The 54823-nt window shown below is 71.8% G+C and carries 54 protein-coding genes, 1 tRNA gene and 2 pseudogenes (1 of these 57 cut by a window edge); 26 read left to right on the top strand and 31 right to left on the bottom strand.

What is annotated here, in order from left to right; translation table 11 throughout:
• The 4 genes from AB0I49_RS26425 to AB0I49_RS26410 form a co-directional block, all read left to right on the top strand.
• A protein-coding gene (locus AB0I49_RS26425; RefSeq protein WP_363229579.1) for a TerD family protein crosses the window boundary here: on the top strand, nt 1-217 show its 3' end. Its footprint begins 359 nt before the window's first position; the window shows 217 of its 576 coding nt (coding positions 360-576); its start codon lies beyond the left edge, outside the window; the stop codon is at nt 215-217.
• Nucleotides 218-373: 156 nt separating this feature from the next.
• Nucleotides 374-949, top strand: coding sequence for a TerD family protein (locus tag AB0I49_RS26420; protein WP_030876384.1), 576 nt, complete (start codon nt 374-376; stop codon nt 947-949).
• Nucleotides 950-998: 49 nt separating this feature from the next.
• The gene (locus AB0I49_RS26415) at nt 999-2150 is read left to right on the top strand and encodes a DUF475 domain-containing protein (RefSeq protein WP_363229578.1); all 1152 of its coding nucleotides are present in this window, start codon (nt 999-1001) and stop codon (nt 2148-2150) included.
• 107 nt (nt 2151-2257) lie between these two features.
• Nucleotides 2258-3007: a Tellurium resistance gene (locus AB0I49_RS26410; protein ID WP_363229577.1), complete on the top strand. Its 750-nt coding sequence runs from the start codon at nt 2258-2260 to the stop codon at nt 3005-3007.
• Nucleotides 3008-3035: 28 nt separating this feature from the next.
• Here AB0I49_RS26410 and AB0I49_RS26405 read toward each other — a convergent pair whose 3' ends face one another.
• The gene (locus tag AB0I49_RS26405) at nt 3036-3935 is read right to left on the bottom strand and encodes a TerD family protein (RefSeq protein WP_363229576.1); all 900 of its coding nucleotides are present in this window, start codon (nt 3933-3935) and stop codon (nt 3036-3038) included.
• Nucleotides 3936-4218: 283 nt separating this feature from the next.
• On the opposite strand from AB0I49_RS26405, the gene AB0I49_RS26400 reads away from it, so the two are divergent.
• The 4 genes from AB0I49_RS26400 to AB0I49_RS26385 all read left to right on the top strand — a co-directional run bounded on the left by AB0I49_RS26400 (nt 4219) and on the right by AB0I49_RS26385 (nt 9248).
• Nucleotides 4219-5388, top strand: a complete 1170-nt coding sequence (locus AB0I49_RS26400) for an HpcH/HpaI aldolase/citrate lyase family protein (RefSeq protein WP_363229575.1) — start codon at nt 4219-4221, stop codon at nt 5386-5388.
• Between the two features lie 29 nt (nt 5389-5417).
• Complete coding sequence (locus tag AB0I49_RS26395) at nt 5418-7883, top strand: phosphoribosyltransferase (RefSeq protein WP_363229663.1); 2466 nt, start codon at nt 5418-5420, stop codon at nt 7881-7883.
• A 14-nt stretch (nt 7884-7897) separates the two neighbouring features.
• A complete protein-coding gene (locus tag AB0I49_RS26390; RefSeq protein ID WP_363229574.1) occupies nt 7898-8707 on the top strand; it encodes an HAD family hydrolase in 810 nt (269 codons plus the stop codon).
• Nucleotides 8708-8804: 97 nt separating this feature from the next.
• Nucleotides 8805-9248: a PAS domain S-box protein gene (locus AB0I49_RS26385; protein WP_363229573.1), complete on the top strand. Its 444-nt coding sequence runs from the start codon at nt 8805-8807 to the stop codon at nt 9246-9248.
• A 112-nt stretch (nt 9249-9360) separates the two neighbouring features.
• Here the strand turns inward: AB0I49_RS26385 and AB0I49_RS26380 are convergent, their stop codons facing one another.
• The 4 genes from AB0I49_RS26380 to AB0I49_RS26365 all read right to left on the bottom strand — a co-directional run bounded on the left by AB0I49_RS26380 (nt 9361) and on the right by AB0I49_RS26365 (nt 12754).
• Nucleotides 9361-9984 carry a DUF4383 domain-containing protein gene (locus AB0I49_RS26380; RefSeq protein ID WP_363229572.1) on the bottom strand — a complete coding sequence of 208 codons (624 nt, stop codon included), beginning with the start codon at nt 9982-9984 and terminating at the stop codon, nt 9361-9363.
• Between the two features lie 141 nt (nt 9985-10125).
• Nucleotides 10126-10344 carry a zinc ribbon domain-containing protein gene (locus AB0I49_RS26375; protein ID WP_363229571.1) on the bottom strand — a complete coding sequence of 73 codons (219 nt, stop codon included), beginning with the start codon at nt 10342-10344 and terminating at the stop codon, nt 10126-10128.
• 119 nt (nt 10345-10463) lie between these two features.
• Nucleotides 10464-11855 carry a hypothetical protein gene (locus tag AB0I49_RS26370; protein WP_363229570.1) on the bottom strand — a complete coding sequence of 464 codons (1392 nt, stop codon included), beginning with the start codon at nt 11853-11855 and terminating at the stop codon, nt 10464-10466.
• Nucleotides 11856-11929: 74 nt separating this feature from the next.
• On the bottom strand, nt 11930-12754 hold the full coding sequence (locus AB0I49_RS26365) for a DUF4097 family beta strand repeat-containing protein (RefSeq protein ID WP_363229569.1): 825 nt from the start codon (nt 12752-12754) through the stop codon (nt 11930-11932).
• A gap of 276 nt (nt 12755-13030) precedes the next feature.
• Here AB0I49_RS26365 and AB0I49_RS26360 point away from each other — a divergent pair.
• Together AB0I49_RS26360 and AB0I49_RS26355 are read left to right on the top strand one after the other, a co-directional pair.
• A tRNA-Val gene (locus tag AB0I49_RS26360) sits at nt 13031-13105 on the top strand.
• A gap of 255 nt (nt 13106-13360) precedes the next feature.
• Nucleotides 13361-14134 (top strand): VOC family protein, encoded by a 774-nt coding sequence (locus tag AB0I49_RS26355; RefSeq protein WP_363229568.1) that lies wholly within the window; start codon nt 13361-13363, stop codon nt 14132-14134.
• Here the strand turns inward: AB0I49_RS26355 and AB0I49_RS26350 are convergent.
• The 4 genes from AB0I49_RS26350 to AB0I49_RS26335 all read right to left on the bottom strand — a co-directional run bounded on the left by AB0I49_RS26350 (nt 14103) and on the right by AB0I49_RS26335 (nt 17000).
• Entirely contained in the window at nt 14103-14600 is a 498-nt protein-coding gene (locus AB0I49_RS26350) for a hypothetical protein (RefSeq protein ID WP_363229567.1), read from the bottom strand. The genes AB0I49_RS26355 and AB0I49_RS26350 overlap by 32 nt on opposite strands.
• Nucleotides 14597-14851 carry a hypothetical protein gene (locus tag AB0I49_RS26345; protein ID WP_363229566.1) on the bottom strand — a complete coding sequence of 85 codons (255 nt, stop codon included), beginning with the start codon at nt 14849-14851 and terminating at the stop codon, nt 14597-14599. Before AB0I49_RS26345 ends, AB0I49_RS26350 begins: the two co-directional genes overlap by 4 nt.
• A complete protein-coding gene (locus tag AB0I49_RS26340; RefSeq protein WP_363229565.1) occupies nt 14848-15324 on the bottom strand; it encodes a hypothetical protein in 477 nt (158 codons plus the stop codon). Before AB0I49_RS26340 ends, AB0I49_RS26345 begins: the two co-directional genes overlap by 4 nt.
• Before the next feature lie 458 nt (nt 15325-15782).
• Nucleotides 15783-17000: a helix-turn-helix transcriptional regulator gene (locus AB0I49_RS26335; RefSeq protein WP_363229564.1), complete on the bottom strand. Its 1218-nt coding sequence runs from the start codon at nt 16998-17000 to the stop codon at nt 15783-15785.
• Nucleotides 17001-17197: 197 nt separating this feature from the next.
• Here AB0I49_RS26335 and AB0I49_RS26330 point away from each other — a divergent pair.
• Nucleotides 17198-17400, top strand: a pseudogene (locus tag AB0I49_RS26330) (transcriptional regulator); the annotation flags it as partial.
• Here AB0I49_RS26330 and AB0I49_RS26325 read toward each other — a convergent pair.
• Nucleotides 17381-17839, bottom strand: a pseudogene (locus AB0I49_RS26325) (HAD family hydrolase); the annotation flags it as partial. The pseudogenes AB0I49_RS26330 and AB0I49_RS26325 overlap by 20 nt on opposite strands.
• Before the next feature lie 158 nt (nt 17840-17997).
• Nucleotides 17998-18852 carry an NAD(P)H-binding protein gene (locus AB0I49_RS26320; RefSeq protein ID WP_363229563.1) on the bottom strand — a complete coding sequence of 285 codons (855 nt, stop codon included), beginning with the start codon at nt 18850-18852 and terminating at the stop codon, nt 17998-18000.
• 114 nt (nt 18853-18966) lie between these two features.
• On the opposite strand from AB0I49_RS26320, the gene AB0I49_RS26315 reads away from it, so the two are divergent.
• The gene (locus AB0I49_RS26315) at nt 18967-19566 is read left to right on the top strand and encodes a TetR/AcrR family transcriptional regulator (protein ID WP_363229562.1); all 600 of its coding nucleotides are present in this window, start codon (nt 18967-18969) and stop codon (nt 19564-19566) included.
• 537 nt (nt 19567-20103) lie between these two features.
• On the opposite strand, the gene AB0I49_RS26310 is transcribed toward AB0I49_RS26315, so the two are convergent.
• Entirely contained in the window at nt 20104-20547 is a 444-nt protein-coding gene (locus AB0I49_RS26310; protein ID WP_363229561.1) for a MarR family winged helix-turn-helix transcriptional regulator, read from the bottom strand.
• A gap of 190 nt (nt 20548-20737) precedes the next feature.
• On the opposite strand from AB0I49_RS26310, the gene AB0I49_RS26305 reads away from it, so the two are divergent.
• Complete coding sequence (locus tag AB0I49_RS26305; RefSeq protein ID WP_363229560.1) at nt 20738-21976, top strand: MFS transporter; 1239 nt, start codon at nt 20738-20740, stop codon at nt 21974-21976.
• A gap of 87 nt (nt 21977-22063) precedes the next feature.
• Here the strand turns inward: AB0I49_RS26305 and AB0I49_RS26300 are convergent, their stop codons facing one another.
• On the bottom strand, nt 22064-22918 hold the full coding sequence (locus AB0I49_RS26300; RefSeq protein WP_363229559.1) for an alpha/beta hydrolase-fold protein: 855 nt from the start codon (nt 22916-22918) through the stop codon (nt 22064-22066).
• Nucleotides 22915-24141 (bottom strand): amidohydrolase family protein, encoded by a 1227-nt coding sequence (locus AB0I49_RS26295; protein ID WP_363229558.1) that lies wholly within the window; start codon nt 24139-24141, stop codon nt 22915-22917. The genes AB0I49_RS26300 and AB0I49_RS26295 overlap by 4 nt, the downstream gene beginning before the upstream one ends.
• Nucleotides 24142-24234: 93 nt before the next feature.
• Between AB0I49_RS26295 and AB0I49_RS26290 the strand changes: the two genes are divergently transcribed.
• The 3 genes from AB0I49_RS26290 (at nt 24235) to AB0I49_RS26280 (ending at nt 25943) form a co-directional block, all read left to right on the top strand.
• On the top strand, nt 24235-24831 hold the full coding sequence (locus AB0I49_RS26290) for a TetR/AcrR family transcriptional regulator (RefSeq protein WP_363229557.1): 597 nt from the start codon (nt 24235-24237) through the stop codon (nt 24829-24831).
• A 216-nt stretch (nt 24832-25047) separates the two neighbouring features.
• The gene (locus AB0I49_RS26285) at nt 25048-25455 is read left to right on the top strand and encodes a spore-associated protein A (protein WP_363229556.1); all 408 of its coding nucleotides are present in this window, start codon (nt 25048-25050) and stop codon (nt 25453-25455) included.
• A gap of 29 nt (nt 25456-25484) precedes the next feature.
• Nucleotides 25485-25943 carry a spore-associated protein A gene (locus tag AB0I49_RS26280; protein ID WP_363229555.1) on the top strand — a complete coding sequence of 153 codons (459 nt, stop codon included), beginning with the start codon at nt 25485-25487 and terminating at the stop codon, nt 25941-25943.
• Between the two features lie 142 nt (nt 25944-26085).
• On the opposite strand, the gene AB0I49_RS26275 is transcribed toward AB0I49_RS26280, so the two are convergent.
• Nucleotides 26086-27147, bottom strand: a complete 1062-nt coding sequence (locus tag AB0I49_RS26275; RefSeq protein ID WP_363229554.1) for a LysR family transcriptional regulator — start codon at nt 27145-27147, stop codon at nt 26086-26088.
• Between the two features lie 245 nt (nt 27148-27392).
• Between AB0I49_RS26275 and snpA the strand changes: the two genes are divergently transcribed.
• On the top strand, nt 27393-28055 hold the full coding sequence (gene snpA / locus AB0I49_RS26270) for a snapalysin (RefSeq protein ID WP_363229553.1): 663 nt from the start codon (nt 27393-27395) through the stop codon (nt 28053-28055).
• 175 nt (nt 28056-28230) lie between these two features.
• Here the strand turns inward: snpA and AB0I49_RS26265 are convergent, their stop codons facing one another.
• The 5 genes from AB0I49_RS26265 to AB0I49_RS26245 all read right to left on the bottom strand — a co-directional run bounded on the left by AB0I49_RS26265 (nt 28231) and on the right by AB0I49_RS26245 (nt 33190).
• On the bottom strand, nt 28231-28743 hold the full coding sequence (locus tag AB0I49_RS26265; protein ID WP_363229552.1) for an N-acetyltransferase: 513 nt from the start codon (nt 28741-28743) through the stop codon (nt 28231-28233).
• Nucleotides 28744-28855: 112 nt separating this feature from the next.
• Complete coding sequence (locus AB0I49_RS26260) at nt 28856-29506, bottom strand: VTT domain-containing protein (RefSeq protein ID WP_363229551.1); 651 nt, start codon at nt 29504-29506, stop codon at nt 28856-28858.
• Between the two features lie 326 nt (nt 29507-29832).
• The gene (locus tag AB0I49_RS26255; protein WP_363229550.1) at nt 29833-30309 is read right to left on the bottom strand and encodes a DoxX family protein; all 477 of its coding nucleotides are present in this window, start codon (nt 30307-30309) and stop codon (nt 29833-29835) included.
• Nucleotides 30310-30512: 203 nt separating this feature from the next.
• Nucleotides 30513-32282: an alkaline phosphatase D family protein gene (locus AB0I49_RS26250; protein ID WP_363229549.1), complete on the bottom strand. Its 1770-nt coding sequence runs from the start codon at nt 32280-32282 to the stop codon at nt 30513-30515.
• A 173-nt stretch (nt 32283-32455) separates the two neighbouring features.
• The gene (locus tag AB0I49_RS26245; protein ID WP_363229548.1) at nt 32456-33190 is read right to left on the bottom strand and encodes an HNH endonuclease family protein; all 735 of its coding nucleotides are present in this window, start codon (nt 33188-33190) and stop codon (nt 32456-32458) included.
• A gap of 232 nt (nt 33191-33422) precedes the next feature.
• On the opposite strand from AB0I49_RS26245, the gene AB0I49_RS26240 reads away from it, so the two are divergent.
• The 3 genes from AB0I49_RS26240 (at nt 33423) to AB0I49_RS26230 (ending at nt 37294) form a co-directional block, all read left to right on the top strand.
• Nucleotides 33423-34247 (top strand): ABC transporter permease, encoded by an 825-nt coding sequence (locus AB0I49_RS26240; protein WP_363229547.1) that lies wholly within the window; start codon nt 33423-33425, stop codon nt 34245-34247.
• Between the two features lie 651 nt (nt 34248-34898).
• The gene (gene rsgA, locus AB0I49_RS26235; RefSeq protein ID WP_363229546.1) at nt 34899-35969 is read left to right on the top strand and encodes a ribosome small subunit-dependent GTPase A; all 1071 of its coding nucleotides are present in this window, start codon (nt 34899-34901) and stop codon (nt 35967-35969) included.
• Nucleotides 35966-37294 (top strand): bifunctional class I SAM-dependent methyltransferase/N-acetyltransferase, encoded by a 1329-nt coding sequence (locus tag AB0I49_RS26230; protein ID WP_363229545.1) that lies wholly within the window; start codon nt 35966-35968, stop codon nt 37292-37294. Before rsgA ends, AB0I49_RS26230 begins: the two co-directional genes overlap by 4 nt.
• A gap of 131 nt (nt 37295-37425) precedes the next feature.
• On the opposite strand, the gene AB0I49_RS26225 is transcribed toward AB0I49_RS26230, so the two are convergent.
• From AB0I49_RS26225 to AB0I49_RS26200, 6 genes are all read right to left on the bottom strand, one after another.
• Nucleotides 37426-38214, bottom strand: coding sequence for a class I SAM-dependent methyltransferase (locus AB0I49_RS26225; protein WP_363229662.1), 789 nt, complete (start codon nt 38212-38214; stop codon nt 37426-37428).
• A 139-nt stretch (nt 38215-38353) separates the two neighbouring features.
• Nucleotides 38354-38611 (bottom strand): lasso peptide biosynthesis PqqD family chaperone, encoded by a 258-nt coding sequence (locus AB0I49_RS26220; protein WP_363229544.1) that lies wholly within the window; start codon nt 38609-38611, stop codon nt 38354-38356.
• Entirely contained in the window at nt 38592-40331 is a 1740-nt protein-coding gene (locus AB0I49_RS26215; protein ID WP_363229542.1) for an asparagine synthase-related protein, read from the bottom strand. Before AB0I49_RS26215 ends, AB0I49_RS26220 begins: the two co-directional genes overlap by 20 nt.
• A 213-nt stretch (nt 40332-40544) precedes the next feature.
• Nucleotides 40545-40685 carry a lasso RiPP family leader peptide-containing protein gene (locus AB0I49_RS26210; RefSeq protein WP_363229541.1) on the bottom strand — a complete coding sequence of 47 codons (141 nt, stop codon included), beginning with the start codon at nt 40683-40685 and terminating at the stop codon, nt 40545-40547.
• Between the two features lie 386 nt (nt 40686-41071).
• The gene (locus AB0I49_RS26205) at nt 41072-41476 is read right to left on the bottom strand and encodes a nuclear transport factor 2 family protein (protein WP_363229540.1); all 405 of its coding nucleotides are present in this window, start codon (nt 41474-41476) and stop codon (nt 41072-41074) included.
• Between the two features lie 65 nt (nt 41477-41541).
• Nucleotides 41542-42420 carry a DUF1684 domain-containing protein gene (locus tag AB0I49_RS26200; protein WP_363229539.1) on the bottom strand — a complete coding sequence of 293 codons (879 nt, stop codon included), beginning with the start codon at nt 42418-42420 and terminating at the stop codon, nt 41542-41544.
• 511 nt (nt 42421-42931) lie between these two features.
• Between AB0I49_RS26200 and AB0I49_RS26195 the strand changes: the two genes are divergently transcribed.
• Nucleotides 42932-43513 (top strand): TMEM165/GDT1 family protein, encoded by a 582-nt coding sequence (locus AB0I49_RS26195; protein WP_363229537.1) that lies wholly within the window; start codon nt 42932-42934, stop codon nt 43511-43513.
• Between the two features lie 116 nt (nt 43514-43629).
• On the opposite strand, the gene AB0I49_RS26190 is transcribed toward AB0I49_RS26195, so the two are convergent.
• On the bottom strand, nt 43630-44295 hold the full coding sequence (locus AB0I49_RS26190; RefSeq protein ID WP_363229536.1) for an HAD-IA family hydrolase: 666 nt from the start codon (nt 44293-44295) through the stop codon (nt 43630-43632).
• Between the two features lie 306 nt (nt 44296-44601).
• Nucleotides 44602-45153: a peptidoglycan-binding domain-containing protein gene (locus AB0I49_RS26185; RefSeq protein WP_363229535.1), complete on the bottom strand. Its 552-nt coding sequence runs from the start codon at nt 45151-45153 to the stop codon at nt 44602-44604.
• A 1054-nt stretch (nt 45154-46207) separates the two neighbouring features.
• Here AB0I49_RS26185 and AB0I49_RS26180 point away from each other — a divergent pair.
• Nucleotides 46208-48295 (top strand): MFS transporter, encoded by a 2088-nt coding sequence (locus AB0I49_RS26180; RefSeq protein ID WP_363229533.1) that lies wholly within the window; start codon nt 46208-46210, stop codon nt 48293-48295.
• Between the two features lie 44 nt (nt 48296-48339).
• Nucleotides 48340-48690, top strand: coding sequence for an NIPSNAP family protein (locus AB0I49_RS26175; protein WP_363229532.1), 351 nt, complete (start codon nt 48340-48342; stop codon nt 48688-48690).
• A 13-nt stretch (nt 48691-48703) separates the two neighbouring features.
• Here the strand turns inward: AB0I49_RS26175 and AB0I49_RS26170 are convergent, their stop codons facing one another.
• Nucleotides 48704-49219, bottom strand: a complete 516-nt coding sequence (locus AB0I49_RS26170) for a GNAT family N-acetyltransferase (RefSeq protein ID WP_363229531.1) — start codon at nt 49217-49219, stop codon at nt 48704-48706.
• A gap of 114 nt (nt 49220-49333) precedes the next feature.
• On the opposite strand from AB0I49_RS26170, the gene AB0I49_RS26165 reads away from it, so the two are divergent.
• Together AB0I49_RS26165 and AB0I49_RS26160 are read left to right on the top strand one after the other, a co-directional pair.
• Complete coding sequence (locus AB0I49_RS26165) at nt 49334-49978, top strand: hypothetical protein (RefSeq protein WP_363229530.1); 645 nt, start codon at nt 49334-49336, stop codon at nt 49976-49978.
• A gap of 227 nt (nt 49979-50205) precedes the next feature.
• Complete coding sequence (locus AB0I49_RS26160; protein ID WP_363229529.1) at nt 50206-50739, top strand: hypothetical protein; 534 nt, start codon at nt 50206-50208, stop codon at nt 50737-50739.
• A 62-nt stretch (nt 50740-50801) separates the two neighbouring features.
• Here AB0I49_RS26160 and AB0I49_RS26155 read toward each other — a convergent pair whose 3' ends face one another.
• Both AB0I49_RS26155 and AB0I49_RS26150 read right to left on the bottom strand, forming a co-directional pair.
• Nucleotides 50802-51491 carry a helix-turn-helix domain-containing protein gene (locus AB0I49_RS26155; RefSeq protein WP_363229528.1) on the bottom strand — a complete coding sequence of 230 codons (690 nt, stop codon included), beginning with the start codon at nt 51489-51491 and terminating at the stop codon, nt 50802-50804.
• Nucleotides 51492-51628: 137 nt separating this feature from the next.
• A complete protein-coding gene (locus AB0I49_RS26150; protein WP_363229527.1) occupies nt 51629-52330 on the bottom strand; it encodes an O-methyltransferase in 702 nt (233 codons plus the stop codon).
• 249 nt (nt 52331-52579) lie between these two features.
• Between AB0I49_RS26150 and AB0I49_RS26145 the strand changes: the two genes are divergently transcribed.
• Entirely contained in the window at nt 52580-54718 is a 2139-nt protein-coding gene (locus AB0I49_RS26145) for a bifunctional glycosyltransferase 87/phosphatase PAP2 family protein (RefSeq protein ID WP_363229661.1), read from the top strand.
• The last annotated feature ends 105 nt before the right edge of the window (nt 54719-54823 follow it).

The raw sequence follows: 54823 nt of genomic DNA, 5'->3' as shown, positions 1-54823 counted from the left end.
CTTCGGCCAGGTCCGCAACGCCTACATCCGCGTGGTGAACCAGGCCGACGGCAGCGAGCTGGCCCGCTACGACCTCAGCGAGGACGCCTCGACGGAGACCGCCATGGTCTTCGGCGAGCTGTACCGCAACGGCGCGGAGTGGAAGTTCCGCGCCATCGGCCAGGGGTACGCCTCGGGCCTGCGCGGCATCGCGCAGGACTTCGGCGTGAACGTCTGACGTTCGGCGTCGACGTCCGACCAGCCATACCGGCGTCCGGCGCCGCACTCCCGCTGCTGCCTTTCGGCAGGAGCCCCAGGAGCCTTCGAGGAGGCGCCCTGGGGGAGTGCGGCGCCGGACGCGCTAGGACACCCACCGCGGGGAGGAACCAAGACCATGGGCGTAACGCTCGCCAAGGGAGGCAATGTCTCCCTGTCCAAGGCCGCGCCGAACCTCACGAATGTGACCGTCGGACTCGGCTGGGACGCCCGCTCCACCACCGGGGCGCCCTTCGACCTCGACGCCAGCGCACTGCTCTGCCAGTCGGGGCGGGTGCTCGGGGACGAGTACTTCGTCTTCTACAACAACCTCACCAGCCCCGAGGGCTCCGTCGAGCACACCGGCGACAACCTCACCGGTGAGGGCGAGGGCGACGACGAATCGATTCTGGTCGACCTTTCCAAGGTGCCCGCCAGTTGCGACAAGATCGTTTTTCCGGTCTCCATCCATGAGGCCGATCTGCGCGGCCAGAGCTTCGGCCAGGTCAGCAACGCCTTCATCCGCGTGGTGAACCAGGCCGACGGCAGCGAGCTCGCCCGCTACGACCTGAGCGAGGACGCGTCCAGCGAGACGGCGATGATCTTCGGCGAGGTCTATCGGTATGGCGGGGAATGGAAGTTCCGCGCGGTCGGGCAGGGGTACGCGTCGGGTCTGCGCGGCATCGCTCTAGACTTCGGGGTCAACGTTTCGTAAAGCCGCGCTCGACGCGGGGGAATCCTCATAGAGAAGGATTGAGTAGCCAGTGCTCCTCAGAACATTCGGCTGGTCGTTCGGCATCACAGCCGCCGGCCTCGCCTTGGCCGGCTTGCTCTGGGGGTGGCAGGGGCTGGCGGTCGTCGCGATCCTCTCCGTCCTGGAGATCTCGCTCTCGTTCGACAACGCGGTCATCAACGCCGGCATCCTGCGGAAGATGAGCCCGTTCTGGCAGAAGATGTTCCTCACCATCGGCATCCTGATCGCCGTCTTCGGTATGAGGCTCGTCTTCCCGGTGGTCATCGTGGCCATCACCGCCAAGCTGAACCCGATCGAGGCGGTCAACGTCGCGATCAACGACCACGACCGCTATGAATCCCTGGTCACCAGCGCCCACCCGGCGATCGCCGCGTTCGGCGGAATGTTCCTGCTGATGATCTTCCTGGACTTCGTCCTGGAGGACCGGGACATCCAGTGGCTGCGCTGGCTGGAGAGGCCGCTCGCCAAGCTGGGCAAGCTGGAGACCCTCTCCGTCGTCGTCGCCATGGTCGTCCTCATGATCGCGGCCACCACCTTCGCGACCTCCGTGCCCGTGCACGGCGGCCACGGCACGATCGACAAGGGCGCGACCGTCCTGCTCGCCGGCATCGGCGGCCTGGTCACGTATCTGATCGTCGGCGGCATCTCCAGCTTCTTCGAGAACCGGCTGGAGGATATGGAGGGAGACGAGGAAGAAGGGAAGGAAGGGGAGACCGCGGGGGCCGCGAAGAAGAACGGGTCGTCCGTCGTCGGGCTCGTCGGCAAGGCCGCCTTCTTCATGTTCCTCTACCTGGAGGTCATCGACGCCTCCTTCTCCTTCGACGGCGTCATCGGCGCGTTCGCCATCACCAACGACATCTTCGAGATGGCGCTGGGTCTCGGCATCGGCGCGATGTACATCCGGTCGCTCACCGTCTACCTCGTCCGCAAGGGCACCCTCGACGACTACGTGTACCTGGAGCACGGCGCGCACTACGCGATCGGCGCGCTCGCCGTCATCCTGCTCATCACGATCAAGTACGAGATCAACGAGGTCATCACGGGCCTCGTCGGCATCGTCCTGATCGCCGCCTCCTTCTGGTCGTCGCTGGTCAGAAACCGACGGCTGGAGGCCATGGGAGAAAACTCCGAGAACAAGGCCGAGGTCACCTCCGGAGTGTGACGACGGTAAGTTTGAGGAACGCTCTGAGCGGGGCGGTCGTGAGGTCCAACCTCCCGGCCGCCCCGCGGCAGTTGGCCCGAGCGGGGTGAGAGGTGGGTGTGCGTTAAGTGGCATTCTGGAGCGGTTTCTTCAGCAACTGGAGCGGAGCGGCGCAGCAGTTCGACAGCGGCAGCTCGTCCGGTGCCGTCGAACTGACCAAGCGGCATCCCTCGGTCTCCCTGACCAAGCAGAACGCCCTCACCGGCAATCTGCGGGTCAACCTGTCCTGGCGGATGCGGACCTCCGACTTCGACGAGAAGATGAGCAGGGGCGGCAGCGGTGGCGGGATACGCCACCCCTTCGGCAAGTTCCGCCCGGAGATCGTCCAGTCCCAGGGCCCCGCGGTCGTCAACGTCGACCTCGACCTCGCCTGCATGTACGAGCTGACGGACGGCAGCAAGGGCGTCGTACAGCCGCTCGGCAACTTCCTCGGCAGCCTGAACACCGCGCCGTACGTGCAGCTCAGCGGCGACGACCGGTTCGGCTCGCCGTCCGGCGAGACGATCTACGTCAACATGGACCACCACGAGGACATCAAGCGGCTGCTGATCTTCGTCTACATCTACGACGGGACGCCCGCCTTCGACCGTACGCACGCGATGGTCACCCTCTACCCCGGCAACGGCCCCCGCGTGGAGATCTCGCTCGCCGAGCGGGCGCCGCAGGCCCGCTCCTGCGCCGTGGCGCTGCTGGAGAACAACAAGGGCGAGATCACCCTGCGCCGCGAGGTGAAGTACGTGTACGGCTTCCAGGCGGAGCTGGACCGGCTCTACGGCTGGGGGCTCCAATGGGGCCGGGGGTTCAAGTCCAAGGTCTGAGCCCAGGCTCCGTCGTGCGCCTGTACCGCTAGCGGTTCTGGAACTGCGGCCCCTGCGGCGGCAGCCGGAACGCCGGGTCGGGCAGCGGCTGGTACTGCGGGTATCCGTACGCGGGCTGCGGCTGCGTCGGAGGCTGCTGCGGATAGCCGTAGGCGGGCGCGGGCGGCGCGACCGGCTGCGGCGGTACCACGGGCGGCGGCGGGTAGCCGTAGCCCGCGCCCGGCCGCGGCGGGTCCTGCGGCGCGCCGTCCGCCGCCGGGGCCGGAGCCGGCATCGGACCGGCCCCGGCGGCCGGCGGCAGTTCCGAGGCCGGCTCGTGCGCGGGCCGGGCCGGGGCCTCGGGCGGCGCGGGGGCGGCCGGGCCGTCCTCGGCCGGGGCGTCGCCCTCGTCCACCGAGATGCCGAACTCCGTGGCCAGTTGGATCAGCCCGGACTCGTACCCCTGCCCCAGCGCCCGGAACTTCCAGCCGTCTCCGCGCCGGTACAGCTCACCGCAGATCATCGCGGTCTCGTCGCCGGTCTCCGGCTGCACCTCGAAGAGGGCGACGGGCTCGCCCCCCTCCTCGGCCGCCGCGTCGTACAGCAGGACGCACAGGTCCCGTACGAGCCCAAACGCGCCGCCGTCCGAGGACGCGGCCAGCACCACCCGGTCCACCGACGCGTCCAGCGCCGCCAGGTCGGTCTCGACCGTGTCCGTCAGCCCCTCCGGCAGCCGCTTCTTCGGCAGGTGCCGCACCAGGCCCGACGGGTGCCGGGGCTGGTTGTAGAAGACGAAGTCCTCGTCCGAGCGCACGCGCCCCTCGTCGCCGATCAGCAGGGCGGAAGCGTCCACGTCGGGGACGCCCGGACCGGGGGTCCAGCGCAGTACGGTCCGTACAGCCCGAGCCTCCAGCGGGATGTTCGACCCCTTCAGCATCGCGTGCGTCATGCCCGTCATCCTGCCTGCTGGGTCCGCGCGGGGACAACGCAGGGGGACCGCACGGCCGGCCGGGTCTGCCCCCGGGGCCCGCCCGTCCGGACCCGCGCGGACGCGGAAGGGCACAGTACGGCAGCGGAAGGGCACCGTACGGACGCGGAAGGGCACTGTGCCGGGGCGGCGGGCCGCCGCCCCGGGCGCCGGGAACTCTCGCCCCACCGCCGGACGTACGATAATCGGCCATGCTTCCGGACCGGACGGGTCGAGGGAGGGCCGCCGCGCGACGGAGAGAACCATGAGGCATTTCGGATATCTGGCACCCGAGGAACGCGAGGCCCTGTTCCACCGGGAGCCCGGCGAATTCACCGCCGCCTCCCCGGCCCGTACGCTCGCCACCGCACTCGGCGCCACGCTCTACAGCCCCGCCACCCGCCCCCGCCTCGCCGACGACATCGTCAGACAGGCCGGCCGGGGCGTCGTCTCCATGGTGCTGTGCCTGGAGGACTCCATCGACGACGCCGACGTGCCGGGCGCCGAGGAGAACCTGGTGCGGCAGTTCGCCGACCTCGACGGGCGCGGCGCCGACGCGAGCCTGCCGCTGCTGTTCATCCGGGTCCGCACGGACCGCCAGATACCCGACCTGACCCGCCGGCTCGGCCGCGCCGGGCGGCTGCTCACCGGGTTCGTGCTGCCCAAGTTCACCGAGGAGCGCGGCGTCCCCTTCCTGGAGGCGCTGCTGGCCGCCGAGAACGGCTACGGGCGGCGGCTCTTCGCCATGCCCGTACTCGAATCGCCCGAACTGCTCCACCTGGAGACCCGCACCGAGACGCTCGCCGGCATCGCCCGCACCGTCGACAAGTACCGCGACCGGGTGCTCGCCCTGCGGCTCGGCGTCACCGACTTCTGCTCCGCGTACGGGCTGCGCCGCGCCCCCGACATGACCGCGTACGACGTCCAGCTCGTCGCCTCCGTCATCGCCGACGTCGTCAACGTCCTCGGCCGCGCCGACGGCACGGGCTTCACGGTCACCGGGCCCGTATGGGAGTACTTCCGGCAGCACGAGCGGATGTTCAAGCCGCAGCTGCGCCGCAGCCCGTTCGCCGGCTCGGCCGAGGCGCTGCGCGCCGCCCTCATCGAGCACGACATCGACGGCCTGCTGCGGGAGATCGAACTCGACCGGGCCAACGGCCTCCAGGGCAAGACGTGCATCCACCCCTCGCACGTCGCGCCCGTGCACGCGCTCTCCGTCGTCAGCCACGAGGAGTTCAGCGACGCCGAGGACATCCTGCGGCCCGGCCGCGACGGCGGCGGAGTGCTGCGGTCCGCCTACACCAACAAGATGAACGAGGTGAAGCCGCACCGGGCGTGGGCCGAGCGGACCATGCTGCGCGCCGACGTCTTCGGCGTCGCGCGGGAGGACGTCAGCTTCGTGGAACTGCTGGCGGCGGGGGTGCGGAGCGCGTGAACGAGTTCGGCGAACAGGGCGAAGAGAGAATGGGGCACGGCGTGGTGTGGTCAGGGCAGTGGGTCGCGGACCGGCTGGGCGTGGAACTGGACGGCGACCCGGCGCTCCCGGAACTGCTGGGCCTGGCGCTGCGGCGCAACCCCAAGCGGGCCCACCTGCTGGTCTCCAACGTGCTCGGCAAGCACGTGCCGCAGCGGCCCGCCGCCGTGTACGGGGCCGGGTTCGGCCTCGGCCGCCGGGTCCGGGAGCTGCTCGGCGACGCGGACGCCGCCCGCGCCGTGGTCCTCGGCTACGCGGAGACCGCCACCGGCCTCGGCCACAGCGCGGCGGATGGGCTGGCCCTCGCCCCCTACCTCCACTCGACCCGCCGTCCCGTCGCGGGCACGGCCCCCGTGGGCGGCTTCGAGGAGGAGCACAGCCACGCCACCTCCCACCTCCTCCTCCCCGAGAACCGCGAACTCCTGGGCGGAGACGGCCCGTTGGTCATCGTGGACGACGAGTTCTCCACCGGCCGCACGGTCCTCAACACCATCGCCGCCCTGCACGCCCGCTTCCCGCGCGACCGGTACGTCATCGTCGCCCTCGTCGACATGCGCTCCCCGGCGGACCGCGCGCGGCTCGCGGAGTTCGCGGCGGAACTGGGGGCGCGCATCGACCTGGTGGCCCTGGCCACCGGCACGGTGCGGCTGCCGGAGGGGGTGCTGGAGCGGGGGCGTGAACTCGTCGCGGAGCACGAAGGGTTGACGGATGCGGACGCTGCGCCTCGGGGTCGCAGCGCCGTGCGGCGGGTGGAGCTCGGCTGGCCCGACGGGCTGCCCGACGGCGGCCGGCACGGCTTCACGCCACGGCACCGGGCGGCGCTGGACGCGGCGCTGCCGGGGATGGCGGCCCGTATCGCCAAGGCTCTGGACGGCGGCGCCACGGCGCCCCGGCGCGTACTCGTCCTCGGCTTCGAAGAGCTGATGTACGCGCCGCTGCGGCTGGCCGACGCGCTCGACACCGCGCTGGGGGACCGCGCCGAGGTCTACTCCTCGACCACCACCCGCTCGCCGGTCCTCGCCGTGGACGACCCCGGCTACGCGATCCGTACGCGCCTCGCCTTCCCCGCGCACGACGCGCCCGCCGACGGGCCCGGCGAGCGGTACGCCTACAACGTCGCGGGCGCCGGTTTCGACGCCGTGGTGGCGGTCGTCGACTCCACCGCCGACACGGACGAACTCCACGCTCCTGGCGGGCTGTTGGCGCAACTCTCCGCCCATGCGGGGCAGGTGCTGCTGGCCGTGGTCCCGTCCTACCGGCCGTCCGTTTCCGCCGCAGCCGAAAAGCAGACGCCGCCCCTGCCGGAGCCGCTGCGCGGCCCCCAGTTCTCCTCGTACGCGCCCGACGAGGTCGGCTGGCTGCTCCAGGACCTCTCGGCGGTGGCCCTCGAAGCGCCCACGGAGGAGCGCGAGGAGGCGGTCCAGAACGGCGGCGCGCACTACGCGGAGTCGCTGCCGGTGGAGTACCAGCCGAGCGAGGCGTACCAGGAGCTGTTCCGCTCCGCGCTCGACGCGTCCGCCGCCCGTATCGCGCGCGCCGTCGGCGCCGTCACCGAGACCCTGCTCGCCGAGCGCTCGCCCCGGCCCGTACTCGTCTCGCTCGCGCGGGCCGGTACGCCCGTAGGCGTGCTGATGCGGCGCTGGGCGCGCCACGCGCACGGCCTGGACCTGCCGCACTACGCCATCTCGATCGTGCGCGGCCGGGGCGTCGACGCGACCGCGCTGCGCTGGCTGGCGGACCGTCACGACCCATCCGACGTCGTCTTCGTCGACGGCTGGACGGGCAAGGGCGCGATCACCCGCGAACTCGCCGACGCCCTGCGGGAGGTCGAAGGACGCGGAGGCCGCGCAGGCTTCGACCCCCGCATCGCCGTGCTCGCCGACCCCGGCGGCTGCGTGGACACCTACGGCACGCGCGACGACTTTCTCATACCCTCCGCCTGCCTCAACTCGACCGTATCCGGGCTCATTTCACGCACCGTGCTGCGCTCCGACCTGGTCGGGCCGGACGACTTCCACGGCGCGAAGTTCTACCGCGAACTGGCCGGCTCCGACGTGTCCCGGCACTTCCTGGACGCCGTCGAGGCCCGCTTCGGCGAGGTGGAGGAGCAGGTGGCGGCCGACGCGAAGGAGTTGGCGGCCGCGGACCGCACGCCCACCTGGGCGGGGTGGGCGGCCGTCGAGCGGATCAGCGAGGAGTACGGCATCCACGACGTGAACCTCGTCAAGCCCGGCGTCGGCGAGACGACCCGCGTACTGCTGCGCCGCGTCCCGTGGAAGATCCTCGCCCGCCGGGGCGCGGGCGCGGACCTCGCGCACGTACGGCTGCTGGCCGAACAGCGCGGGGTGCCGGTGGAGGACGTCGACGAGCTGCCGTACAGCTGCGTCGGGCTGATCCACCCGCGCTACACGCGCGGCGCGACGGGCGCGGACGGCAGGGCGGTGACGGCGCTGTGAAGGATCCTGCCGCCATGACCACCATGATCGCGAGCGATCTCGACCGCACCCTCATCTACTCCGCCGCCGCCCTCGACCTGCGGATGCCGGACGCCGAAGCGCCCCGGCTGCTCTGCGTCGAGGTGTACGAGCACCGGCCGCTCTCCTATCTGACGGAGACCGCCGCCGCCCTGCTCGCCGAACTGCGCACGGCCGCGCACTTCGTGCCGGCCACCACCCGCACCCGCGAACAGTACGAGCGCATCCAACTGCCAGGCCCCGCACCGAAGTTCGCGATCTGCGCCAACGGCGGACAGCTGCTCGTACACGGCGAGCCGGACGCCGACTGGCAGGCGCGGGTGCGCCGGACGCTGGCGGCCGAGTGCGCCGGGCTCGACGAGGTCCGCGGCCATCTGCTGCGCACCGCCGACCCGGCCTGGCTCCTCAAGGAGCGCACCGCCGCCGGTCTCTTCGCCTATCTCGTCGTCGAGCGCGCCCTGCTGCCCGACGCCTGGGTCAAGGAGCTGGCGGCCTGGGCGGACGGCCGCGGCTGGACGGTCTCCGTGCAGGGCCGCAAGGTCTACGCGGTGCCGAAGCCGCTCACGAAGAGCGCGGCCGTCGCGGAGGTGGCCCGCCGTACGGGCGCCGAGACGGTGCTAGCCGCCGGTGACTCGCTCCTCGACGCCGATCTGCTGCTCGCCGCCGACCGCGGCTGGCGGCCGGGCCACGGCGAGCTGGCGGCCGAGGGCTGGTCCGCGCCGCACGTCACGGCGGTGGAGGCGTGCGGGGTCGCGGCGGGGGAGGAGATCGTACGGGCCTTCGCTGGGGCCGTCGCGGGAGGCTGAGCCGACCGGGGTAGCCGCACATCCGGTCGACTGTATACAGTCGTGCGTAGGAGATCCGCGCGGTCACGGCGACGGATCGCCCAGGCTTGGAGGCGTCATGGACAACTTGGACCCCGAGGTGGTGCTGGGCATGGCAGCCCAGGCCCCCGACGGCATAGTGATCACCGACCGCGAGGGGCTGATCCGCTACTGGAACCAGGGTGCGGAGCGGATCTTCGGCTTCTCCGCCGCCGAGGTCGAGGGCCGCAGCCTGGACGTGATCATCCCCGAGAAGCACCGGCAGCGGCACTGGGACGGCTACCGGACGGCCATGGAGAAGGGCACCAGCCGGTACGGCGCGGACGACCTGCTGGCCGTGCCCGCGCTGGCGGCGGACGGCAGGAAGCTGTCGATCGAGTTCAGCGTGGTGCTGCTGCCCGCCACCGACGGCGGCGGGGGCCATGTCGGCGCGGTCATCCGGGACGTCACGGCGCGGCGGGCGCAGGAGAAGGAGATCCGCCGCCGACTGCTGGAGGCCGCGCCGGAGCGCGCGGGGGCCTGAGCTGTGGCGCGAGCGGTGGCTTGAGCTGTGGCTTGGTCGGGGGGCCTGGGCAGTGGCGTGAGCAGGGGCCTGGTCGGGGGCCCGGACGCGGCCTGATCGCAAGTCCCGCGGCTCACCGCGGCGGGCCCGAGTGCGGCGGGCCCGTCAGCCTCCCGAGTTCGCGGCGGCGGCGGGCGCGGTCCTCGCGGGCGGCCTGTTCCGGGTGGCGGGCGCGCCAGTACGGGTTGTCGTGCGGGAGCCCGCCGCTGACCCGCCCGTACATCCCGAAGATCAGCAGCAGCACGCCGACGACGAAGCTGAAGAGCACGTTCTGGATGCGGAAGGCCAAAAAGTTGTAGCCGCCGTCCAGCAGGGCCAGATTGACGAAGCCGCTGAGGATGAAGAGCACGCCGAGCCCGATGTTGAGGGTCGAGGCGAAATTGCCGCCGATCACCATGCCGACGAAGAGCAGCGCGCCGACGGCGATGGACAGCACGCTCAGCGTGCCGTTGGTGTTGAGACCGGCGACGGTGTCGCCGCGGGTGGAGAAGAACCCCACCTTGTCGATCAGCCCGAGGATGCCGAAGGCGAGCAGCACCAGGCCCATGAGGCCGGCGCCGGCGCGGTAGACCCGGCTGAGGCGGTGGTCCGTCGGCAGGTGCTCGTCGAGCGTGGCGCGCCGCCGGCGTGCCTGCCCGCGGTGCGGCTGCCAGGGCCTCGCGTGTCCGGGCCCGGGTGTGGCGTGGCCTGTGGCCATGGTTCCGGCCCTCCTTTGCGGTGCGCTGGGAGGTGCGTGCTGGGCCGTGATCCGTACGTACGGGCCGACGCGCGCGCCTCGCGCACGCGCCGCGCGTACGTACGTACTCCCAGGGTCCGCCTACGGGCCGGTCGGCTCAACTCAGCCGCAGCAACCGCCGCCGCAGCAGCCACCGCCACCGCCGCTGCCGGACTGCGGCTGCGGGGACTGGGCGGCGCCGCCCACGGCGACGGTGGACAGCAGCTTCACGGCGTCGCCGTGCCCGTGGGGGCAGCTGGCGGGGTCGGAGGAGCGGGCCATGGGCCGCTTGAGCTCGAAGGTGACACCACACGTCTTGCAGCGGTATTCGTAACGGGGCATGCCAGGCAGCATAGCGAGCCCTGTTTCAGCCCTGTCCAGACCGGCCCACGGGGCCGGCGCCCGGCGATCGCGCGGATATTGATCGGTCGGCGCCCGGCTGGTGCCCGTCTAATGTCCGTCTAGTGTCCGGCGCCGCGCGCCTCGCGGATCTCCTGGACCACGCGCGCGGCCGTCTGCCGCACCGCCTCCGTCTCCGTGAGGAAGTGCCACCAGTCGGGGTGCCGGCCGGTCAGCGCGTCGACGGCGCGGTCGAGGCGGGCCACGGCCTCGTCCAGCGGGCGGGCGGTCCGCGGGTCGGGGGTGGCGCGCCCCGCCATGGCGAGGCGCTGCGCGTCCCGGATGGCGAACCGGGTCCGTTCGACCTCCTTCTGGTGGTCGAAGGAGACCTCGTCGAGCCTGCGCAGCCGGTCGGAGGCGGCGGAGACCCCCTCGTCGGTGGTGTTCAGCAGGGCCCGTACGGTCGAGAGCAGGGCCGTGGCGTCCGGCCAGCGCTGCTCCTCGCGGGCGGTACGGGCCTCCCGCAGCTTCTCCTCGGCCTGCCGCACGGCCTGCTCGGCCTGTTCCGGAACCTGTTGCAGATCCTGCCAGCAGGCGGCGCTGTAGCGGCGGCGCAGCTCGCTGAGGACCGGGGCGACGCCGGCGGCACGGGTGGTGATGGCCTGGGCGCGGGTGCGCAGCGAGACGAGCCGCTTGTCTATCTCGGCGGCCTTCTCCGGCAGCCGGTCCGCCTCGCCGCGGATCGCCTCGGCCTCGCGGAGCACCTGGTCGGCGCGGGCGATGGTCTCGGGCACGCCGTGCTGCCCGGCGCCCTGGTTGAGCTTGGTCAGCTCGGGGGCGAGGGCGGCGAGCCGGGCGGCCAGGTCGTCGGCGCCGAGTCCGGAGGCCCGTACCGCGTCGAGCGCGTTGCTCGCGGCCAGCAGCCCCTGCCGGGCCCGCTCCACGGCGGGCGCGAGCCGGGCCAGCTGCGTCTCGGCCGTGCCGAGCAGCGGCGCGAGCCCCTGCCCGAACCGCTCCAGGTCGCCCTTGACCCGCTCCAGCTCGTCCTTGGCCTTCGACAGGTCGCTGCGGGCGCGGGCGGCGGCCCCGGCGTCGAGGTCGTCGCGGTCGAGGTCGTGGCTGTCCACGGCCGTGATGTACGCGCTGGAGACCTGGTCGATGCGGTCCCCGAACGCCGCGAAGTCGGCGGCGGCCTTGCGGGCGGCGGGGGAGTCGTCGACGGCGGTGATGGTCTCGATCGAGATCTGGAGGTCGCGCTGGGCGGTGTCCAGCTCGTAGAAGGCCGCGGCGGCGGCGTCCTTCGCGGCCTGCGCGTCGGCCCGCTGGCCCTCGCCGCGGCCCCAGCCCCAGCGCCGGGTGCCGCCTCCGGCGAAGGCGGCGGGCGCGGCGGCGATCAGCAGGGGCAGCGGCAGCAGCACGAGCGCGACGCTCTCGCCGAGGACCGTCGCGGCGCCGGCGAATCGGCGGCGTACCGGCCGCGCCGGCCGTACAGACTGCGCGAGTGTCGCCGTCACGTGCCCTCTCCCGATGGATCGCCCCTGGCCCGGATGCCATTCTCCCACCCGTTAAGGACGAACACACCGGCCGATTAGTTCGCGGTGCGTACCTTCACCGGGCCGTTGTCGGTGCGGACCGAGACGGCGTGCTTGCTCGCGTCGTCGCGCGGCACCTTCACCGACTGCGAGCCGTTCTTGGTCTCGACGTCGACCTTGTACGGGGAGCGGGGCAGCTCGATGTCGACGGAACCGTTGCTGGTGACGGCGGACAGGCGGTCGGGGGCGCGGGTCAGCGCGAGGTGCACGGGCCCGTTCGTGGTCTCCGTCCTGACCTGCGACGAGGCGACGCCGGTCGCCTTGACGGCGCCGTTGGTGGTGCTGATGTCGAGCGGCCCGGCGGCGTCCCGCACGGAGACGGCGCCGCTGTGCGTGGCCAGGTGGAGCGGGGCGGCGATCCCCTCGGCCTTCACCGGTCCGTTGTCGCTCTTGACGGTCACGGCGACGCCGGCCGGCACCTCGACCTTGTGCTTGGCGGAGCAGGTGGTGCTGATGCCGCTGCAATGGATGCGCAGCTTCAGGGTGTCCCCGTTCATTTCCCAGTCGGCCTTGGCGGACCCGGCGATGCTCTTCCCCTTGAACCACCGGGTGACCTTGACGTCCTTGCCGCCCGTGCCGTCTTTACCGCCCTTCTTACCGTCCTCGGCGCCGGTGGTCACCACCTCGACCTCCGAGTTGTCGCTGTCCACGGTCAGCGCCTGCCCGCTGAGCGAGAACGACTTGTGCTCCGGCTCCGCGTCCGAGGCATCCCCTCCGCACCCGGCCACGGCGACCCCGGCCACCAGTACTGACGCCGCGACGAGGGAAGTACGGACGACGGTCCGGGTGCGGTGGGTGTACGGGCGGGGGCGGGATGCCACGGCGGTCTCCAGGTTTTCTTCGCTACAGAACACAAGATCATCCGATGCGGGCCGGCGGGCCGCACCGTCACCGCAACCCTACGAATCGATCACTGCGCAATCGATCCAGTTCACTACCGGAACGGGGGTGGGGTTAACCCCCGCTTCTCCCTCTGGCCCCACCGGGTACGGCCTGGGAATGGCCAGGGCGCGACCCGTGTGTGATCCGTGCGCGGCCCGTGTGCGGCCCGGGTATGGCCCACCCGCCGTGGCCATGTACGCTGTCCTTTCGTCCACGGGCGCATAGCTCAGCGGTAGAGCGCTGCCCTTACAAGGCAGATGTCGCTGGTTCGAAACCAGCTGTGCCCACCAGCGCGAAGGCCCCCGATCGATCGCGATCGGGGGCTTTTTTCGTTCCCGGAGTCCGGAAGGCCCGGCGTCCCGGAGTCCCGGAGTCCCGGAGTCCCGGAGTCCCGGAGTCCACTAAAAGTCCACATCCTCGCGGCGGGGCCCTCACCGCCGACCTGCCGACCTGCCAACCTGCCGACCTGGCACGAGCCCACCGAGCATGCCAGTCTGGCCGTATGAGGTGACACAGGGTAGGTAGGGGATGCGGAGGATCGGCCCATGCCTGAGACGACGTTGCCGCACCCGCAGGGCGCGGTGTGCTGGCTGGACACGCTGCTGAGCGACCAGGACCGACTGCTGAGTTTCTACCAGCCGCTCCTGGGCTGGTCCGGCGACGCGGACCCGGACGACCCGAACAGGTACGCCGTGCAGACGGTCGGCGGGAAGGCCGTGGCCGGCGTGGGACTCATGCCGCCGGACGAGCCGTTGATGCCCTGGACCGGGTACTTCGCCGTGGACGAGGTGGACGCCACGTCCCGGCGGATCGAGGCGCTGGGCGGCCGGGTCGTGGTCGCGGGCATGGACGCCCCCGGCGTCGGCCGCTTCGCCCACGCCACGGACCCGACCGGCGCGGCGTTCGGCATGTGGCAGGCCGGCCCGTTCCCCGGTTTCGAACTCACGGCGGAGCCCGGCTGCCTGTACTGGTTCGAGCTGGTCACCGACGATGGGAAGGCGGCGGCCGACTTTTACGGCGCGCTGCTGGACGTAGAGGTCCAGCGGATGGAGACGCCGCCCGAGGTCTCCATGGAGTACTGGACCCTCCACGCGGGCGGCGAACCGCGCGCCGGAGTCTTCCAGGCCGGGCAGGAGACCGCTCCCCACTGGCGGCCGTACTTCCAGGTACGCGATGTCGATGCCGCGGTGGCCGCGGCCGTGGAGTCCGGCGCCCGGCTGATCGAGCCCGCGGCTGACACGCCCTACGGGCGGATGGCCGGGCTGCTCGACCCGCTGGGCAACGAGTTCAAGATCGCCACCCCGCCGCCGGGGCGCTGACGCGGCTCGGGGGGCGGGAGCGGCCGGCTTCTCCAATGGCCGCGCGCAGGGCTTGCGGCGAGGTGAGCCGCAACCAGGGGCGCGGGGTTCGTATGGTGGGTTCGGGGAGGATCCAGAGCCGGTTGCCGGTGTAGGCGCCGGGGCGTGGCGCGATGATCGGGCAACCAGGGGGCAGCACCCTCAACTGCCCCACGTCGGCGAGCGTTTGGCCGCCGCCGGTCGGTACGAGCCACCAGGCGGTGCGCTCCGCGCCGCACAGAAGGTGGGGGCCGATGTGGTGGCCGCGATAGGTGAGGAAGGTCGCGGTGCGGCTGGAGAGGCCGAGGGGGATTTCGACGGTGTCCCAGTACGGGCCGGTGACGACGGTGGCGGTCCGCCCTTGGGCCCAAAGGTCGAGCACGGCGTCGGGTCGCGGGGCGGAGGCGGCCAGCCAGTGGGCCATCGAGAGGGGGCGGGCGGTGTTCATGGGCGGTCCTGGGGGTGCTGGCGGCTGCGGGCCTTCGCGATGCGCACGGCGTCGTCCAACGCCCGGAACGCGCCCGTGATCGGTAGCAGAACCTCGTCCGGCAGGCGGGTCTGGTGGGCGTAGACGGCAGTTCGGGCGTCGTCGAGGGCCCGTAGACACATGGCGAGTTGCAGCGTCTCCATGGCTTCGGCGAGGGCTGGGCTGATGTCGAGGGAGGGGTGCGCCGGGCGGCGCTTGCCGGGGTAGCTCACGAGTCGGCCTCCTCGGCTTCCTCGGCGTCGGCGGCCTCGGCGGTGTCGGTGCTGTCGATGTACGCGCCCGCTGCGACCAGGTCGCGGACGGCGGCCGAGGGGCTCAGAACGGTGCCCGGCGGGATCACCCAGTGGGCCCACGGCCCATCGCAGGCATGGGGTGCGGGCAGGCCCATGTAGTGGGCTTCGCGGTCGGTGGTGGTGACGCACTCCGCTGCCGCGTTCCATGTGGCGGCGGTGCCGGGTGGTACGAGGGCGACGTAGGTTTCGCGGTTGAGGAAGACGGGGCCGGTGACGCCGAAGCGGTGGAGTATGGCCCGTACGCGCCCACGGTCACCGCCTTCCGCGAGGCCGTGCACCAGCGGAGCGGGGAGCTTCACCGCATCCCAGGCCGGCCCGACGAGGAACAGGGCCACGCCGACGCTCCACCACCCGTCCTCGGCCGCGTGCGCCGCCTCTCGGGTATGGGTCAAGAGCCGGGCGGCAGTGTGCTCCTGCCGCAGCGAGGGCATCGGCGGAGGGACGCAGCGTTCGGTCATGCCGGGGTCCGTTCGGATCGGTACCGCTTCACGCGCGGGACAAGGGCAAGAAATGCGGCATGGTGGGTGTGCCATTGACGGGCGACGGCGGTCTCACCGAGCAGGGTGCCAGTCGGCACTGTGCCGAGGGCCAGTTGGCTGACTTGGCAGTTGCGCTCGGTGTCGCGCTGGGTAGTGGCGGGGACGGTCGTTCTGCGGTCTGGGCCGGAAACGGGGGCTGACCCACAGCTGTCGGCGGGCATGGCGCAGTGCTCCAAGGGGGTGGGGCGGTACCAGCCACGCCTGGCGGAGGTGAGGCCGTTACCGCAACAGTGCGCTCACGGTAAGTAGTTGGCCGGATCGGAGCCAGTGGCGATGTGCCCTAGTTTCGCCACGGGGTAGGACGTCGTGTCCTACCCGCTCAGCCCAAGCCGATCAGCGAGCCCGAGAACCGGGGCGTCCCTCCGGGGCGCTCGACTGCGCAATTCCTCGACGAGCCGCCGCGACGTCGAGTGGTAGCGCATCCACTCCGGGGCAGCCTTCTCAGCGGACAGCAGGGCCCGCGCCGACTTGCTGTCGTCCTCAAGGTCGGCGTAGGCCAGAGCTCGGTCCACATGAAACCGGGCGCGCCATGTCGCAGGCAGCGAGTCCAGGTGGGGGACTGCTTGGGCGGCGTCGATCGCCGCACCGCTCTTGTCCATCTCCACCAAGAAATTGACCTTTGCGATGCCGGCGTTCGCCGGACCAAACGGCGTGGAATATACGAGGCGGTCATCTCCGACCAAGGCAGCGGCGGCTGTCGCCTTGTTCAACAGCTCCGTAACTGTCGTGTGCTTCTCCTGCCTCACCGCTGCTGTAGCGGCGCGCAGCAGGAGAATTCCCCACAGAGAGACTTCATCTGGTGCCGACCGGAAGGTCGGCTCGATCTTCTCGGCTTGGTTCAGGGCGATACGTTCCGCATCGGCGAGACGACCTTGTTTCGTGAAGATCCAGCTGAGCGAGGACATGGCCGCTGTTTCCAGATGCGGGTCGTCACATTGACGGATGGCTGCCAACGATCGCTCCATGGCCGTAAAGGCGGCATCTTCCTTACCGAGTGCGGTGAGCGTGGTAGCTGCTACTTGGTAGGCGACAGCCAGCACGGAGGAGGCGGCAGCGGCGTCGGCCCCGGTGAACGCGTGCGCGGCCATTCGGGCGTCCCGGATGAGCTGCGGCAGCAGCACGCCGATCTCGTTCACTCGCCCCTCGCGCCGAATGGTGCTCGTGGATTCCAGAGAATCGCGCAGCTGCACGATGGTCGGTGGCTCTTCGGCGTCTGAATCCCCGCCCAGCAGGTCATCGACCGGCGACACAGCTTGGCGCAGCGCGAGGAGGGACGGGAGCTCGTCTCCGGAAGCGCGAGTCTCGAATGTGCTCGGCTGGCCGACCAGGTAGGAGGGTTCGGTGTCGAGTGCCTTCGCCAACGCGTTGATAGTGGCGAGCCGAGCAGCCTTGCGCCGCCCCTGTTCCAACTTGCGTACCACGTCGACAGAGACGTTCGCGCGCTCGGCGAGCCTCTCCTGTGACAGGTTCCGCCGCCGGCGCAGTTCGCCGATGCGGTCGCCCATGCCCGATTCGAATGCCGTGCTCATTGGTACCTCCGCCAGAAGGTCTTGATGACACGGTACGCCTGCGCTCGGTTGCCGGAGCGGGGCCGTTCCAACGAGGGGAGAGCGTGCGGTGTGACGCCAGGGCCACCAACGCCCCCATACGGAGCGGATGTCGGTACTGTGCGCGAGCTCAGTACACACGCACCCGTGGTGGGAACCGCATGCACCACGCACGCCCGGCCGCCGCGGGGAGGCCGGAGGCAGCGTGCGAGTACGGTCCGCGCTCTCGATCAGCTCGCGATCACGTGGTACGCGACGGGCATGGACCGGGTGCGTGAGGTGCGGCGCGCCCTCGCACAGTGGCAGCACACACAGTGTGTCCGCGACCTCGACGACCGGCTGTACGGGGTGGGGGACGACGGTCAGCGCTCTCCAGCGTTGAACTTCGCGACCTTCTCCGACAACTCGTCGAGCGAGTCGATGCGGAGGGTCGTGATGCTGTCGGCTTCGGGGGCGCGCTGCTGGATGGTGCCCCAAGGGCCGCGCCGGATGAGCGCGGTCCGCATGCCGGCGGCGACGGCCGGTCGGATGTCGTTGTCGAGACGGTCACCCACGTACAGGATCTCCCCGGCCTCGAACGGCACCACCTGGGCGACGCGTACGAAGAACTCCGGGTCCGGCTTCGACGCGCCCCAGTCGTCCGACGTCCCGATGAGGTCGACGTCGTCGGCGAACAACTCGCGGAGGATGCGGTCGGCACGTACGGTCTGGTTGCCCGCGATCCCGAGCCAGAGGCCATCGGCACTCAACTGGGCGAGGGCCGTCCGTACGTCGGGGTAGAGGTCCTCCTCGCCGAAGTGCTCCGGCTTCCCGGCCGCCGCCGTCATACTCGCCGCGGTCTGCCTGCTCACTGCCTGGATGCCGCCCCTGCGCAGGTGCTCGCGGATCGCGCGGGAGGAGTGGAGCGATTCGCGCCCACCGCGTGTCCGTCAAGGGCATGCCCAGATCACCGATCAGGTGAGCGAAGAGAAGCTCGGCTTCAGGCGGCGGCATTGGCTGCGAGCCGGTCAGCGGCGGTGCGGGGCTCGCGGCCGAGGAGTTCGGTCAGCAGGGGGCCGGCTTCGGCGAAAAAGCCGGCGCGGGCGGCCTGGTACCAGGTGAGCATGAGCCGGGCCATCGGCTCCGGGACGCTGCCCGCGATCTGGTCGGCGATCCACTGTTCGTCGTCCAGGACGATGCGCTCCACAGGGCGACCGGTGAGGTCGGAGGCGATCTTGGCGACATCGTCGAAGGTGAGGGCGTTCGGCGCGGTGAGGTCGACCGGGCCGTCGAAGGAGCGGTCACCGGCGAGGAAGACCGCGGTGGCCTCGGCTATGTCGGCACGGTCGGTGTACGGGACGGGGCCGTCTTGCGGCTGGGCGATCACGCCGGTGCGCTGCCACGGGCCGAGCACCTGGTCGAGTGGGCCGTAGGCGGCGTTGCGCAGTGCGGTCCAGGCGACGCCCGAGTCGTCGAGGAGCGCCTCGGTGGCGATGTGGATATCCGACGGCCGGTACGGGTTGCCGGGGACGGCGCCCTGCTGGCTGGTGTAGAGGATGCGCCGGGCGCCGGCCGCGACGGCGGCTTCGACGGCGTTGCGGTGCAGGCCGACCATGTCGGCGGCCGGGTCGTTGCCGGACACCAGTAGGACCTGCTCGGCACCGGCGAAGGCGTCGCGCAGCGCGGCCGGATCCTCGTAGGCGCCCTGCCGTACGCGTACGCCGCGGTCGGCGAAGTGCTGCGCCTTGGCGGTGTCGCGGACGCTGATGCCGATGTGGTCGGCGGGTATGCGCTTGAGGAGGTGCTCGACGGTGGTGCCGCCCAGCCCGCCGGTGGCGCCAGTCACAACGATCATGTTCTTGACCTCCTGGAATCATAAATTGACCACACGGGTCAGTTTCGCTTCTGATGACGACCGTAGGTAAACTGACCGCATGAGTCAAGTTATGTCGATGAGCGGGAAGGGCCGGTGAACGCGGTGCCTGCGGGATCCCGGCTGCGCGCCGACGCCCGGCGTAATTCCGAACAGATCCGCTCTGCCGCGGTCGGCGCCTTCCGGGGGCAGGGCCTGACGGTGCCGCTGGAGGAGGTCGCCAAGGCGGCAGGGGTGAGCAAGGCCACGATCTTCAACCGGTTCGGCGGGCGGATCGGCCTCATCGAAGCCGTCATCGAAGAACTTGTGGCGAGTGAACTGTTCGCCGTCATCGACCACGCGCGAGCCATCGATGACGTGGGCGAGCGGATCACGTACTACCTCACCGCGCTCCGCGACCTCCAGTACCGCCAGCCCGCCTTCAACGACGTGCTGTTGCAGACGTATCCGCATTCGCAGCAGCTGATGGAGATCTGCCGGGTCGGAAGCGAGGCCAACGAGGAGCTCATCGCGGCGGCGCAAGCCTTTAATGCGCTGCGGCCGGAGTTCACGGCGGGCGACCTGCACGCTCTCGTCGTAGACAACGCCCTCGCTCTCAAGCACGGCGAGCGGCCTCCCCGGGACGACTACGACCGCCGCACCACCTACCTCCTGGACGGAATCCGAGGTCCCTTCCCTGCTTCTGGCGGACGATAGCCGGCCCCTTGCCCTGGTTGTCGCGCGTCGCCCTGCGGAGTCTTCTTCTGCGTTGTCGAAGCCTGCTGTGGAGGAGCGCACCGGCCGGAGCTCTGGCCGGATGTATGGTGGCTGAGGGGTGCGGGTGCGCGCCTTCTGTGATAGTCGGCGAAGCCGCCGCGGTGTGGGCGGTGCGGCGGCAGGGGCGTACTGGGAGTCGACTTGCGTAAGCCCGCTGCTCGCGGCCGGACCGGGCGTGGGAATCGTTCCCTGGCCGTGGCGCTCGTGCTGTTCTTCGTCACGTTTCCGCTGGTACAGCCGAAGGTGGAATTCGGCACTCTGGCGGGGTATTTGATTTGCGCGGTGTGGGGGGCGGGGTGCGGCGCTGTCGGGCTTGGGGCCGGCTGGCTGATCGCGCGCCGGGGGAGGGGTCGTTGAGCGCAGGCGCTCGCGGTGGTTCGGCTGCGTCGTCGGGGTACTCGCCGCTCCATGAACCGCGAGGGACGCCCTGCCGCCGAATCGCCGATACTTCCCGGTAGAGGGGGCCCGGCATCCGGCTCAGGCCGGATCCTCCAGGGCTTTGATGAGGAGATGGGACAGGCGGCGGAACTCCTCGGTGTTGGCTCTGCCGAACTGCTCCAGTGCCGGAGCCAAGCGGGCCTCGATCTGGATGAAGATCTCATCCATCACCTTGTGACCCTTGGCTGTGAGGTGGTTGTCCATCACCCGGCCCCGGGCCGGGGAGCGCTCCACCAGTCCCTCCTCCTGGAGGGTCCGGACGAGACGGCTGACGGCCTGCGGCGTGTGGACCGCGGCGCGCGCGAGTTCTGAAGCGGAGGCGCCGGGTGTGCGCTTCAGTTCCCGCAGTACCGTCCACTGCCCGAGGGTGAGCCCCAGAGGGTGGATGACCTGCTCGATCCGGTCGGCGAAGTGCTGCCGGATGATCCTGGACAGTGCACCGATTTCGATCCCCTGAGGCAGCGGGTCACCCGAGTTCGTCATGTTTGACATGGTACTCGTCGCGTTCTATGTTGAACCGAAGTTCAATATGGAATCCCAATTCTAGTACGGTCGACTGCTCGTTCGAGCGATCGAGGCTCCCTCGCAGGTCAGGGCGCAGGTCGCGCGCCGGCCGAGCTGTGGAGTCGACTCGGCTTCCGCCCCTCCTCGCGTACGTATCCGGAGGCAGACCATGCCCGTGCCCGCAGCCGCCCGCGCCACACCGGAGTCAACCGCGCGACAGCAAGCCCTGCCCGGCTGGCTGGTCGTACTCCTGGCCACTTCCTGCGGGCTGACCGTGGCCAACCTCTACTACGCCCAGCCGCTCCTGGAGATGCTGCGCCGGACCTTCCAGCTCCAGGACTCGACCGCCGGCCTGCTGATCACCCTGACCCAGCTCGGCTACGCCGCCGGCATGGTGTTCCTGGTCCCCCTCGGCGACCGCGTCGAGAACTCCCGGCTGGTCTCCGTCCTGCTCACCGTCACGGCTCTGGCCATGGCCGTCGGCTGCCTCGCCCCCACCTTCACCGTCCTGCTCATCGCCGCGCTCGTCGCGGGCGCCACCTCCGTCGTCGCACAGGTCCTCGTCCCCTACGCCGCCGACCTCGCCCCCGATCACCTGCGCGGCGCCGTGGTGGGCAAGGTCATGAGCGGACTGCTCGCCGGGATCCTGCTCTCCCGCACCGTCGCCAGCCTGCTCGCGGATGTCGCGGGCTGGCGCGCCGTCTACCTGGTCTCCGCCGTCCTGATGGCGATCCTGGCCCTCGTCCTGCGCCGCGCGCTGCCCCGCAGGGCCCCCACCAGCACCGATTCCTACGCCGCGCTGCTGCGTTCCATGGCCCGCCTGGTCCGCGTGCACCCGCGGCTGCGCCGCCGGTCCATCTACCACGCCTGCATGTTCGCCGCCTTCAGCGCGTTCTGGACGACCATCTCCTACGTCCTGACCGCAGCGCCGTACCACTACTCCCAGCTCCAGGTCGGCCTGTTCGCCCTCGTCGGCGCCGCCGGCGCGCTCGTCGCCCCCCTCGCGGGCCGCCTCGCCGACCGAGGGCTCGCCCACCGGCTCACCCCCGTGACCTGCTTGCTCGCCGCCGCCGCCCTCATCTGGGCCGGCCTGGCCGCTCACCAGATACTCGTCCTCGCCGCCGCCGCGGTCCTCCTGGACTGCGCCGTGCAGTGCTCCCTGATCTTCGGGCAGCACACCATCTACCAACTCGACGCAGCCGCCCGCGCCCGGATCACCAGCGTCTACATCGCCACCTTCTTCATCGGCGGTGCCATCGGCTCCCAACTCGGCACCCTCGCCTATCACTTGGGCGACTGGCAGTCGGTCACCCTCACCGCGGCGGCCTTCCCCGTCATCGCCGCGCTCGCCTGGACCACCGACCGCACCCACACGAGCGGGAAGCGCCGGGCGGCGGGCACGGCATGAAGCCTGCCCCGCCTGCTCCGCCTGCCCCGACAAATGATTCGGCCGCCTTGCCACGCAGTACCCGACCGCGCCGCGCAGCGCACGGTCCTATCGGGCACGGCAAGTCCTGAGATAGCTGAGGAACGACGCCTGTAGCCCAGTCACGTGCGTTTCGTGCGTGAGTGCGCTGGTGACGGATCCGCCGCGTGAGGTGAGGCGGTGAAGGAATGTAGCCGTGTTCTTCGTGAGATTCTGGTAGACCGCCAAATCACCGAGCATCTCCCGGTCGTTGAAGGTCACATGAAGCTTGGTGGCGGGCAGGGCGTCGCCCATTGCTTGCAGACGGGCGAAGACCTGACTGTCCGCATTGACGATGCCGGGGCTGCCCGCGCCGATGCTCTCGAAGAAGGTGCTGTTGGTGAGCCAGGCGTAGAGGCTGAAGAGTCCGCCGTAGGAATAGCCGAAGAGGCCGTGGCCGCTCGGGGCCGTGCCGTAGTCGCGTTCGATTCGCGGGTGCAGGTCGTCGGTAAGGAAGTCCAGGAACATATCCCCGCGGCTGTCGCGCAATTCGGCGAGGTACGCGTCGGCTTGCTCGCGCGTCGTCGTGCCCGCTTCCACCCCCATCTCCACCGCGTCGACGAACTCCTTCGCGATGGGTTCGCCGGGAGGCACGAGGTCTCGGTTGCGCAGCCGCTCCCAGTGCTCCGCTTCCTCGCCCGCGTACCCCACGCTGACCTGCACGTAGGGCTGAATCGGCTGCATGGGGTCCAGTTGCGTGACGATGAGCGGGGCGGTCATGCCCACGGCCCAGTTTCCGTCGAGCACGTACACGACAGGCGCCTGCGCCGCGGCGGGGTCGTAGCGCGGTGGCGTGGTGACCCAGACGCCGTAGTCGTGCCCGCCGTCGGAGCGCATTTCGAAGTAGTCGGTGTGGGCGAGGCAGCCCTGCCACATGGTGCTCATCTGAGGTCCTTTACGATGCGGCCGGCCTGGATTACGAGGACGGCGTCGGCGGGGTTGGAGAACAGTTCCGGGTCTTCGAGCGGGTTGCCGTTCCAGAGAACGAGGTCTGCCCGCGCGCCGGGAGCGATGACACCCGCCTGACCGGACAGGCCGAGGATCTCCGCGTTGGTCCGGGTCGCCGCCACGAGCGCTTCCATCGGCGACTCAAGGGCTGCGCGCAGGGTGAGTTCTCTGCCGCGACGGTCCTGGGCCGGGCCGATGAGGTCGGAACCCAGCCCGACCCGTACCCCCGCGTGCTTGGCGACGGCCAGCGCCTCCGCCATCCGCTCGCGTGCGCCCTCGGCCCGGTCGCGGGTCGACTCGGCGAGACCGGCTCCGGCGGTGTCGTGCAGCAGTTGCTCGACGACGGCGAACGTGGGCACGAGGGCGACGCCGCGAGCGGCCATCAGGGCCGCTGTGGATTCGCCGAGGCCGGTGCCGTGCTCGACACAGCGCGCCCCGGCCTCGACCGCGTTGCGGATGCCGTCGTCGTTGTGGGCGTGCACCGTCACGTAGGTGTTCCGTGCCGCGGCTTCTTGAACCGCGACGGCGATCTCCTCGACGGTGAACTGGGTGTCGGTCAGCCGGTCATGTGCGCCCACCACTCCGCCGGTGACGCAGAGCTTCAGGAAGGAGGCTCCGCGGCGGAAGGCTTCGCGGACGTTGTGCCGCAGTTCGTCCGCGTTGCCCGCCATCATGGAGAGGGCGCACAGGCCCGGGATGTGGTGGCTGCTCCACAGCTCGGTGGGTTCCCATGCGGCCCCGTAGTAGCCGTGCCCGCCGATCTGGCACTGAACAGGTCCGCACGACAGGACGCGGGGCCCTCTGACCTTGCCCTTCGCGATCGCGGTGACGACACCGCCGTCGATCCCGCCGGTGTCGCGGACGGTGGTGAAGCCGGCGTCGAGCGTCGCACCGGCCGTGGCGAAGATGTCCGCCGCGAGCTCGGCGGCGCTCACCTGGAACGAGAAGTGCGGCTGGATCGGGCTCGACAGGCCCAGGTGGACGTGGGCGTCGATCAGGCCGGGCGTCATCGTCAGCCCCTCGGCGTCGAGACGCTCGCCGTGCCCGCCGGCGGCGCCGAGCCGGGTGATGCGGCCGTTCTCGATGGTGACGTCGGCGTCGCCGGGATCGCGTCCCGAGCCGTCGATGACCGTCGCGCCGACGATATGAGCAGGTCCCATAGCCGATCCTCCGCCGTTGCGAGCTGACTGCGACCATGTGTGGAGCGACACGGAACCGCCGGATTTTTCTTTTCCAATGGATAAACTAGGGGAGTGACCCTGTCAACCTCGGAACGCAAGGGCAGTGCGCGCGAGCGACTCCTGGCACGGCTTCTCGACGCCTTCGGCGAGGCCCTTCCCCCGCCGGAGATGTCGCTCCGCGAGGTCGCCGCCCGGATCGACACCAGCCACGCCCTGCTGCGCTACCACTTCGGGTCGCTCTCGGGCGTCTTGGCCGCCATGCTCAACGCGCAGCGATCCCGTGACAACGAGGCGCTTCTGGGCGCCGCCCAGCAGGGCACCTTCGACGAATTCGTCGCGGCGATCTGGCGTACCTACTCCCGGCCGGAGCAGTTGTCGCGCGCCCGCGGCTTCTTCTACGTCGTCGGACTGGCCGCGTACGGGCCCGAGGACTTCCGTGAGTTCGTGGAGTCGATCGACGACCTGACCGTGATGCTGGCCTCGCTCGCGGAACGCGAAGGGCTCGACGCGAAGGAGGCGCGGGACGCGGCCACCGTCACCATTGCCGCGATTCGCGGCCTCCTCTTGCAGGAAGTCCTGGCCCCCGGAACCCGCCCGGAGGACGCGGTCGCCTTGATTCTGCGCATGCGAGAGGACCGATCCGTTCCACGGTCACGCCCGGAGCGTTAAGCGGGCCCCTCGGACCTTGCCGCCGCCTCGCCCGTGGGCTTGTTCCGGGGTTGCGGCGGAGGGGATTAGCCGCAACTCACCCATCCGTGGCAGTAGTTCACTCGTGCTGTACAACCATCCCCGGGCCCTGCGTGTCTCTTGATGCGCAATGGCAATCGAAATGGGGAGGGTTTCGTGAAGCGTGTGCGTATCGCGGCGGGGGCTGCCGTGTTTGCGATGGCGAGTTTGGGAGTGCTGGCGACGGGTACGGCGGCGTCGGCTGCTTCCGGCGCGGCGGGGGCCGCCTATAACGGGGCGTGCGGGACGGGTTACGGCGTCGTGAATTCCGCGCCGATCGGGAACAAGGGCAAGGTGTATCTCACCTACAGCTCCGCCACCGGCAAGAACTGTGTGGTCACCGTACGCGCTGCCGCCGGGGCGCCCGTACGCATGGCCGCCTGGGTGCAGTTGGTGGAGGAGCACGAGTCGACGCCGGTCGTCGACTCCGGCACGTACGGCACGTACGCGGGGCCGGTGTATCTCGACGCCAAGGGCCGGTGCGTCAACTGGGGCGGGGCCATCGAGAACCAGGACGTCACGGTCAACAAGTCCAACTGCGGCACATTCGCCAAGACGGCTCGCTGACAGCTGACAGCTGATAAGGGGAGAGTTTCATGAAGCGTTCGATTCTCAAGGCCGGGGCCGTCGCCTTTGCCGCAGCAAGCGTTTCCACCGTCCTCGCCGCCACCACTGCCTCCGCCGCCCCTGCCGCCTCCGCCGACCCCGCCCCGCCGGTCGCTGCCTACAACGGCGTCTGCGGCAAGGGCTACAACGTCGTGAATTCCGCCCCCATCGGCAGCCGCGGCGTCGTCTATCTGACCTACAGCTCCGCCACCGGCAAGAACTGTGCCGTGACCATCCGCAACACCGCCGGCGCACCCGTCTTCGTACGGACCTGGGTCGGCCAGAGCGGCGGCCACGGCTCTCCCGCGTCGGACAGCGGGCAGTACGGCACGTACGCCGGGCCCGTCTACCTCGCTGCCCGCGGCTCCTGCGTCGACTGGGGCGGCGAGATCGACGGGGTGTCCGTCACCACCACCGCGACCAACTGCGGGACTTTCGCCCGGAGTTAGCGGCAGTGAGGCAGTGATGCAGTGAGTTCCGGGGGCGTCCGGCGTTGTCCGCGCGGGGCGCCCCCTCCTACGGGCGCGGGCGCGGGCGCGGGCAGCGGAACGTGGAGCGGTACGCGCTCGGCGAGACCCCCAGCGCCGACTGTCAGAGGTCCGCCGGCTGGAAGCTTTCCCGCGCGTCGTCGTCTCCCCTCAGCACCCGGCGCATGCGCGTCGAACAGCCGTTGGCGGTGGGCAGCGGGTCCTCCGGGGCGTCGAGGAGAGGGCTGCCGTGATGCAGCAGCCACTCCAGATAGACCGGATTCGCCCGGGCCAGTTCCAGATACGACGCCTTGAGGTCCGCGTACAGGGCGTCGAACTCGGCGGCGGCGAAGGACCTCGCCCGCGACACCAGCAGCAGCCGGACCGCCAGCGGATCGCCGCACAGCGGACGGATCACCGTGCCGCGGTACGGGGGCGAGGTCGGCTGGCAGGGGCGTACGGCCTCGCCCGCGGCGGCCAGTTCGGCGGCGGTGGTGTTGTCGCGCACGTGCACCATGCGCGGGTCGAGCCCGGCCAGCGTGAAGACGCGGCGCATCGCCGCGCCCTCGTGGTCGGCCGTCGGGTCCACCATCCACGCGTCGTCGGCCAGCATCGACAGCGGCACCACCGTGCGCGGCGCCGCCTCGTGCGCGGCGGAGAGCGTGACGAACTGCGGCTCGCGGGCGACCAGCACGCGCTGCTCCACGCCGGGCGGCAGGCGCAGCGGGAACCCCTCGGGCTCGTGCACGAAGGCGATGTCGAGCTGGTTCGTCGCGACCATCTGGAGCAGCGTGTGCGCGGAGACGTCGATGTGGATCGTGGTGTCCGTGTCCGGGAACCGGGCGTGCACGCGGCGCAGCCAGCCCGCGACCGCCCGGCTGCCGACGCTCCCGATCCGCAGCCGCGCCGCGCCCGCGTCCACGACCGCGTCCCGCGCGGCGGTGACCAGGGCGGTCATCTCGGCCACTATGGGCCGGGCGCGGGACAGCACCGAGTGCCCCAGCGGGGTGGGTCTGCTGCCCGTCTGCTCGCGGGTGAACAGCAGGCCGCCGATGGCCTTCTCGATGCGTCGGAGCTGTGTGGTCAGCGAGGGCTGGGTCATGCCCAGTTGCAGCGCGGCCTTGCGCACGCTGCCTGTGTCGGCGATCGCGCACAGTGCGCGGAGGTGCCTCACATCGAGCTCCACGGCCGGAGCATAACGGCGCTCCCGCGAGGCACACCAGACGCTTAAAGCGCGCGAACAGGACGTTTGTGCGAGGAGATCAGGTCAGCGAACGGTCCGGAGATTGGACCGGGCTATGCCTCACTGGCATCATCCGCGCCGCCGAGAAGTCGGCGGACACTCTGCGGGACCAAAAAATTCCCCGGCGCGCCCCCTGCCGTTGCCCACCAGCGGCCGGCGGCGCCCCGGCTCGAATGGGAGTCCCCCACATGACCCGTTCCAAGACCGTGTTCTCGGTGGTGCTCGGACTGGGCCTGGCCGCCTCGATGACGGCCCTGCCCACCGCCGCCTCGGCGGCCGACCACTCCACCCAGCAGTACACCGTTTCCTCGTACGCCGGGTCGGCCGCCGACCAGGCCAACAGCAAGGCGTTCTTCGACGCGGTGATGAAGGTCGCCAGAGCGAAGAAGGCGGCCAACCCGAACCTGGCGGTCGTGACCGTCACCTACGACGCCAGCCGCGCACCGTCGTTCGCCTCGCAGATAGCCAGCAGCACCCAGATCTGGAACAGCGCCGTCCGCAACGTCCAGTTGCGTGCGGGCAGCGGTCGCGGCGACTTCTCGTACCGCGAGGGCAACGACGCGCGCGGCTCGTACGCCAGCACGGACGGCCACGGCCGGGGGTACATCTTCCTCGACTACCGGCAGAACCAGCAGTACAACTCGGTGCGCGTGGTCGCCCACGAGACCGGGCACGTGCTCGGCCTTCCGGACCACTACTCCGGCCCGTGCAGCGAGCTGATGTCGGGCGGCGGCCCCGGCACCTCCTGCCAGAACACGCAGCCGAACGCCCAGGAGCGGGCCCGCGTCAACCAGCTGTGGGCCAACGGCATCAGCCCCTTCGACAAGGACGCCTTCCGTAAGGTCCGCTGAGCGAGCGTACGCGTGTGCGTGCGCGCGTGAGCCGTCGGTAGGGCGGGCGGCAGCGGCTCGGTTCCTTGTGGCCCGGCCGCTGCCGCCTCGCCCGCGTTCCGTCGGGCGCGCTGTTGCCCGTACGGCCGGTACGGCCCCCGCGTACGGCCCCCGTGTACGTCCCCGTGTACGTCCTTCAGTCGATCCCGAACGCCGCCGCGTACCGCACCATCCCGCTCGGCAGCCCCGCCGACGGGTCCAGGCTCAGCGCCATGAACGCCTCCTCCGGCCACTCCTGCGGCGCCAGGATGCCGAAGCGGGACGCCGGCTCGAACCCGAACCGGGGATAGTACGGCGGGTGGCCGAGCACGATCGCGGCCCGCTCGCCGGCCGCGCGGGCCGCGTCGAGGACCGAGCGGATCACGGCGTCGCCGGCGCCCCGCCGCTGCCAGTCGGGGAGCACCGAGCAGGGGGCGAGCGCCACGGCCGGCGCGTCGCCGACCCGGCAGCGGGTCAGCAGGGCGTGGGCGACGACCTCGCCCTCCGGCGTCTCGGCGACGTGGCTCAGCCCCGGCAGCCAGCCGGGGTCGGTGCGCAGCGCGTCGATCAGGTCGGCCTCGCCGGAATTGCCGAAGGCGTCGAGGGTGATGCGGCGTACGGTCTCGAAGTCCGCGGGGGTTTCGGGGCGGACGGTCCACGGGGAGCTCATCGGACCATGGTCCCACCGGGGTGATCAGCAGGGCGTGCGGGCGGGCGCGTGGGCGGTGCGCTACGGCGCGGGCTGTTCGACCCGATGCGCGGGCGGGTGCGCGGGTGGTGCGCTACGGCGCGGGGTTCTCGCGGGGCTCGCGGGGGCGGCGCATCAGGAAGCCGGCCCCCGCGCCCGCCGCGAAGAGGGCGAACACCGAGACCGCCGTGCCGAGCCAGGTCGCCCCCAGCCACTGGCCGCCGAAGTAGCCGAGGCTCACGCTGTACGCGGCCCAGACCACCCCGGCCAGGGCCGACCAGGGCAGGAACTCGGCGACGTCGCGGTGCATGACGCCCGCGCCGATGCTCACCACGGAGCGGCCGGCGGGTGCGAAGCGGGCCAGTACGACGAGGGGGCCGCCGCCCCGCGACAGCGCCGTGCCGATCTTGTCCTGGGCGGCGGCGAGCTTGCGGGAGCGGGCCATGGCGCGGTCGAAGCGGGCGCCGCCGCGCCAGGCGAGCCGGTAGGCGACGAGGTCGCCGAGGACGGAGGCGGTGGCGGCGCACAGCATCAGGGAGAACATCGTGGAGACGTCGTGCGCGGGGTGGACCGGGGTGGCGCCGCCGACCGCGTCCGCGGCGGTCGAGCCGGCGGCGGCCGTGGCGGCGGTGATCACCAGGACGCCGCTGGGCAGTACGGGGAGGAAGACGTCGAGCAGGACGGACAGGCCGACGATCACATAGATCCATGGTGGGTCGGCCAGTGACCCCAACTGCTCCAACACGTCCTGATCTCCCGGTACGGTCCCCCGCCGCGGTGTCGCAGGGGAGCGGCAGGAGCGGCCTTCACAGCCGTACAGCGTACGCCTGCGCCACGCGGGTCACGGGTGTGGGGGTGTGTGCGCCGGTCCGAAGCGCCGGGCGGGGCCCCGGCCGATGGACGGGGCCCCGGTGGCGCGATGAGCGGAGTGGGTGGGTTGAGGGGAGTGAGCGGATTGATGGGAGTGGGTGGGTTGAGCGGTGATGGAGCTGAGCGAACGGATGGAGCGGAGTGAGCTGTGCGGGCCGGGCCGGGGCGGTCGAGCGGGTCCGCGGGCCCGGCCGGGTCGCGTCAGCCGATGGCGCTGGGCTCGCGCTGCTGCGCCGTGGCCGGCGCCCCCTGGCGGGAACGGGCGAGTACCCGGTCCAGGGCGAGGGGGCCGGGGCCGGTGAAGACCAGCAGCAGGAAGGCCCAGCAGAACATGGCGGAGGCTTCGCCGCCGTTGAGCAGCGGCCACAGGCCCTCGGGGGCGTGGGTGCTGAAGTACGCGTACGCCATGGAGCCGGAGGAGATCAGGGCGGCCGTCCGGGAGCCGACGCCGAGCAGCACCAGGATGCCGCCGACGAACTGGATCACTGCCGCGTACCAGCCGGGCCAGGTGCCCGCCGCGACGGTATCGCCGCTGCCGCCGGCTCCGCCGAGTATGCCGAAGAGGGCCGCCGCGCCGTGGCAGGCGAAGAGGAGCCCGACGACGATCCGGAAGAGGGAGAGGGCGTAGGGCTTGGCCGTGGCGAGCCGGTCGCTCAGGGGGGCGTTGGTGGGGGGCATGGCGGGGACTCCTCGTGTCGGGGACGGAAACGAGGGACCCAGGTTAGGTTGACCTAATCGTTACTTGCAAGTTCAAGTTCTTGTTTTGGTACAGACAAATTCGATGTACCGACCACCCTCCGTCTCACGCGCATCACCGCGCCGCCGGCCGTCCGCGCCGCGGAATTCGGGCCTCCGGCGGATGGGCGGGGGAGCCGCCCAGGTCACGGCGGTGGCTGCGTGCTCAGCGGCGCCCGCGGCGTCCGCGGCGCCTGCGGCGACAGCTCCGTCTCCATGGCCACCCTCAGTTGGTTGACCGTTCGACTGAACGGACCCTTCCGACGACTGAGCGGACCGCCCCGGCCCTTGCCGCGCCCCCGCCGCGCCGCGCCCGCCTGATCGAGACGCAGCCGCGCCCCGCGCCCGCGCAGCGTCAGCGTCATCAGCTGATTGCCGAACCAGGGCCCGCCCGTCCGGCGCCACTCCACCGCCGGCGGCGCCACCCGCCCGTGCCGCGCGAAGCCGCGCCCCAGCCACCGTCCGGCCCGGCTCCAGCCGAACCGGAAGCCGTGCCGTATCGAGGCGGGGATGCTGTTGTGCACCGGCGAGCACGTCAGCTGGAGCACCCGGCTCTCCAGCCCGCCCGGAACGCGCCCGAACTCCGGCTCGGCCACGTACGCGTGGTGCACGTCGCCCGACAGCACGCTGATCGTCGCGGGCGCGCCGGGACCGCCGCCCACCGTCGCGATGAGCTCGGCGAGCGCGTCGAAGGAGGCGGGGAACGCCGCCCAGTGCTCCAGGTCCGCCCGCTGCCGCAGCCTCTCGCCCAGCCGCGCCCAGCGCGGACCGCGCTCACCCCGGCAGACCGCCGCGTTCCACGCCTCCACGTCGTGCACGAAGTGCGGCAGCAGCCACGGCAGCGACGTGCCGATCAGGAGGTGGTCGTACGCGCCGGGGCCGCCGTCGAGCGCCGCCGACCGCAGCCACTCGGCCTCCGTCGGGGCGAGCATGGCCCGGCGGTCCTCGTCGAGCACCCGCGCGGCGCGGGTGTCGACCATCAGCAGCCGTACGCGGCCGAAGTCGCGGCGGTAGCTCCAGCGGGCGCCGGTCGGATCGGCGTCGGCGCGGGCCGCGAACTCCCGTACCAGCTCCGTGCCGTCACGCGCCTCGCACACCGCCCCGTACAGCTTGTCGGCGGCCAGCTCGTCGGGCGAGAGATTGCCCAGGTGCTGGTGGACCCAGTACGACATCAGCCCGCTGAGCAACCGTTCCTGCCACCACGGCGTCGCCCGCATCTCCTCCTGCCACGCCTCGCTGGTGTTCCAGTCGTCGATGATGTCGTGATCGTCGAAAACCATGAGCGAGGGGACGGTCGAGAGCAGCCAGCGGATCTCGGGGTCCAGCCAGGACTCGTAATACAGCCGCGTGTACTCCTCGTAGTCCGCCACCTGATGCCACGGCGGCTCGGCCAGATCGCGGCGCGCGGCGAGCCAGCGGCGCGTCTCGGGGGAGGTCTCGTCGGCGTAGACCTGGTCGCCCAGCAGCAGCAGTACGTCCGGACGCTCGGCGCCGGGGCGGCGGGCGAGGTCGCCGGCCAGCGTGTCGAGGGCATCGGGCCCGACCGGGTCGTGCCCCCGGTCGGACGGCGCGGCCGCCCACCGGCAGGAGCCGAACGTGACGCGCAGCGCGGCGTCCCGGCACTCCGGCATCCGGATCGTGCTCTCGGGGAAGGGCGAGCCGGCCGGCGGCCACACCTCCTCGCCGTCGAGCCGCACGCGGTAGGCCGTCTCCGTGCCCGGCCGCAGCCCGGTGACCGGGATGAGCGCGTAATGATGGCCCGCTATCTGCCAGCTGCGGGCCGAACCGCCGGCGCCGTCCGCGCAGCGCACCTCCGCCGTACAGGGCCGGTCGGCCTCGATCCAGATGGTGGCGCTCTCGCCCGCTTCCCCGTCGATGTACCGAAGCAGTGGTCCCAATCGCAGGCCGGCGGTCATGCGGGCCTCCCTCCGTCGTCCCGTACGGTACGGAACGACGGAGCGGGGCCGTGAGTTTCCCGCCCGGCCGGGCGCGGCCGGAAGCTGACCGGGGACTGCCCGGCGGGAAGCCGATCAGGGACTGCCCGGCGGGAAGCCGACCAGGGCCTGCGCGGCCGGTTGGTGACTGCCTGTCAGCAGCCGTTCAGGATCGAGGAGAGCTTGGTCTTCTCGGCCGAGTCGACGGTGAGCTTGTAGTGGTGCTTCACCGTGACCCACATACGGGCGTACGTGCAGGCGTAGGAGTTGAGCGGCGGCATCCACTGCGCCGGGTCCTTGTCGCCCTTCTGCTGGTTGACGTTGTCGGTGACCGCGATCAGCTGCGGCCGGGTCAGGTCGTTGGCGAACGCCTTGCGCTGCTCCTGGGTCCAGGAGTTCGCTCCGGAGCGCCACGCCTGGGCGAGCGGCACGATGTGGTCGATGTCCAGATCGGACGCGTCCGTCCAGGTGGCCCCGTCGTACGCCGACTTCCAGGTGCCCTTGACCGCAGCGCACTTGGCGTCCTGCTCGACGCCCTTCCCGTCCCGCTTGAGCACGACCTCGCGGGTGTTGCAGGCGCCGCTCTGGGTGATCCAGTGCGGAAACTTCGACCGGTCGTAGCCGTCCATCGACCCCTCGGCCTTCACCGTCAGCTCGCCCAGGTACGTACGGGCGGTGGCGGCGTCCGGCGGGGCGGGCGGGTCGGCCTGGGCGGCCGGGCCGTTCAGGACGATCGCGCCGAGCAGGGCGGCGAGGCCGCCCGCCACCGCCGCGCGACGCGCGTAGACGCGGCGGAAGGAGGAACCGCCGCGCGGGGAGGGGCCGCCGCGCGGGGCGGAGGCGGAGGGGGAAACGTTTCGGAAGACGGAGGCGTTGCGCGGACCGGACATGCGAACTCCCTCGGTGTGGGGGGTGTTGGCCGTTGCACCACGGCCAGGATCGGCGCGCCGGGTTTCCGTGGGGTGGGCGCCAAGTAACAGCGTGACGACGCGATCATGTCAAGGCAAGAGGTTGGGCCATCTGACGCGGTGCCACTCACCCGCACCAGGCGTCGCGTTGGCCGCGCCCGTCCGGCCGTACGCTGCTCAGGTGTTCGCTGCCCCAGCCGCCCCACCGGTACCGATGGCTTCGCCGGTCCTGTCCGCCCCGCCCCTCGCCTCCGCCGCGCTGCTCCCGGTCAACGCCACCCTCGGAGTCGTGCTGGCCGTGCTGCTCGTGGCGGCCGTGGGGGTCGCGGCGTTCGCCCGCCTCGCCGACGGCCGGGGCCGGGGGTACGCACGCGCCATCGCGGCCTCCGGGGCGCGCGCGACCCTCCAACTCGCCGCGGTCTCCTACGTCATCGGCTTCGTGGTGCACTCGGTCCCGCTGCTGCTGGCCTTCATCGCGCTGATGTTCCTCGTGGCCGTACGCACCTCCGGCCGCCGCATCACGGACAACGGGACCTGGTGGTGGACGGCCGTGCCGATCGGGGCCGGGGTGGCGCCGGTCGTCCTCGCGCTGCTGCTGACCGGGCTCGTACCGCTCAAGGGCATCGCGCTCATCCCGATCACCGGCATCCTCATCGGCGGCGGCCTCACCGCGACCGTGCTCGGCGGGCGGCGCGCGCTCGACGAGCTGCACGTCCGGCGCGGCGAGGTGGAGGCGGGCATGGCGCTCGGCCTCCTCGACCGCGAGGCGCGGCTGGAGATCGCCCGCCCGGCCGCCTCCGACGCGCTGCTGCCGGGGCTGGACCAGACCCGGACGGTGGGGCTGGTCACCCTGCCCGGCGCGTTCGTCGGAATGCTGCTGGGCGGGGCGTCACCGGTGCTGGCGGGGGCGGTGCAGCTGTTCGTGCTGGTCGCGCTGATGGCGGTGCAGGCGGTGGCCGTGGCGGCCGTGCTGGAGCTGATCGCGCGGGGCGTGATCCACCGGGAGGCGGCGGGCGGGGCGGCCCGGGGCGGCGGCTGAGAGCGGGGCGGCTCGACGCCACCCCGGACAGCGCCTGCACCGCTCCCGCCCTCACCGTCGCCCGGCAACCCCTGGAGGCGATGGCGGCCCAGGCCGTCGATCTGCTGCTCGGCGGTGAGACCGCGGTGCCGTCCATTTCGGCCCCCCTCGTCGTCCGGGCCGGCTGCGGGTGCGCGGCCACTGCTTCCTGAGGGGTGCCACCGCAGGTCCCGCCGGTGCGGCGGCGTCAGGAGGCGGCAACCCCAGTCGGGGCCGCAGGCCCGGGGGTGCGGGCCCGGGGGTGCGGGCCCGGGGGTGTGGGCCCGGGGGTGCGGGCCTACGCCCGCTCATCCCGTCGTCCGGCACGCCTGGAACGCGCGACGACCGCCCCCCGGCGCTAATCGATGAGACATGGCCGCAAGTGCGGTGTTACGGTTTTTGTGCGGAGCAGACGGGTTCCGCCGGAACAGAAGTGGGAGGTGAGTTGATGACTGCCGTAGAGGCCGCTGCCGTGTGCAGTGCCCGGACCATCCTCACGTCCCGGGCCCCGGTCTGACCTGACGTCCGGCCCTCGCTGGGAGCTTCGGCTCGCGGGGGCGACACTCCGCGCATATCGGGGTCCCTGTTCAAGGGTCTCTACCGTTGTCTTCGAATACCCCCTTCCCTTCCCCCATGCCCTTTTCCCTCGCGGATTACGGCTGGGACCAGGCGCGCGAGCGCGCCTTCACCCCCCACCGGGCCGACGGGCTCCTGCCGGCCCGGATCGTGCGGGCCGAGCGCGGCCGGTGCGAGGCCGTCACCGAGACGGGGCCGGTCCGTGCGGTCGTCCCCTTCCCGGCCGACGCGACCGATCCCCTCTCGCTGCCCTGCACCGGGGACTGGGCGGCTCTGCGCCCGGGCGCTGCCGGACAGCCCGCCACGGTGGACACCGTCCTGGAGCGGCGCACCGCCGTCGTACGGTCCACCGCTGCGCGTACCTCGCACGGCCAGGTACTGGCCGCGAACGTCGACACCGTCGTCGTGACGGTGTCGCTGGCAGCTCCCCTCAAGCACGGCCGAATCGAGCGCATGCTCGCCCTGGCCTGGGAGAGCGGCGCGCAGCCCGTCGTGGTCCTGACCAAGGCCGACGCGTGTGCGGACGCCCAGGCCGTCGCGGCCGAGGTGTCCGACCTGGCCCCCGGCGCGGACACGCTAGTGACCTGCGCGGCCACCGGCGAGGGCATGGACACCCTGGCCGCGGTCCTGGGCGGCACCATCGTGCTGCTCGGCCCCTCGGGCGCGGGCAAGTCCACCCTCGGCAACCAGCTGCTGGGCCAGGACCTGCTGGCCACCGGCGCCGTGCGATCGGCGGACGGCAAAGGCCGGCACACCACCGCCTGGCGGGAAATGCTGCCGCTGCCCGGCGGCGGCGTCCTGCTGGACACGCCCGGCCTGCGCGCGGTGGGCCTGCACGATGCCCGGACCGGGCTGGAGCAGACCTTCGCCGAGATCGAACAGCTCGCCCAGGACTGCCGCTTCACCGACTGCGGTCACACCGGTGAGCCCGGCTGCGCCGTCCTGGACGCCGTCGAGACCGGCGTGCTGCCCCAGCGGCGTCTGGACAGCTGCCAGCGGCTGCTGCGGGAGAACCACTACGCGGCCGCACGGACCGACGCGCGCGTGCGCGCCGACCGGGAGAACGTGAAGAAGGACATTCGCCGCAAACTCCGCGAGACCTATGCCTTCCGGGAGCGCCAGCTGTGAACGACCACCCCACTCCCGTACGCCCCACTCCCGGCTGCCCCGACAGCGCGGACCCGACAGCGGACGCGTTCCACGCCCTGTTCGACGGCCTGCCGCGGCAGGGACCGGGCTCGGACGGCACCACCCGGCGCCTGCTGCGCGACGCGGGCCCCCTTCCGGCCCGCCCCCGCATCCTGGACGCCGGCTGCGGACAGGGCCGCGCCGCCCTGCTGCTGGCCCAGGAAACCGCGGCCCGGGTGACCGCCGTCGACACGCACCAGAGCGCCCTCGACACCCTCACCGCCGAGGCGGCACGCCAGGGCCTCGACCAGCGGATCACCACCATGAACTGCTCGATGGACCAACTCCCCTTCCCCGACCACAGCTTCGATGTCATCTGGTGCGAAGGCGCGGTCTACACCGTCGGCTTCGACCACGCGCTGCGCACCTGGCACCGACTGCTCGCCCCCGGCGGCGTCCTGGCCCTCACCGAAATCGAATGGAGCACCCCCACCCCCTCCACGGCCGCGCGCACCCACTGGGAAGCCGCCTACCCGCTGCGCACCCACGCGGCGAACACCGATGCCGCCCAGGCCGCCGGCTACCAGGTCACCACGTACTGGCCGCTGCCGGAAAGCGACTGGTGGACGGAGTACTACACCCCGCTCACCGCACGCATCGCGCACACCGAGCCGACCACGCCCGGCGCCGCCCAGGCCCTCGAAGCCGCACACCAGGAGATCGCGCTACGGCGCGCCCACAGCGGCGACTACCACTACGCCGCCTACCTCCTGCGCCCCGAACACCACACCCCCGGCACACCGAAGAACGGACACGCCATGACCACCTGGAACACCCGTACCGAGACCAGCGACGACATCACCGCCATCCACGACGTCAACGCCGCCGCCTTCGACACCACCGACGAAGCCGACCTCGTCGACGCCCTGCGCGCCGACTCCTCCTGGATCGAGGGCCTGTCCCTCGTCACCACCGACCACAACGGCACCGTCGTCGGCCACGCCCTGCTGACCCGCTGTCACATCGGCGACACCCCGGCCCTGTGCCTGGCCCCGTGCGCCGTCCTGCCCGACTACCAGCGCACCGGCGCCGGCTCGGCCGCCATCCGCGCCGCCCTCAAGGCCGCCAAGGACATGGGCGAGCACTACGTCACCGTCATGGGACACCCCGCCTACTACCCCAGGTTCGGATTCACCCGCGCCTCCACCCACGGCATCGGACTGAACATCGACGTCCCTGACGAAGCCCTCATGGCCATGACCCTGGACGACGACCACCCCCTCCCGACCGGCACCATCCGCTACGCCGCCCCGTTCGGCATCTGACCCACACGCGAGAGCCGTGGAGCCCAGCACACAGTGCCGGGCTCCACGGCCTCCCGGGCAGCGCACCGCCGCCGGGCAGAAAGGAATGAGTCCTGACTCAAGTGACGGGTGGCGGCGGGAGCATCCGGGTGTCAGTCGGCCTGCAGGACGAAGAACAGGAAGCACAGGAAGCGCGGCGTGGCCGCGATGGCCTCGGGGAACATCTCGCGGGCGGCGGGATCAGGATCCGGCTCACTGATGACCGTTATCCGGAAACCGGCCCCGATGAAAGCCTCGATCATCGCGTGCAGCGGCCTGTGCCATCTGCTCACCAGGGCGGTCTGGCCGCCCAGGGTCCACTCCACGGTCCAGGTGGTGGTGTCGAAGTAGTCGCACTCGGCCTCGCGACCGGCCTCGCGGTGTATGAGGTTGACGGCGAAGGGATGGTCGACAGACGCGATCAGCCGACCGCCGGGCCTGAGTATGCGCCGCAGCTCGGCCAGCGCCGGCCCCCAGTCCTCCAGGTAGTGCAGCACCAGGGACGCCGCCACATCGTCGAACGTGTCATCAGCGTAAGGAAGCGGACTGCCCAGGTCCGCCACCCGCAGGTCCGCACCGTCGCCGAGCCGCTGCCGAGCCAGCTCCAGCATCCCGGCACTCGTGTCGAAGCCACTCACAACGGCGCCACGGTCGCGCAGCGCGGCAAACAGGGCCCCCGAGCCGCAGCCGGCGTCGAGGATCCGCCGGCCGGCCACGTCGCCGGCGAGGGCCAGCATCGCGGGCCGCTCGTAGTAGGCATTGACCAGGTTGGTTTCGTTTGCGGCCGTGTACGCCTCGGCGAAGCTGCTGTAGTCGTTGGTCTTCGACGGATCCACACTCACTGCGGACGGCGAGACCAGCCTGGTGGACATCGCGTGCTCTTGGCGCTTGCTTGAGATCATGGTGCGGGAGACGTGCGCTGCAACAGTTCGGTTCCCCTGGCTGCTCCCGGCCATCCGCACAGCCTTGAAGATCCAACAAGCCTTTCCTGTAAGCGTCACGACCACCGCTATGTCATGTCGGCCGTGTCCAGGATCTGGCTCATGACGTGGTCACCAGGTGTTCCTGGGTGAGGTGGTCGATGAGGGCGGTGACGTCGGTGAGGGCACGCTCGTGCGTCACCGGATGGGTCGTGGCCAGACGGTGCGCTGTCTGCTGGGGTGTGGCACCGTCCAGCAGCGTGTTCAGGATGAGGGCGCCGGTGGTGTTGAGCTGCCAGTAGCGGCCGGCGCGTTCATCCAGCAGGACCATGCCGTCGTCCGTGGCACAGGCGGAGACATCACGGCGTAGTCGGTGCAACGTCCTTCTCCTTCGGCTGGTGCGTGTGTTCCAGGTCGCGCAGCCAGGCCTCTGCGCCCAGGGTGGCTTCCAGTTCGACGGCGCCACCGGTGAGCAGTGCGGGTGAGAGCAGTGCCCGGTGCAGTTGCTCCTCGTCGGCCAGGCCCGCTGCTACCAGCCGGGAGTCGCCGGCCCATGCGGCGAGGACAGGCCGGTGCAGTCGCAGGCCCTCGTGCCACTCGATGCCGCAGTGGTCCTTGGTCGTGCGCTCAAGGATGGGGGCCGGCACCAGGCCGCGCAGGGCCGTGGCGAGCAAGGGCTTGTACGACCAGGGGGTGGCGGCCTCGTGCGGGCGGGCGGCGAGGGCGGCGTCGATGACGGCGTCGTCACAGAACGGGGTATGCATGGGCAGACCAGCGAGCGCCGCGTGGTGGCCGAGGTGCCCGGCGACCTGCCCGGCCTGCTGAACGGTGTGAATCCAGGCGTGTCGGCCGCGCTCGTGGTGCAGTGGCTCTGCGTCCTGGGCCGCCGCGTGCAGCCGATCGCGGCACAGTTGAATGGTCTGTTCGCTCGCCCATGGCGGAAGTTGCGGGCGCATGCCCCAGCCGGGGCCTGTGGGGGGAGAGGGCTTCGGCAGCTGTGTGGCGGTGTCGGCGAGCCAGGACGCGTAGGAGCGCGTATCGAGCAGGGTGCGCACGCTCACCCCTCGCGGCCAGCGGTGCTGCGCACGCAGTGCGGCGGCGTGCCGCATCCCGGCGCCCGGAGCGTGGCGCAGCAGACGGTGCAGGTACGCCGGCGGTGGTTGGACGACGTGGTCGCCGCCGTGACCCGACATCCGCCAGCGGGCCCCGCGCGCCAGCATGGCATCGGCCAGGTACTGCTGTTGTTTCCCGTCGCGCAGGGCCATCGTCGGTTCGTCGGTCAGATCTTGGTGTTCGTCGAGCCCGCTGAAGTGGGCGGGCACGTCGGCCGAGGCGAACAGTATGTGCTCGACGCCGGTCAGATGCCGGGCAGCGTCGGTCGCGTAGATCCGGTCCTGGTTGGCGGGGGCCCGCCAGTCCAGGGTCACGGCGGCCAGCCGTGCTCCGGCTTCGACGGCGAGGAAGCACAGGGAGGTGGAGTCCATGCCACCGGACAGATCCGCGCCCACCACCTCACCCGGCCGCACCCGCAACGAGACTGCTCGCCGCAGCGCGTCCCTGAGGCCGGCGGCGGCCTCGCGCAACGGCAGCTCGCGGGCGGGCGGCTGCCACCACCGCCTCGTGAGCACGCGCCCGTCCGGGCTGATCTCCACGGCGTGGCCCGGCGGCACCGCGTGCACGTCGCGCCACAGCGCGCCGCCGGCGAGGGGGTGGGGCACCGTTCTGCCGGCCAGGCGCAGGGCCAGTTCCGTGGGGTCCAGTACGGCACCGGTCAGCCGGGCGAGCACGCTGGAGCGGTCGGCGCACACGGTGCTGCCGTCCACGGCGGCCCGGTACACCTGGCGCTGTCCGGAGTGGCTGCCGCGAGTGTAGGTGCGTCCGGCGACGGAGGCGATGACGTGAAAGCAGCCGTGGGCTCCTGCCAGGGCCGCCTCGACCTGAGCCACTTCCCGCACCCGCCGGGCGTATCCAGCCAATTGGGCGGCGCTCACCGAACATGCCCCGACGACAGCCAGCCGTACCGCACCAGCGGCGCAGACGCTCACCTCGTCGTCGGACCAGCAGCCGACCAGCCACGGCCGACCCGAAGCGTGTGCCACCACCTGGAGCACAGCCGGGCGGGCCTCAGCCCGCAGACGTGCCACAGTGCCCGGGGAGAAGTCCCGATCGGGCAAGACGACGAACCAGCAGGACGGGACGGAGCCCATGAACTTCTCCAGGGTGACGGGCCTCCATTCCGGAGGCCGGCGAAGAAGGCCGGGACCGCCGACCCGGGCAACTTGGCCACGGGCCGACAGTCGGCCACGCTTCAGCTACATCGCGTAATGATCCATAGGGCCTTCGGCGTAGTAGTGGCCAGGACCCTGCGTGGCCTCGGCGTAGTCGCCGGCCTCGACCAAGAGCGGCGGCTCGTAGACGTCGACGATCTCGACACTCGCCAGTGATTCCTTCACAGCGATCACCTCCGGGTATGTAAGCAGCGGAACTCCCGCCACTCACACATAGTTAGGCATGTGCGGCAAAGAGTGACCAGGGCGATGGGCTGGTTTCACCCGTGCAAGGGATGGAACGGGGGCCCTCGCGCCATGGGGGCGCGCGCCCAGCGCTCAGAAAACACGGCACGCGCAAGCGATAACCAACCGGAGCAGCAACGGACCGCGCCACAACGACCACAGGCATTGGCATTCGCACCCACCCCATACGACAACGTCGGCCTTCAAGACCACACCAGGTCTTGAAGGCCGACGTCACGCATGGCCCCGGATTTACCGACGGCATTCTGTACGTGTACGGGATCGGGTTCTGCCGCGGCCGACCGCTTCGCAGGGGTGGGCCGCGATCAGCCCTGGGCGGGGGATCCGGGCGACGGTACGGATTCGTTGATCGGTACGACGTTGAAGTACTCCTCGATGCGGTCGATGAGGCCGCCGTCGAACCGGAAGTACATCGCCGCGTGCACCTCGCTGCGGGACCCGTCAGTCGCTGTCAGGTGGAGTACCTGCTGCTGGAGCACTTCGTCGCGGTCCTGGAACTGCCGTACGACGTCGTACCGGAGCGTGTCGACGTCCGCGGCGAGCCGCTTGAGCAGTTCCATGTTCTCGTCGATCGGCTGGTCGCCGCTTCCGTCGTTGTGCCACACGGTGGCGGTGTCGGTGCACAGGGACCGCATCGCGGCGTAGTCCCGCACCTCCCACTGTCGGAGGTAGTGCACCGCTGCTGCGCGAAGGTCCTGGTCGGGTGTCATCGTATTTCCTTTCTGGGTGCGCCGGTTGGGGCGCATGTCGAACGGCGAGTGTCAAACGGCGAATGTCAGGCGGCGGGGCCGGTCGCGGTCTCGATGACCGCTTCTTCGATGGCGGCTTCGTCCTCGAATTCTTCGAATTCATCGAAGACGGGGGCGCGTTCCCCCGCTTCGACGCGTAGAGGGAGGTGGTTCTCCGGGGGCGGCAGTGGGCAGGGGAAGGCCGCCGAGAACACGTGGTGGGGGACTACAGCCCGGTTGAAGTCGATACGGGCCGTGCTCGCGGCGTCCTTGGGCTCGGGCAGGATCAACCACCGGCCCATGCCGGGCGTGTCCGTGCCGCTGGTGCCGTCGGTGAACGTGATCAGCAGGGTGTCGCCGCCCACCCCGAACGCCCGGAGCGTGTGCCGCTCGCCTCGCAGATCGAAGACGAAGTCACCGGGGGCCGGGAGGGCGTCGCGCATACTCGGGCTGGTCAGCCGGGTCACTTCCAGGAGACGCCCGGCCGCCGCCGGACGGTACTCCGCCTCGACGGCCCAGGCCGGGTCCCACGGCCACGCCTCGATCCCGCGCAGGCCGACGAGAGTGGGCGCGGTCGGATCCCACACGACCAGGGCATGGGCTCCCCGCAGTTCCTCGACGGCGCCGCGCCGCCCGCCGGGGAAGGACAGGCGGCTGGCGCTGGTCAGTTCCACAGTGCCGTCCACGGCCTGGTCGCCGACGTACACGCCCTCCGCGCGGGCCGCGGTCAGCGTCAGGCTCCCCGAGAAGCCGGTGGACGTCCACCGCCCCGGAACCTCGGGGACTTCCTGCCCCGGTTCCGTGATCAGCCGATAGGCGATGCAGCCCGCCTTCCCGTCCGGGCCCGCCATCTCCTCCCACCGGCTCCGACGCCAGCTGTCGTACCCGGTCGACGCGCCTTCGCCCCCGAAGCGATCACTGGACACAGCGTTCTCCCTTCAATGCAGCCGCAGCACGGTCACGGACGGCTGGACGGCGTGCCGTCATGCGGCGCGTCACCGCGCACGCCGACGTGTCGCGGACCGACCGGTGGGGTCGGTGGTTCGGATGCTGCGTTCGCCCCGAGCGCTTAAGCGAAATTGTTTGCCGTTACGGCAAACCCGGCCTCGCATCGGGATCCTCGTGCCGGAAGACAAAGCTCAAGCTGAGAGCGCGGCGGCCCGGGCGGGGCGTGCCTGTCGGCGGGGCGGTCGCGTAGGCTGTTCGGAGCAGAAGGGGAGTAGCTCTTCGCCGGACCGTCGACATACTGCTCGGACTCTTTGGACATTCTCCGGAATCCAGAGGGGCCGGGCCGGCGCCCGGAGGCGGTCGCGCGAGCAGCCGCCAGCGAGACCTTCGGCCGCAGTGTCCATGACGCTGCCGTGCCGAAGCGACCCCTGATCGCGATCACGCAGGTCTCTCGGTGCGGCACTCCCGACCGATCGAGGAATCCAACCCGTGCTCAGCATCAGCGTCACCGCGCTCGTCTTCGGCGTCGTCTTCCTGGCCGAACTGCCGGACAAAACCGCCCTCGCCGGGCTCATGCTCGGCACCCGCTACCGCGCGTCGTACGTCTTCGTCGGCGTCGCCGCCGCCTTCGCCGTGCACGTGGCGCTCGCCATCGCGGCGGGCAGCGTGCTCACCCTGCTCCCGCACCGGGTCGTCCAGGGCGTCGTCGGCGTCCTCTTCCTGGCCGGGGCGGCGGTGCTGCTCCTGAAGAAGGACGACGACGAGGAAGAGATCAAGAAGCCCGCCGACCAGAGCTTCTGGAAGGTGGCCGGGGCGGGCTTCATGCTCATCCTGGTCGCGGAGTTCGGCGACCTCACCCAGATCATGACCGCCAACCTGGCCGCCCGCTACGACGATCCGGTCTCCGTCGGCGTGGGCGCGGTGCTGGCGCTGTGGGCGGTGGCCGGACTGGGCATCCTCGGCGGCCGCACGCTCATGAAGTACGTACCCCTGAAGCTGATCACGAAGGTGGCGGCCGTGGTCATGCTCGCGCTCGCGGGCTTCAGCCTGTACGAGGCGGTGGCGGGCTGAGGCCCTGACGGGGGCCGGCCGGCGGGCCGGCGGTCTGATGGGCAGGGGCGCGCGTACGGGGTGTACTCGGGCCGCGTCCCTGCGCAGTGGCAGGCGCGACAGGTGTGCCAGGCGCGTCAGACGGTGACGCGCAGGCGGATGCCCCCGTCGGGGTGGGCCGTGGCCTGGACCTGGTCCAGGTGGGTGACGTGGGCGTCCGGGGCGAAGGCCGCCGCGCGGGGGCCGACGCCGATGACGCGCATGCCGGCGGCCCGGCCGGCCGCGATGCCCGCCTCGGAGTCCTCGAACACGACGCACTCGGCGGGCGAGAACCCCAGCTCGGCGGCGCCCTTGAGGAAGCCCTCCGGGTCGGGCTTGCTCGCCCCGACGCTCTCCGCCGTGATCCGCACCCGAGGCATCGGCAACTGTGCCGCGCCCATGCGCGCGGTGGCGAGCGCGGTGTCGGCCGAGGTCACCAGGGCGTGCGGCAGGCCGGCGAGCGAGGCCATGAAGGCGGGGGCGCCGGGGACCGGTATGACGCCGTCCAGGGAGGAGGTCTCCTCGGCGAGCATCCGGCGGTTGTCGGCGTAGTTGAGCTCCATGGGGCGGTCGGGGAGGAGTACGGCCATGGTCGCGTAGCCCTGGCGGCCGTGGACGACCTTCATCACCTCGGCCGGGTCGAGCCCCTGCTCCTCGGCCCACCGGTGCCAGCAGCGCTCGACGACGGCGTCGGAGTTGACGATGGTCCCGTCCATGTCCAGGAGCAGGGCCTTGACCCCGTCGAACTCCTCTGACCTGCGCATAGTGCACTCCCGGCTCGTTGACGCGGTGCGGCGGCCACTCGGCGCGAACCGCTTTGTTTCTCAACGATACAAACTCCGGCCGTGCGCGCCAAACGCCTTTCGGCGGGAGAGGAGCGGGAGAGGAGGGGATGACGGGAGAAAGCAAGTGATCCCGCCCGCCGGTCAGGGAAAACAGGCGGGATCACTTTGTTTTTCAACGATACAAAACGAGTTCGCGAAGGTGTCGGCGGGGCCGGTGTAAGCGGGCCGGGGCGCGGCGGCCGTGGACTGCCAGGTCAGGGGTGTCCACGGGCCGGGGGCCATCGGCTACGGGCCGTCCGTCTCGGCCTCCAGGGCGTAGCGGGTCCGCGGGCCGTAGACCCCGGACGGGTCGGTGGTGATCGTCTTGGCCCGTTGGTAGTCGGCGAGGGCCCGGCGTTCGTCCGCGCCGAAGTAGCCGTCGATCCCGCCCGCGTACCAGATGCCGGTCTGCTCCAGGCGCCGCTGCATGTCCGCCACATCGGGCCCGCGCATCCCCTCCCGTAACTCGCGCAGCGCCGGCGGGCGCGGGGGCGCGGAACGGAACGGGGACGGGGCGGCCGGGCCCGCGGTGGCCGGTCCGGAAGAGCGCGGGATGGGGGCGCGTACCGGGGGCGCGGCCCGCGACGCCCTCGCGGCCGGGGCCTGGGGTGCGGCGGCCCGGAGCGTCGGCGGCGGTGCCGCCGACGCCGGTGCCGGTTCCGGCGCCTGCGCCGGGTTCCCGTCGGGCATCCCCTCCGGCGGCGGCGCGCTCGTACGGTCCCGCGCGAGCGCCCTGGCGTCGCCGTCGCCGCGGTCCCCGCCCAGCAGCCCCGTGCTGATCGCCACGGCACAGGCCACGGCCGCGGCGGCTCCTGTGGTCAGTGTGACGATCGTGGCGGTGGGGCGTCTGCGCCGCCGGTGGCGCGGCGGGGGCGCGTGGGGCGAACGGTCACCGGCGGGGGCGGAGAGGCTCCCGTGCGGTGATGCGGCCGGTCTGTTCCGGCCGAGTTCGGGAAGCGGGCCGATTCGGCCTGATTCAGGGGGTGATTCGGGGGGCCCGGCGTAGGCGCGAGGCGGGGGAGCCGGGTGGTACGCGCCGGGCTCCGGCCCGAGCCCGCCCCCTCCGGAGCCGCCCCCTCCGGGACTGTCCCCTCCCGGACCGTCCCCTCCGTAGCCGTAGCCGTAGCCGTAGCCGTAGCCGTAGCCGTAGCCGTGGCCCGGCCGCTCCCGCGGGCTCCTCGTGAGGGGCAGGGGCGGCGGCCCGCCGGGTAAGAGTTCCGCTTCGGGCCCGGGGGCGCCGGGCGGGGCCCCGTAGCCCGCGAGGGACGCCACCCCGCCCCGGCCCCCGCCTCCGTCGAACGCGGAACCCTTGCCGAATAAGGGCTCCCCGCTCAATATGGGGCTCCCGCTGGGCAGGAGGTCCCCCGCCAGGCGTACGGGCGGTGGCGGCAGCGGGCCGCGGGCGCGGTCCGCCGGGGCGTCCCCCAACGCGACGTACGGGCGTAATCGCAGCGGGTCGAAGTCCTCGGAAGCCGCGATCGCCGCTTCCCGCTCCGCCGCCAGGGCGTCGCAGCGGCAGCTCGGGGCGCCGTCCGTGCGGGGTGGTGCGGAGCAGCGTGGGCAGAGCTCTCCTGTCACTAATGTCCCCTCCCTGACATCGCAGCGATTATGCAGAGCGGAACGGGTTCTGCACAGGCGGCCCCCGGCTGCCGATGGCGTATATCAGCGGGCCGTACCGGGGCGTTCGGACCAAGATGGAGGACAGTGCCGAGCGGACCCGTCCGGTCCACACCGCTCGTACGGCGTACGGACGCTCGTACGCCGCGGTCCCCGCGGGTCCCCTCGTACGGAGCGTAGGACCGTACGGACGACTGCCACGGCTCAGGCGGTGGCCGGACCCCAGGAGGCGTCCATGGCGCAGGACGGGAACCCAGCTGGCACACCCGCGCCCTCCGAGGGGCCGCCGGCCGGAGTGCCCGGCGCGGGGCAGCCCAGGCGGACCGTTCTCGTCGCGATCAGCGCGCTGCTCCTCGGCATGCTGCTCGCCGCGCTGGACCAGACGATCGTCTCCACCGCCCTCCCCACGATCGTCAGCGACCTCGGCGGCCTCGACCACATCTCGTGGGTGGTCACCGCCTATCTGCTGGCCTCGACGGCGGCCACGCCGCTGTGGGGCAAGCTCGGCGACCAGTACGGCCGCAAGAAGCTCTTCCAGGCGGCCATCGTCATCTTCCTGATCGGCTCCGCGCTCTGCGGCGTGGCGCGGAACATGCCGGAACTCATCGGCTTCCGCGCCCTCCAGGGCCTCGGCGGCGGCGGGCTGATGGTCCTGTCGATGGCCATCGTCGGCGACATCGTGCCGCCGCGCGACCGGGGCCGCTACCAAGGGCTGTTCGGCGCGGTCTTCGGCGGTACGAGCGTCCTCGGGCCGCTGCTCGGCGGGCTCTTCGTGGACCACCTCAGCTGGCGCTGGGTCTTCTACATCAACCTGCCCATCGGTGTGATCGCGCTCCTCGTGATCGCCGCCGTGCTGCACATCCCGACCCGCCGCACCCCGCACCGCATCGACTACCTCGGCACCTTCCTGATCGCCTCCGTCGCCACCTGCCTGGTCCTGATGACCTCGCTCGGCGGCGTCAGCTACCCGTGGGCGTCCTGGCAGATCATCGGGCTCGGGGCGCTGGGGGCGGCGCTGCTGGTGCCGTTCGTGCTCGTGGAGCGGCGCGCCGCCGAGCCGGTGCTGCCGCTGAAGCTCTTCAGGATCCGCACGTTCGCGCTCTGCGCGGTGATCGGGTTCGTCGTCGGCTTCGCCATGTTCGGCTCGATGACGTACCTGCCGACCTTCCTCCAGGTCGTGCACGGCGTCTCGCCCACCATGTCCGGCGTGCACATGCTGCCGATGGTGATCGGCATGCTGCTCTCCTCCACGGCCTCCGGACAGATCGTCAGCCGCACCGGCCGCTACAAGGTCTTCCCCATCGCGGGCACCGCCGTCATCGTCGCCGGGCTGCTGCTCCTGCACCGGCTCGACCCGGCCAGCGGCGTCGTCGAGATGAGCGGCTGCTTCTTCGTCTTCGGCTTCGGGCTCGGCCTGGTCATGCAGGTCCTCGTGCTCATCGTGCAGAACGCCGTCGGCTACGAGGACCTGGGCGTCGCGACCTCCGGCGCGACGTTCTTCCGCTCCATCGGCGCGTCGTTCGGCGTCTCCATCTTCGGCACGATCTTCGCGAACAAGCTCGCGCCGCGCATCGCCGACGCACTGGCCGGAAAACAACTGCCGCCCGGCGTCGACCCCAAGACGCTCTCCACCGATCCGCGCGCCGTCGTGCGGCTCCCGCCGGGGGAGCGGTCGGGGGTGCTCCAGGCGTACTCCGTCTCCATCACCGACGTCTTCCTGTACGCCGTGCCGGTCGCCGCCGTCGCCTTCCTCCTCGCCTGGTTCCTCCGCGAGGAGCCGCTGCGCGGCAGCGTCAGCGTCCCCGACACCAGCGAGGTCCTCTCCTCCAACCCCGTCGAACGCTCCTCCCGCGACGAGGCCGCCCGCGCGCTCTCCGTGCTCGGCACCCGCGAGGGCCGCCGCCACATCTACCAGGACATCACCGAACGGGCCGGGCTGGACCTGAAGCCCGCCGCCAGTTGGATGCTGCTGCGCATGAACCGCTACGGCTCCGTCGAGCCGGGGCTGCTCGCCGAACGCGTGCCCGTACCGCTGCGCGCCATCACCGAGGCGGCGCGGCAACTGGAGGAGCGGCGGCTGGCCGTACGGGAAGGAATGCCGCTCGTGCCGACCGACGAGGGGCGGCGGCTGGCGGGCCTGCTGTACCGGGCGCGCGCCGAGTCGCTGGCCGAACTGCTCGGCGACTGGTGGACGCCGGACCGGCCCACCGACCTCATCGAGCTGGTCGAGGAGCTGAACGGCGAGCTGTGCGGCTCGGACGGGGAGCGGCCGCACAACGGCGACGCCCGGCGGCGGGCCGTGCCGCCGCCTGAGCCGGCCTGAGCCGGTCTGAGCCGATCTGAGCCCGCGCCACTACCCTCGGGCTGATGATTACCTGTGTGGTCCGGTACGTGATCGATCCGGCGAAGACCGAGGCGTTCGAGCGCTTCGGACGCCGCTGGATGGAGCTGGTCGACCGGCACGGCGGCACGCACCACGGCTACTTCCTGCCGGGGGAGGGCGCCAGCGACGAGGCGCTCGCCCTGTTCAGCTTCCCCAGCCTCGCCGCGTACGAGGAGTACCGGACGCTGTTCGGCCGGGACCCCGAATTCATCGAGGCGGACCGGATCAGGGACGAGAGCGGCTGCGTCCTGCGCTACGAGCGCACGTTCATGCGTCCGCTGCTGCCGGGCACGCCCGATGTGCCCGACGTGCCGGGTGTGCCGGACGGCCGCTGAGGGCCCGGCCCGGTCAGGCCAGCTCCTTCCCGTACCAGATCTCCGAGTGCGGGCCGTGGGAGTAGGCCGGGATCTCGGTGAAGCCGTGGCGTTCGTAGAGGGCGCGGGCTTCGACGAGGTCGAGCCTGGTGTCGAGGACGAGGCGCCGCACGCCCCAGTCGCGCGCCTGCGCTTCCACGGCCGTGAGCAGCAGGGACGCGCCGCCGTGGCCGCGCTTGGCGGCGCGCAGGAACATCCGGCGCAGCTCGGCGGTACGGGCGTCCAGGCGGCGCAGCCCCGCGCAGCCCACCGGTTCGCCGTCGTGGCGGGCGACCAGGAGGACGCCGTCCGGCGGGGCGAGGTCGTCGCTGGGCATCTCGACCAGGTGCCGCTCGCCCTCCTCGGCGGTCATGCGGCGGCCGTGGTGGAGCTCGTACCAGCGGTCCGCGACGTCGAACAGATACTCGCGCAGCAGGGCGGCCGACTCGGGGGCGGCGACCGGCAGCGGGGCGACGGCCCAGCCTGCGAGGCCGGTGTCGGTGTACGTCATGGGGCGCATCCTGGCAGGCCGGGGCGGGCGGCGCAGCCGAGTTTGGGCGGGGGCGGCAGGGCTACCCGAGCGTGAACGGGCCCCGGAAGCAGGGGCTCCTGCGGAAGGGACGACATGTCGACTGGCGTGACCATCATCGTGATCGCCGCCGCCGTCATCCTCCTCGCGGCGCTCGCCGCCGGACTGCTGCGAGGCGGCCGGGGCCGAGGTCGGGGGCGTGGTCTGCGGCGGCGCTTCGGCCCCGAGTACGACCTGGCCCTCGCCCGGCACGACGGCGACGCGAAGGCGGCGGAGAAGGAACTGACCGAGCGGCTGCGGCGGCACGGCGACGTCAAGATCCAGCCCCTGACGGGGGAGTCGCGCGAGCGGTACGTGGCTTCCTGGAACGGGGTCCAGGAGGAGTTCGTCGAGGCGCCCGGCCAGGCCGTGGCCGACGCCGAACAGCTCCTCGCCCGGCTCGTACGCGACCGCGGCTATCCGGCGGACCCCTATGACGAGCAGGTGGCGGCGCTGTCCGTGCACCACGCGTACAGCGTGCGCGGCTACCGCCAGGTGCACGCCGCCGCCGGCCGGGCCCGCGAGGGGCGCGCGGCGACGGAGGAGCTGAGGGAGGCCGTCGTCGGGGCCCGCGGGCTGTTCGACGAGCTGATCGACGAACGGCCGCGGGGGCGTGCGCACGCCTCGGACCGGCACCGCAAGGGCGTTCCGTGGGCGGGCGCCCACGGGCGGCACGAATCGACGAAGGGCGGGACACCGTGACGATGGGACCTACCGGCGCCGGACCCGGCGGCTTTCCGGGGCGCGACGGGCGTGACGCCCGCGAGGGACGAGACGGACGAGACGGGCGAGACGGACGCGAGGAGCTCGACGGGCGTGAGCGGCCCGAAGAGCGTTTCGGCGGGCCGGACGCGCGTTCCGCCGACCGCGCGGGGCGTGCGAGCGGTCCGGGCGACCGTACGACGCCGGCCGGACGGGACGAGCCGGGCATGAGCCGCGAGCCCGGACGCCATGAGGCCGGGGGGTACGGGCCGGGGGACTCCGGACCCGGGCGCGGCGGGCGGCAGGCGCGCGGAGGACGCGGCGCCGCGCCCCCGCCGGGCGAGGTCGAGATCCCGGAAGAGACGCTGCCGGGCGAGGGGCGGCCGGCCCCGGCGGGAGCGGCGGTCCCCGCCGCGGAAGAGGCCGCTCCGCGCGTACCGCGGCAGGGCGGGCCGGACGGCCGCGTCCCGCTCCAGGGCGAGCCGCCCGCCGCCTCGCTGCTGCCGCAGGACGACCGCGACCGGCTCCTGCCCCAGCTGCGCCGCGCGGTGAACGGCTTCGTCGACGAGCCGCGGTCCTCGGTCCAGGAGATCGACGCGCTCTACGAGGAGCTCACCGCCCGCCTCACCGACCTCTTCGGCGAACGCCGCCGCGCGCTGCGCGCCGCCTGGAGCGACGACGACGCCCAGCCGCAGACGGAAGAGCTGCGGCTGGTGCTGCGCGACTACCGCGACGCGATCGAACGGCTGCTGTCGGTCTGACCGGCTGACCCGCCACGGCCGGGAGGCACGGCCGCCTGCCGCCCCGCCGCCCCGCCGCTCCGCTAGGCCGTCGTCGTCGGCGGCGTCCGGCCCGGGTTCATGTCCGCCATGACGCCCCCGAGCTGGCCGAGCGAGAGCGGCGGGGCGGGGAGGGGGTGGGCGCCCTCCGGGCGGAGCGCGTCGAGGAGCAGCGCGAGGTGGCGGCGCCAGGAGCCGGGGGCGACGGCGGCGAAGGCGGGCACGGAGCGGCCCAGGGCGGCGAGTTGGAAGAGGATGTCCTCGGCGGTGACGTCGGGCCGCATCGTGCCCTGCTCCTGGGCGCGGGCGACGAGCGTCAGCACGGTCTCGTGGTTGTGCTCCCGGAGGGCGTCGAGCGACGGTACGCCCTCGATGCCCGTGGTGATCAGGTCGTTGGCCCCCCGGTCGGCGGCGACGAGGGAGAAGATCCGCTCCCAGTACCCGCGCAGCGCCTCCCAGGCGTCCTCGACCCGCCGGGCCCGCTCGCCCGCCTCGCGCGTCTCGGTGAGCGTGTCGTGGAAGACCGCCTCGATGAGCGACTCGCGGGTCGGGAAGCGGCGGTAGAGCGTGGCGTTGCCGACGCCGGCCCGGCGGGCGATCTCGTCCAGCGGGGCCTCCACGCCCTGTTCGGCGTAGATCTCGTGGGCGGCCGCGATCAGCAGTTCCCGGTTGCGCCGGGCGTCCCGCCGCAGCGCCGGGGGCTCCCCGGCCGCCCTCTCCGCGCTCGTACTCATGGGCGCACCCTAGCAACAACCGAGGAAGGCTCCCCGCTTCAGCGCAGGCGCGGAGCGGGGAGCGTGGAGCGGAAGCGCGGAGCCCTCCCCGTCGCCCCCGTCACTCCGTCATCGCTCGCATGTCGACGTATCGCGTGTCACTCCGTGACCAGCGCCATCGCGAAGCCGTCGTAGCCCTTGCTGCCGACCGTCTGGAGCGCGGTGGCGCTCACCCGCGGGTGCTCGGCCAGCATGTCGAGGAAGCTGCGCACCCCCTGCACCCCGTCGTCGGTGTGGGCCGGGTCGATCACCTCGCCCGACCGCACGACGTTGTCGCCGATGATGAGCGTGCCCGGCCGGGAGAGCTTCAGCGCCCATTCCAGGTAGTTCGGGTTGTTCGCCTTGTCGGCGTCGATGAAGACGAGGTCGTACGGGGTCGTGTCCTCGGCCGCCAGCCGGGGCAGTGTCTCCAGGGCCGGGCCGACGTGGACCTTGACCCGGTCGGCGAGGCCGGCGCGCGCGATGTTGGCGCGGGCGACCTCGGCGTGCGCGGGGCTGAACTCCAGGGTGTCGAGGCGGCCCCCGGCGGGCAGGGCGCGGCCCAGCCAGATGCTGCTGTAGCCGCCGAGCGTGCCGAACTCCAGGATGCGGCGGGCGCCCCGGAGCTCGGCGAGGAGCTGGAGCAGCTTGCCCTGGTTGGGGGAGACCGCGATGCGCGGCAGGCCGGCCGCGTCGCTGTCGCGCAGCGCCGCGGTGAGCGCGTCGTCGGCCGGGGCGAGCAGCTCGCTGAAGTAGCGGTCGACCTCGGTCCACCGCTGCTGCTCCGACGAGCCTGTCGTGCTGTGCGTGCTCTGAGACATGAGGTCCTTGAGGTCCTTTCCCTTAGTTATGCGAACAAAATACACGGGGCGGGGGGCGCGGCAATCCCTTTCGGACAACTGTGGGAGGTTGTCAGGTGGCCTAGGGGTGTCCTGCGTCTGTTTCCGGGGACTCAGTAAGGTTTCAACCTCCCCTAAGAGGGTGACTGAGCGACGGAGGAGCGGCGGGGCGTGGCAAATGCGGAACGGGGCGGGCTGAGCGGTCCGCCGGGGCAGAGGCCCAGGATCTTCGTGGCGCTGGGCGCCCTGTGGCTCGTCGCGGGCCTGCTGGCCGCGCGGCAGGCCGCGGCCGTGCTGCGGCTGCCGCCCGAGCGGCGGTTCACGGACCTGGAGACCTGGATCGGCGAGCATGGCGTGCTGCATGTGAACGGCTCGCTGTACGACACAAACACATTCACCGGCTCGCCCTTCGCCGGGCTCGTGCTCAAGCCGCTGACCAGGGCCGCCGAGCAGGGACTCGGCCTCGTCTGGACCTTCGCCACCCTGCTCCTCGTCGTCGCCCTCGCGCTCGTCGCCGCCCGCTCGCTGCCCGGCCCGGTCTCCCGGCGCACGGCGCACCTGGCCGCGCCCGTGGCGATCAGCCTGATGGTGCTGTCCCTGCCGGTGCGGAACACCTTCACCCTCGGGCAGACCAGCATCATCCCGGTGCTGCTCGTGCTCCTCGGCTGCTGCCTGCCGCGGCTGTCCGACCGTACGACCGGGGTGCTCGTCGGCGTCGCGGCGGCGCTCCAGCCCGCCGTCCTGCTCTTCGCGCCCCTGCTGTGGCTGGTGGGGCGCCGCCGCGCGGCCGTGACGTCCGGCGCCGCCTTCGCCGTCTGCACCGCGCTGGCCTGGGTGGTGATGCCGGACGACTCCTGGTCGTACTGGGTGCACCACATCGCGGGCGCCGGGCTCGGCAGCGCCGCCGACGGCCTCGCCAACCAGTCGCTGCACGGGCTGCTGCTGCGCGTCGGGCTGCACGGCCCCGCCGAGCTGGCCCTGTACGGAGTGCTCGCCGTCGCGGTCGCCGTGCTCGGGCTGCGCCGCGCCGCGCACTACGCCAAGGACGGGCAGACCCTGCTGGCCACGGCGATCACCGGCTGCGTCGCGGTCGCCGTCTCGCCCACCGCCTGGCAGCACCAGCAGCTGTGGATCCTGCTCGCCCTCGTCGGCCGCGTCGGCAAGCGCCGCGCCGACCGGCTCGTATGGCCCGTGCTCGTCGTGCTCGTCATGACGCTCAGCAGCACCGTGCTCGTGCCCGACAACCCGGTCCTCGGCCCCATCGGCGACAACGCGCCCCTCCTCGCGGCGCTCGCCGCGGCCTGCGCCGTGCCGTTCCTGACGCGCTCCTCGCCGCTGTGGGAGCGCCCGCTGCCGACGCCGGTGGCCGAGCAGCTCCCCGGCCGGTTCGCCTGGATTCCGCTGCTCCGCTTCTGGCGGCGGCCGCTGACCCGGCCGAACCTGATGCTGGAGCTGATGCTGATCCGCATCGGCTACTTCGTCTACTCCTACATCCGCGGCAGCGCGCCCGACGAGCGGGCCACCGCCGAGCACCACGGCCGGCAGATAGTCTCGGCCGAGCGGTTCCTGCACATCGACTTCGAGCACTGGTTCAACCACCTGGTGGCCAACACCCACTGGCTCGAGAGCAGCATGAACTACTACTACGGGACCTTCCACTTCCTGCTCCCGCTCTCCACGCTCGGCTACCTCTACCTCCGCCGCCCCGCCACCTACCGCTGGGCCCGCACCGCGCTGTCCATCACCACCCTGCTCGCCCTCGTCGGCTTCTGGCTCTACCCGCTGGCGCCGCCCCGGCTGATGCCCGGCCTCGGCTTCATCGACACCGCCAACGGCCCGCAGGACCTCTCCCACCCGGACTACGGGGCGCTCACCAAGCTCTCCAACCAGTACGCGGCCATGCCCTCGCTGCACATCGGCTGGTCGCTGTGGTGCGGCGTGGTGATAGCGATCGTCGCGCCCAAGCTGTGGATGAAGCTGCTGGGCATGGTCTACCCGCTGCTGACCTTCTCCGTGATCGTCGGCACCGCCAACCACTACGTGCTGGACGCGGTCGGCGGCGCGACGGTCGTCGGGCTGGGCTTCGGCCTGCAGTACGTGCTGACGGGGCCGGGGCGGCAGGCGCTCGGCAGACTCGGGAAGACGGCCGGGTCGGCGGGGCCGGCGGAGGCCGTCGGCACCGCTGAGGCCGTTGGGATCGTCGAGGCCGCCGAGGGTGCCGGGACCGCAGGGGCCATGGCGGCGCGAGGCGGCGGGGCCCGTACGAGTGGGACGGCGGCCGGGCCCGATACCGGCGCCGGTACCGCTCCCGACAGTGATCCGGAACCGGTGGGCGCGGGCGGCGAAGAGGAACGCAAAGCGAAGGCCTGACGGGGCGGGGCCGGGGTCGGGGCCGGGGACTCGTGGGGCCGGTCCGCGCCGGCGAGGATGCCGGTCAGCGCCACCGCCAGCGAGAGCCCCTTGGAGCCGAACCGT

Origin of the sequence: Streptomyces sp. NPDC050617, from assembly GCF_040654795.1 — a bacterium.
Taxonomy (GTDB): domain Bacteria; phylum Actinomycetota; class Actinomycetes; order Streptomycetales; family Streptomycetaceae; genus Streptomyces.
Note: the sequence above shows the minus strand (reverse complement) of the source record. Positions and strands in the feature narration are given on the sequence as shown.

Bases quoted from the DNA above. Each gene is read 5' to 3' on its own strand.
- AB0I49_RS26180 (WP_363229533.1), top strand. From the start codon at position 46,208: ATGGCGCAGGACGGGAACCCAGCTGGCACACCCGCGCCCTCCGAGGGG.
- AB0I49_RS26155 (WP_363229528.1), bottom strand. From the start codon at position 51,491: ATGAGTACGAGCGCGGAGAGGGCGGCCGGGGAGCCCCCGGCGCTGCGG.
- AB0I49_RS26280 (WP_363229555.1), top strand. From the start codon at position 25,485: ATGAAGCGTTCGATTCTCAAGGCCGGGGCCGTCGCCTTTGCCGCAGCA.
- AB0I49_RS26405 (WP_363229576.1), bottom strand. From the start codon at position 3,935: ATGACGCACGCGATGCTGAAGGGGTCGAACATCCCGCTGGAGGCTCGG.
- AB0I49_RS26225 (WP_363229662.1), bottom strand. From the start codon at position 38,214: ATGATCTCAAGCAAGCGCCAAGAGCACGCGATGTCCACCAGGCTGGTC.
- AB0I49_RS26395 (WP_363229663.1), top strand. From the start codon at position 5,418: ATGGGGCACGGCGTGGTGTGGTCAGGGCAGTGGGTCGCGGACCGGCTG.
- AB0I49_RS26355 (WP_363229568.1), top strand. From the start codon at position 13,361: ATGCCTGAGACGACGTTGCCGCACCCGCAGGGCGCGGTGTGCTGGCTG.
- AB0I49_RS26160 (WP_363229529.1), top strand. From the start codon at position 50,206: ATGAGCCGCGAGCCCGGACGCCATGAGGCCGGGGGGTACGGGCCGGGG.
- AB0I49_RS26400 (WP_363229575.1), top strand. From the start codon at position 4,219: ATGAGGCATTTCGGATATCTGGCACCCGAGGAACGCGAGGCCCTGTTC.
- AB0I49_RS26150 (WP_363229527.1), bottom strand. From the start codon at position 52,330: ATGTCTCAGAGCACGCACAGCACGACAGGCTCGTCGGAGCAGCAGCGG.
- rsgA (WP_363229546.1), top strand. From the start codon at position 34,899: ATGCCCTTTTCCCTCGCGGATTACGGCTGGGACCAGGCGCGCGAGCGC.
- AB0I49_RS26310 (WP_363229561.1), bottom strand. From the start codon at position 20,547: ATGACGAACTCGGGTGACCCGCTGCCTCAGGGGATCGAAATCGGTGCA.
- AB0I49_RS26170 (WP_363229531.1), bottom strand. From the start codon at position 49,219: ATGACGTACACCGACACCGGCCTCGCAGGCTGGGCCGTCGCCCCGCTG.
- AB0I49_RS26350 (WP_363229567.1), bottom strand. From the start codon at position 14,600: ATGAACACCGCCCGCCCCCTCTCGATGGCCCACTGGCTGGCCGCCTCC.
- AB0I49_RS26335 (WP_363229564.1), bottom strand. From the start codon at position 17,000: ATGAGCACGGCATTCGAATCGGGCATGGGCGACCGCATCGGCGAACTG.
- AB0I49_RS26285 (WP_363229556.1), top strand. From the start codon at position 25,048: ATGGCGAGTTTGGGAGTGCTGGCGACGGGTACGGCGGCGTCGGCTGCT.
- snpA (WP_363229553.1), top strand. From the start codon at position 27,393: ATGACCCGTTCCAAGACCGTGTTCTCGGTGGTGCTCGGACTGGGCCTG.
- AB0I49_RS26250 (WP_363229549.1), bottom strand. From the start codon at position 32,282: ATGACCGCCGGCCTGCGATTGGGACCACTGCTTCGGTACATCGACGGG.
- AB0I49_RS26165 (WP_363229530.1), top strand. From the start codon at position 49,334: ATGTCGACTGGCGTGACCATCATCGTGATCGCCGCCGCCGTCATCCTC.
- AB0I49_RS26205 (WP_363229540.1), bottom strand. From the start codon at position 41,476: ATGACACCCGACCAGGACCTTCGCGCAGCAGCGGTGCACTACCTCCGA.
- AB0I49_RS26375 (WP_363229571.1), bottom strand. From the start codon at position 10,344: ATGCCCCGTTACGAATACCGCTGCAAGACGTGTGGTGTCACCTTCGAG.
- AB0I49_RS26380 (WP_363229572.1), bottom strand. From the start codon at position 9,984: ATGGCCACAGGCCACGCCACACCCGGGCCCGGACACGCGAGGCCCTGG.
- AB0I49_RS26420 (WP_030876384.1), top strand. From the start codon at position 374: ATGGGCGTAACGCTCGCCAAGGGAGGCAATGTCTCCCTGTCCAAGGCC.
- AB0I49_RS26300 (WP_363229559.1), bottom strand. From the start codon at position 22,918: ATGAGCACCATGTGGCAGGGCTGCCTCGCCCACACCGACTACTTCGAA.
- AB0I49_RS26320 (WP_363229563.1), bottom strand. From the start codon at position 18,852: ATGATCGTTGTGACTGGCGCCACCGGCGGGCTGGGCGGCACCACCGTC.
- AB0I49_RS26305 (WP_363229560.1), top strand. From the start codon at position 20,738: ATGCCCGTGCCCGCAGCCGCCCGCGCCACACCGGAGTCAACCGCGCGA.
- AB0I49_RS26390 (WP_363229574.1), top strand. From the start codon at position 7,898: ATGACCACCATGATCGCGAGCGATCTCGACCGCACCCTCATCTACTCC.
- AB0I49_RS26175 (WP_363229532.1), top strand. From the start codon at position 48,340: ATGATTACCTGTGTGGTCCGGTACGTGATCGATCCGGCGAAGACCGAG.
- AB0I49_RS26255 (WP_363229550.1), bottom strand. From the start codon at position 30,309: ATGCCCCCCACCAACGCCCCCCTGAGCGACCGGCTCGCCACGGCCAAG.
- AB0I49_RS26265 (WP_363229552.1), bottom strand. From the start codon at position 28,743: ATGAGCTCCCCGTGGACCGTCCGCCCCGAAACCCCCGCGGACTTCGAG.
- AB0I49_RS26385 (WP_363229573.1), top strand. From the start codon at position 8,805: ATGGACAACTTGGACCCCGAGGTGGTGCTGGGCATGGCAGCCCAGGCC.
- AB0I49_RS26190 (WP_363229536.1), bottom strand. From the start codon at position 44,295: ATGCGCAGGTCAGAGGAGTTCGACGGGGTCAAGGCCCTGCTCCTGGAC.
- AB0I49_RS26245 (WP_363229548.1), bottom strand. From the start codon at position 33,190: ATGTCCGGTCCGCGCAACGCCTCCGTCTTCCGAAACGTTTCCCCCTCC.
- AB0I49_RS26240 (WP_363229547.1), top strand. From the start codon at position 33,423: ATGGCTTCGCCGGTCCTGTCCGCCCCGCCCCTCGCCTCCGCCGCGCTG.
- AB0I49_RS26295 (WP_363229558.1), bottom strand. From the start codon at position 24,141: ATGGGACCTGCTCATATCGTCGGCGCGACGGTCATCGACGGCTCGGGA.